General features: G+C 47.0%; 40 protein-coding genes and 1 pseudogene. 17 read left to right on the forward strand and 24 right to left on the reverse strand.

All coding sequences use genetic code 11. The features are described from left to right. The 10 genes from AXFE_RS10875 to AXFE_RS10920 form a co-directional block, all read right to left on the reverse strand. Positions 1–273: maleylpyruvate isomerase N-terminal domain-containing protein (locus AXFE_RS10875; protein WP_200891262.1), on the reverse strand; the 273-nt coding region annotated here is incomplete at its 3' end. Positions 274–681: 408 nt separating this feature from the next. After that, positions 682–1,026 (reverse strand): hypothetical protein, encoded by a 345-nt coding sequence (locus AXFE_RS10880; protein WP_152626040.1) that lies wholly within the window; start codon positions 1,024–1,026, stop codon positions 682–684. A 97-nt stretch (positions 1,027–1,123) separates the two neighbouring features. Then, on the reverse strand, positions 1,124–1,384 hold the full coding sequence (locus tag AXFE_RS10885) for a Smr/MutS family protein (protein WP_052605886.1): 261 nt from the start codon (positions 1,382–1,384) through the stop codon (positions 1,124–1,126). 19 nt (positions 1,385–1,403) lie between these two features. Then, positions 1,404–3,377, reverse strand: a complete 1,974-nt coding sequence (locus AXFE_RS10890) for a M13 family metallopeptidase (RefSeq protein ID WP_052605887.1) — start codon at positions 3,375–3,377, stop codon at positions 1,404–1,406. Between the two features lie 747 nt (positions 3,378–4,124). Then, positions 4,125–4,907: an urease accessory protein UreD gene (locus AXFE_RS10895; protein WP_160291831.1), complete on the reverse strand. Its 783-nt coding sequence runs from the start codon at positions 4,905–4,907 to the stop codon at positions 4,125–4,127. Between the two features lie 128 nt (positions 4,908–5,035). Continuing rightward, positions 5,036–5,668 carry an urease accessory protein UreG gene (gene ureG / locus AXFE_RS10900; RefSeq protein ID WP_052605889.1) on the reverse strand — a complete coding sequence of 211 codons (633 nt, stop codon included), beginning with the start codon at positions 5,666–5,668 and terminating at the stop codon, positions 5,036–5,038. Positions 5,669–5,692: 24 nt separating this feature from the next. Then, the gene (locus AXFE_RS10905; RefSeq protein WP_052605890.1) at positions 5,693–6,397 is read right to left on the reverse strand and encodes an urease accessory UreF family protein; all 705 of its coding nucleotides are present in this window, start codon (positions 6,395–6,397) and stop codon (positions 5,693–5,695) included. 37 nt (positions 6,398–6,434) lie between these two features. Next, complete coding sequence (gene ureC, locus AXFE_RS10910; protein WP_052605891.1) at positions 6,435–8,144, reverse strand: urease subunit alpha; 1,710 nt, start codon at positions 8,142–8,144, stop codon at positions 6,435–6,437. Positions 8,145–8,149: 5 nt separating this feature from the next. Next, positions 8,150–8,455: an urease subunit beta gene (gene ureB, locus AXFE_RS10915; RefSeq protein ID WP_052605892.1), complete on the reverse strand. Its 306-nt coding sequence runs from the start codon at positions 8,453–8,455 to the stop codon at positions 8,150–8,152. A gap of 76 nt (positions 8,456–8,531) precedes the next feature. Then, positions 8,532–8,834 (reverse strand): urease subunit gamma, encoded by a 303-nt coding sequence (locus tag AXFE_RS10920; protein WP_052605893.1) that lies wholly within the window; start codon positions 8,832–8,834, stop codon positions 8,532–8,534. Between the two features lie 644 nt (positions 8,835–9,478). Between AXFE_RS10920 and AXFE_RS10930 the strand changes: the two genes are divergently transcribed. Beyond that, positions 9,479–10,078 carry a phosphatase PAP2 family protein gene (locus AXFE_RS10930; RefSeq protein ID WP_052605895.1) on the forward strand — a complete coding sequence of 200 codons (600 nt, stop codon included), beginning with the start codon at positions 9,479–9,481 and terminating at the stop codon, positions 10,076–10,078. 810 nt (positions 10,079–10,888) lie between these two features. Here AXFE_RS10930 and AXFE_RS10935 read toward each other — a convergent pair. The 5 genes from AXFE_RS10935 to AXFE_RS10955 all read right to left on the reverse strand — a co-directional run bounded on the left by AXFE_RS10935 (position 10,889) and on the right by AXFE_RS10955 (position 15,513). After that, a complete protein-coding gene (locus AXFE_RS10935; protein ID WP_052605896.1) occupies positions 10,889–11,584 on the reverse strand; it encodes an ABC transporter ATP-binding protein in 696 nt (231 codons plus the stop codon). Then, positions 11,577–12,296, reverse strand: coding sequence for an ABC transporter ATP-binding protein (locus AXFE_RS10940; RefSeq protein ID WP_052605897.1), 720 nt, complete (start codon positions 12,294–12,296; stop codon positions 11,577–11,579). The genes AXFE_RS10935 and AXFE_RS10940 overlap by 8 nt, the downstream gene beginning before the upstream one ends. Then, a complete protein-coding gene (locus AXFE_RS10945; RefSeq protein WP_200891263.1) occupies positions 12,289–13,275 on the reverse strand; it encodes a branched-chain amino acid ABC transporter permease in 987 nt (328 codons plus the stop codon). The genes AXFE_RS10940 and AXFE_RS10945 overlap by 8 nt, the downstream gene beginning before the upstream one ends. Then, the gene (locus AXFE_RS10950; protein WP_052605898.1) at positions 13,268–14,146 is read right to left on the reverse strand and encodes a branched-chain amino acid ABC transporter permease; all 879 of its coding nucleotides are present in this window, start codon (positions 14,144–14,146) and stop codon (positions 13,268–13,270) included. Before AXFE_RS10950 ends, AXFE_RS10945 begins: the two co-directional genes overlap by 8 nt. An 83-nt stretch (positions 14,147–14,229) precedes the next feature. Beyond that, complete coding sequence (locus AXFE_RS10955; protein ID WP_082058683.1) at positions 14,230–15,513, reverse strand: ABC transporter substrate-binding protein; 1,284 nt, start codon at positions 15,511–15,513, stop codon at positions 14,230–14,232. 738 nt (positions 15,514–16,251) lie between these two features. Here AXFE_RS10955 and AXFE_RS10960 point away from each other — a divergent pair. After that, positions 16,252–16,623 (forward strand): DUF3054 domain-containing protein, encoded by a 372-nt coding sequence (locus AXFE_RS10960; protein WP_200891264.1) that lies wholly within the window; start codon positions 16,252–16,254, stop codon positions 16,621–16,623. Between the two features lie 698 nt (positions 16,624–17,321). On the opposite strand, the gene AXFE_RS10965 is transcribed toward AXFE_RS10960, so the two are convergent. The 3 genes from AXFE_RS10965 to AXFE_RS10975 all read right to left on the reverse strand — a co-directional run bounded on the left by AXFE_RS10965 (position 17,322) and on the right by AXFE_RS10975 (position 20,755). Continuing rightward, positions 17,322–17,618 (reverse strand): MoaD/ThiS family protein, encoded by a 297-nt coding sequence (locus AXFE_RS10965; RefSeq protein WP_052605900.1) that lies wholly within the window; start codon positions 17,616–17,618, stop codon positions 17,322–17,324. Between the two features lie 83 nt (positions 17,619–17,701). Beyond that, the gene (locus tag AXFE_RS10970; RefSeq protein WP_200891265.1) at positions 17,702–18,730 is read right to left on the reverse strand and encodes a beta propeller repeat protein; all 1,029 of its coding nucleotides are present in this window, start codon (positions 18,728–18,730) and stop codon (positions 17,702–17,704) included. A gap of 465 nt (positions 18,731–19,195) precedes the next feature. Next, a complete protein-coding gene (locus AXFE_RS10975; RefSeq protein ID WP_052605901.1) occupies positions 19,196–20,755 on the reverse strand; it encodes an HRDC domain-containing protein in 1,560 nt (519 codons plus the stop codon). A gap of 363 nt (positions 20,756–21,118) precedes the next feature. Between AXFE_RS10975 and AXFE_RS21510 the strand changes: the two genes are divergently transcribed. The 3 genes from AXFE_RS21510 (at position 21,119) to AXFE_RS20030 (ending at position 22,000) form a co-directional block, all read left to right on the forward strand. Continuing rightward, the gene (locus AXFE_RS21510; RefSeq protein ID WP_082058684.1) at positions 21,119–21,253 is read left to right on the forward strand and encodes an IS3 family transposase; all 135 of its coding nucleotides are present in this window, start codon (positions 21,119–21,121) and stop codon (positions 21,251–21,253) included. A gap of 177 nt (positions 21,254–21,430) precedes the next feature. Beyond that, the gene (locus AXFE_RS19375; RefSeq protein ID WP_152626041.1) at positions 21,431–21,643 is read left to right on the forward strand and encodes a hypothetical protein; all 213 of its coding nucleotides are present in this window, start codon (positions 21,431–21,433) and stop codon (positions 21,641–21,643) included. A 189-nt stretch (positions 21,644–21,832) separates the two neighbouring features. Further along, complete coding sequence (locus AXFE_RS20030; protein ID WP_160291832.1) at positions 21,833–22,000, forward strand: hypothetical protein; 168 nt, start codon at positions 21,833–21,835, stop codon at positions 21,998–22,000. A gap of 43 nt (positions 22,001–22,043) precedes the next feature. On the opposite strand, the pseudogene AXFE_RS21515 reads toward AXFE_RS20030, so the two are convergent. From AXFE_RS21515 to AXFE_RS10985, 3 genes and pseudogenes are all read right to left on the reverse strand, one after another. Further along, positions 22,044–22,160: pseudogene (locus AXFE_RS21515) on the reverse strand (hypothetical protein); the annotation flags it as partial. A gap of 851 nt (positions 22,161–23,011) precedes the next feature. Then, positions 23,012–23,803, reverse strand: a complete 792-nt coding sequence (locus AXFE_RS10980; protein WP_235347773.1) for a response regulator transcription factor — start codon at positions 23,801–23,803, stop codon at positions 23,012–23,014. Between the two features lie 66 nt (positions 23,804–23,869). Next, positions 23,870–25,573 (reverse strand): sensor histidine kinase, encoded by a 1,704-nt coding sequence (locus tag AXFE_RS10985; RefSeq protein ID WP_160291833.1) that lies wholly within the window; start codon positions 25,571–25,573, stop codon positions 23,870–23,872. Between the two features lie 332 nt (positions 25,574–25,905). On the opposite strand from AXFE_RS10985, the gene AXFE_RS10990 reads away from it, so the two are divergent. The 5 genes from AXFE_RS10990 (at position 25,906) to AXFE_RS11010 (ending at position 30,936) form a co-directional block, all read left to right on the forward strand. Next, on the forward strand, positions 25,906–26,781 hold the full coding sequence (locus AXFE_RS10990; protein ID WP_052605903.1) for a branched-chain amino acid ABC transporter permease: 876 nt from the start codon (positions 25,906–25,908) through the stop codon (positions 26,779–26,781). A gap of 146 nt (positions 26,782–26,927) precedes the next feature. Further along, positions 26,928–27,953 (forward strand): branched-chain amino acid ABC transporter permease, encoded by a 1,026-nt coding sequence (locus tag AXFE_RS10995; RefSeq protein ID WP_052605904.1) that lies wholly within the window; start codon positions 26,928–26,930, stop codon positions 27,951–27,953. Then, entirely contained in the window at positions 27,954–28,739 is a 786-nt protein-coding gene (locus AXFE_RS11000) for an ABC transporter ATP-binding protein (RefSeq protein ID WP_052605905.1), read from the forward strand. Then, positions 28,720–29,460, forward strand: coding sequence for an ABC transporter ATP-binding protein (locus tag AXFE_RS11005; protein ID WP_052605906.1), 741 nt, complete (start codon positions 28,720–28,722; stop codon positions 29,458–29,460). The genes AXFE_RS11000 and AXFE_RS11005 overlap by 20 nt, the downstream gene beginning before the upstream one ends. Positions 29,461–29,652: 192 nt before the next feature. After that, positions 29,653–30,936: an ABC transporter substrate-binding protein gene (locus AXFE_RS11010; protein ID WP_052605907.1), complete on the forward strand. Its 1,284-nt coding sequence runs from the start codon at positions 29,653–29,655 to the stop codon at positions 30,934–30,936. A 752-nt stretch (positions 30,937–31,688) separates the two neighbouring features. On the opposite strand, the gene AXFE_RS11015 is transcribed toward AXFE_RS11010, so the two are convergent. Then, positions 31,689–33,488, reverse strand: a complete 1,800-nt coding sequence (locus tag AXFE_RS11015; RefSeq protein WP_052605908.1) for a glycoside hydrolase family 15 protein — start codon at positions 33,486–33,488, stop codon at positions 31,689–31,691. Positions 33,489–33,944: 456 nt separating this feature from the next. Here AXFE_RS11015 and tgt point away from each other — a divergent pair, with 456 nt between their 5' ends. The 7 genes from tgt (at position 33,945) to AXFE_RS11050 (ending at position 45,121) form a co-directional block, all read left to right on the forward strand. Continuing rightward, complete coding sequence (gene tgt, locus AXFE_RS11020) at positions 33,945–35,060, forward strand: tRNA guanosine(34) transglycosylase Tgt (protein ID WP_152626042.1); 1,116 nt, start codon at positions 33,945–33,947, stop codon at positions 35,058–35,060. A gap of 89 nt (positions 35,061–35,149) precedes the next feature. Beyond that, positions 35,150–35,614 (forward strand): preprotein translocase subunit YajC, encoded by a 465-nt coding sequence (gene yajC / locus AXFE_RS11025; RefSeq protein ID WP_052605909.1) that lies wholly within the window; start codon positions 35,150–35,152, stop codon positions 35,612–35,614. 180 nt (positions 35,615–35,794) lie between these two features. Continuing rightward, entirely contained in the window at positions 35,795–37,222 is a 1,428-nt protein-coding gene (gene secD / locus AXFE_RS11030) for a protein translocase subunit SecD (protein ID WP_052605910.1), read from the forward strand. 32 nt (positions 37,223–37,254) lie between these two features. Next, on the forward strand, positions 37,255–38,790 hold the full coding sequence (gene secF, locus AXFE_RS11035; RefSeq protein ID WP_052605911.1) for a protein translocase subunit SecF: 1,536 nt from the start codon (positions 37,255–37,257) through the stop codon (positions 38,788–38,790). Between the two features lie 99 nt (positions 38,791–38,889). Next, positions 38,890–41,127 (forward strand): RelA/SpoT family protein, encoded by a 2,238-nt coding sequence (locus tag AXFE_RS11040; RefSeq protein ID WP_235347771.1) that lies wholly within the window; start codon positions 38,890–38,892, stop codon positions 41,125–41,127. A gap of 270 nt (positions 41,128–41,397) precedes the next feature. Next, the gene (locus tag AXFE_RS11045) at positions 41,398–43,725 is read left to right on the forward strand and encodes a glycosyltransferase family 2 protein (RefSeq protein ID WP_052605913.1); all 2,328 of its coding nucleotides are present in this window, start codon (positions 41,398–41,400) and stop codon (positions 43,723–43,725) included. Positions 43,726–43,984: 259 nt separating this feature from the next. Beyond that, on the forward strand, positions 43,985–45,121 hold the full coding sequence (locus tag AXFE_RS11050) for a glycosyltransferase family 4 protein (protein ID WP_052605914.1): 1,137 nt from the start codon (positions 43,985–43,987) through the stop codon (positions 45,119–45,121). Positions 45,122–45,165: 44 nt separating this feature from the next. Here the strand turns inward: AXFE_RS11050 and AXFE_RS11055 are convergent, their stop codons facing one another. Together AXFE_RS11055 and AXFE_RS11060 are read right to left on the reverse strand one after the other, a co-directional pair. Continuing rightward, positions 45,166–45,432, reverse strand: coding sequence for a hypothetical protein (locus AXFE_RS11055; protein WP_052605915.1), 267 nt, complete (start codon positions 45,430–45,432; stop codon positions 45,166–45,168). A 3-nt stretch (positions 45,433–45,435) separates the two neighbouring features. Then, entirely contained in the window at positions 45,436–45,801 is a 366-nt protein-coding gene (locus tag AXFE_RS11060) for a hypothetical protein (RefSeq protein ID WP_052605916.1), read from the reverse strand. Positions 45,802–48,172 lie beyond the last annotated feature (2,371 nt).

Genomic DNA, 48,172 nt, shown 5'->3' on the forward strand with positions numbered 1-48,172 from the left:
GACACGAAGCAAATGGTCATTCATTTCCCTAAAAGGAGCTTCACGTTCCTCAAAACTTCGCGTTGGAGGAACCGGTCTTCCTTCCCCATAAGCTTCCAAATTCAGTGCCACCTCGAGACCGGCGGCAGCCAAATGGGCAACAATCTCATGTGCAGTCCATCCAGAACAGGCGGTGATGGCATCTGGTGATGTACGTTCAAGAGCAGCAAAAAAGGCATTGGCTTCACGTTGGAAGCTGATGGATGGGCTGCTGTTAACTGATTCATAGCTCATGGAGCCATCCTACAAGTGAATTATTTTGGCTTTACCTGAACTCTTCCTGCAGCGATTCAGACGATCTTTCAATCTCAGAAAATGCAAGGTCGCTGAGGCTCAGAATGCTAGAGAGTGCCTTTGGCGATTATAGAAAACTCAATCTAAGGAAATATTTCTGACTCCACATGATCAAGATTCCATCAGGATCTGCCTTCAGCAAGCTTGTTCTTGAGCGGCAGCGACCGCAGCCGCGCCAATCCGAACAAAAATGATTCCATCCCTAATCCATCCCTACTATTAGGCGACGATCCGATAGAACGTTGATCCTGCATGGAGCGTATATTCCGAAGAAATACCCTAGTGAAAGGCAGAATCAGGGCGACGATGGAGGACAGTGTCGGACCCCTTGGACGGCTCAAATAGAACTCATAACCCGAAGGTCGCAGGTTCAAATCCTGTCCCCGCCACTAATGATAATGCAGGGCCGGTCCGCAAGGATCGGTCCTGTTGTTTTTCGAATTCTAATCCATGGGCAATCCCATGAACGTCACAGCTCGTCGCTACTATCGATACGTACCGGATAAAGAGTTCTACCGCGTATGAAATCGAGTTCCCCGCCCCGGTAGAAACGGAAGAGCCACTTATCCCCTTAGTCCAAGCCAGCACGGTTGAGATGGATAAAGACTTTACATGGTCAAGCTTTAGGTTGTTCTCTGGTTGCACTTGGTTGAGGGCCAGGAATTTCATTACATGGGCGAGATCTGAAATCACGTCTTTGCTGGACTTGCCAACTTGTCACTAACGAAATAGGACTAAATGTTGAGACATGGCTTGACTTTCTGCCATTTTCCTAGCGTGTTTTAGCGTTCTACTTCCATTTGAAGTGAACAAAGATACGTCCAAAGTTGTCAGAATCTTTCTCGAGCCTGTGGTATCTTCCTTTGATCTCTTTGCTTTCTAAAAACCTGATTACATGCTTTTTGAGCTGCCCGCTTCCTTTGCCGGGAATGATCTCTATGGAAGAGGCCCTTATACGTTCAGCCTCGGCGAAGGCATCGTTTAGGGCAGCGTCTATAGCACGAGAGTTATTGAAGATTGGATGGAGATCTACTTTTATCTTTGATGACATTTAAGCCGCCGAATCCCATCTACCAGATTTGGATTCGTTGTGAAGGATCAAGCCACATTTGACAATCTTCATTCGTCTCAAATGCATCATGGAAGGCATCTAAGTTTTTTACGATTTGGTTGCATCGAAATTCGCTTGGCGAGTGTGGGTCGATTGCGATGAGACGCTCCATCTCGGCATTACGTCGCTTTTCCCGCCACGCTTGTGCCCACGACAGGAAGAACCTTTGAGCGCCATTGTAGCCATCGATTATTGGGGATTCGGCGCCATCCAATGAAATAAGGTAAGCCTTCCAAGCGATTCCCAGTCCTCCAAGGTCACCGATGTTTTCCCCAACCGTCAACTCTCCATTTACCTTAATGTGTGGTGTTTGAGCGGGCGATAGTTCGCTATATTGCGAAATGAGGGCCTTTGCCCGCTCGTCGAATAATTCTCTGTCGCTATCGGTCCACCAATTTTCCATCTTGCCGGAACCGTCAAATTTGGAGCCTTGATCGTCGAAGCCATGGCCAATTTCGTGGCCAATGACAGCACCGATTGCACCATAATTTGCTGCGTCGTCGCTATTTGGATCAAAGAAAGGAAATTGCAATATTGCTGCTGGGAAGACGATTTCGTTGAACCCGGGATTGTAATATGCATTGACGGTTTGGGGGTTCATAAACCACTCATCGCGATCGATTGCGCTTCCAAGTTTTCTAATTTCTCGATTGTGGTTGAAGGTTGCAATTGCTCGAATGTTGGCGATCAGCGACTCGGAGGTTATGGAGAGCGCATCGTAATTACGCCATTTCTTTGGATATCCAACTTTTGGAGTGAATTGATCCAATTTGGCGATTGCCCGTATTTTGGTTTCAGAACTCATCCAGTTGAGCTTCGTAATACTTTGTTGATACGCTTCAACTAAGTTTGCAACTAAGCGATCCATCGCTACCTTTGACTCCTCGTTGAAGTGCTTTTGGACGTAGATTCTTCCAACAGCTTCGCCCATTGCGCCATTTAGTAACGAGACGGCGCGTTTCCACCGCTCTGGAATGGCCGGAGTCCCAGTGAGCGTCTTGGAGTAGAAGTCGTAGTGTTCTTCTACAAAGGCCGAAGAGAGATATGCCGATGAGCTTCTAAGAATGTTCCACTTTAGAAAGATCTTCCATCTCTCTATTCCGATCTCGGAAAGTAATTTTGCGACCTCGCTATGAAATGAAGGTTGCCTAACAACAATTTCAGGGGACCTTTCTACGGCCTCTGAAATATGAAGGAGGTAGCTATCGAAGGCTTTCCCTACGGCTGGGTCGATGTCGAGGATTGATTTCTTAAAGTCGCTCCAGGTAGTGAGGTTGTAAACCTTGGTCTGATCTCGGCATGTGACGTTATCCCAGTGGCACTTGGCAATCTTTGTCTCTAAATCAACTACGAGATCTGCATATGTGGGTGCATTTTCAGGATCAATGAGTGCGAAGGTGCGTTCGATATGGACTTTGTAGGCTTCCAATATCGACGCGAAATGTTCATCACGATAGAACTGCTCGTCCGGAAGACCAATGCCACCTTGCTCAATAAAGAGGAGATATCGATTTGGATCCCCGGGATCGTTGTCAACGAATCCACCGAAGATTCCCGGGATTGAAATCGACTCGAAGCGGCCAAAGATGTCAAAAAGGGAATTGACGTCTTGAATCGAATCTGCCTCATCCAGCAGGTCTGCGATTGGGAGTGAGCCGGCTGATTCAATCGCAGCCTCATTCATGTACGACTGATACAGCGCACCAATTTTCTCAGCTTGAGGGTCGGTTTTATTGGAAATTGCAGCTTCTGCGATCCCTTTGACCGCTAACTCTGCCTCTTCGGCAAGGATTGCGAACCATCCGTAGCGAGCCTTATCTGAAGGTATTTCGCTGTTTTGTAGCCATTTCCCATTCACGTGCCTAAATAGGTCGTCTTTGGGCGAGATATCTTCGTCCATTCCATCTTTGCGGATCCCAGAAGCCTTTGTCATATGGTCATATTAGTTGACATCCTATGGACTTTGATAGATTCAGTTTGACTCAATCTAGTCACAGCAAACTTCGGTCATCTTTATTTCACACCTTGAGAGAGGTGTGGGTTTGTCGTTAGTACTGCTAAGGCGGGATAAGGATTGTTCGGCGACAATCAATGCTGTGAGGTCTTGTGTTCTTCAAGAGTGAGACGAGCTTGGTGATTTAGGTGAAGTCGATGGGGTGGTTGCTCGGTGGGCGCCCCGGAAATACCCAGCTCAGTTAATTGATTGGTAGCGGTGACTTTTAACGCTAGGTCTCTTGACATAGAGCGTATTTAAAGTATGTTTGGCGGTCCAAGCGCATTAAAAGATTAGATTGTTCTATTCTTCAGATGGAATGAATGAAGCCACAAAACCATAAAGTGCCTTGGGTGTGGCAGATTTCCTTCGAGTTCGTAGTCTGGGCAATTCCAAAGCGGTTCGTTGTGTTTAGGTGATCGCTTGGTTACATTTTTGACCTGGTAAGTATTTTGCCTATTTCTTGAGGCCACCGGGAGAAGTGGTTTTTCTAGGTTTGTGAGACAAATTCTGGTTAGTTTAGGATCCTAGGCGTCCTTTGTCAGAGTGTCCCAAAACAATGTGCGCACGGGAAGCAAGAGAGTCATCCATCTTTTTGCAAAGCGGATAAGTCACTGTGATATTGACGAGTTTTGGAATGTCCTCGATGTTTAACATTGGTTGGCGGCAGATAATAAGGGAATGTGGTTAATTTAGGAAGTTTTCAGTCAACCAAGAGAAGTACGACGCAAGATAAAAAGGATCTCTGGCACGTCCCCTAATTAGCGTAATTTGTTCCATTGGCGATGTCGCAAGAGAGCTCTGCACCTTGGTCATAGCAGAAGTACCAATTTTGGTGAGTTCGTGTAATTTTAGATCTCCTTGCGGACCAAATCCACAGAAGTAGATCGTGCCTATTACATCAAAGCCGCCCGTTATACGTTGACGAGCTCCCAAGGGGTCGAAGAGTGGATTTTCGTGCGTTGCGATTCGATCGATTAGTACAGTTTCGCCACCGTAGATCACCTCCATAGCCATATCGATGGTTGTTGTGCCATGGGAGTTTTTGGTTGGAGCGACCTTTGCTATTATCTCCGAGGTGATGGCTTCGCCACCTAGCGCTAGGTCGAGCTGAATCGATGAAACAAAGTTTGAACCTTCGTAGGAGATCGTAGGAGCCAGTAGCGCAATGAGGCTACAGTCACTGGCTATTTTGAAGTTCTGTTTCATCTTAGCGTATCTGTCATCTTCACAAAGATGGACCTTTGTCGCTGATTGGCTTTCGATTACGACATTGCTTTTATCACTAAGACTTAGTGAGATTTGGTGGCGTTCTCCAGGGAAAAGGCCAGGTCCTATCTCGGTGATAAAAAACCGCTTGCGTCCAAAGATCTCGGTAGTTCGATTTGATAGCCTGAATTGTCCAAATTGCTCTTGACATCTTGGTACCCCGTTCTTAAAGTCGACGACGAGTGATGATGTGGGTTCCATGCCGAAACTACATCTAGCAGAATCTATAGCTGCTGGGAGATTTTTGCTAGTTAGGGTAGATGTATTTACCGTCATAGTTAGTAGCGACCTTTGGTGGAGATTGAGCGAGTTTTGCTGTCTTTTTTTGCCTAGCCAATTTGGTCTGAAATCCACCTTGTAATTTGATCGATGCCTCGTCCGTCGCCCAAGTCCGAGAAGATAGTGGCTCGTTCGCCTCTTAGGGTTTGGGCGTCGTGTTCCATTGTCTCTAGGTTCGCTCCGACAAAAGGAGCAAGGGAGATCTTGTTTATGATAAGGAGGTCTGAGAAGGTGAGACCCGGTCCTCCTTTTCTGGGGATTTTGTCTCCTTGTGCTACGTCGATCACGTAGATAGTTTTGTCAGCTAGATCTGGAGAGAACATCGCAGTCAGGTTGTCGCCGCCAGATTCAACTAATATCAGGTCCAGCTGATCGCACCTTTGTGTCAATTCGTCGATGGCAGCTAGGTTCATTGAAACGTCGTCGCGAATTGCCGAATGAGGACAGCCTCCTGTTTCGACACCCAAGATATGATTCTGGGGTAAAATCCCCAAATTTGTTAGAAAATCGGCATCTTCCTTCGTGTAGATATCGTTGGTCACAACACCAATTTGAACCGAGGATTGTAACGATTCGATAATTCTCCTCACCAGCATTGTCTTGCCGGATCCAACTGGCCCGCCCACTCCGATTCGGAGTGCCCGTCGAGTTGCGCTTTTGGTATTGTCGAGTGCTATTGTCATCTGATAACTTCCTTTTCTTGGTTTTTACGACTGAAATAGCCTTGGTGAGAGTTCTTGGTGGTTTATTTGGTCCATCTCTATCTGCCAAGCTGAAATCGCCGATCTATCTGGAAGCGATTTAGGCCGAACCATGGCTAGCTTGGCAGAAGATTCCAGAATCGTGCCCATCATCTCTAGTTGTGCGAATTGGCCAATTCGTCCACAGCGAACCAGTACCGATGTGGCGGCCAATGCCTGGGTTTGTAGATAAAAGAGCCTGGTGAGATCGATCGGCCATTTAAGGCGACCAGAGATAATTCCAACGATGCTTGATGGTTCCCGAAGATCTTCCTGCAGTTTTGTACCGTAAGACGGATTGCTCGCGAACAATTTATTGCCTGCTATTTCAATAGCGCGAGCGAGGGATATTGCAGACTTTCGTCCTTCGTAAGTTGATCGACTTGCATGCAAGATCGTGTCCTCTTTGGTGATTTGTTGGGTGGTGGCTTGTGGAGTTTGCAAAATCTCTGAGATCTTTGATATGTTTTCGAGATCGCCATACCAAAGGGAATGGACCATATAGTTTTCAATCCAATTGAGGCCCTTCTCTGGGTCTGCGCCATCTTTTGAGGCGGCGAAGGTCTCAAATCCAAAGCTATGACCGTATGCTCCCGCGGGAAACGCTGAATCAAAGAAGTAGTGCATTTGCGATATCTGGCGTGCGTCGGATCTTTTATTGGAGCTCTCCATAGTTAAAGCTGGCCCTTTACCTTGGTGAAATAGTCTTTCAAAAGAGAAAATAGCGTTGAGCTAGAGGGAGTGACCTTGCCGGCTGTGAAGTTAGAAGCTCACCATCGAGTCGCACTTCGTACGTTTGGGGGTTTACCTCAATATCTCCAACTCTGTCATTTAGCACCATTGCAGCTTTTGTAAGAGTCCTTGTTCCTTTGACGGGAAGTCTCTTGCGATTCGAATTTTTGAAGCTACTACCGCTGCTAAGGCTGATTTCAGAGACGAACGTGAAGCCAACCGACGATGCGGCGAGTCCCATGGATGCAAATTGTGACTTATATAGGCGTGGCTCGGGAGTAGGTATGGACGCATTGGGATCACCACTGACAGCGCACGAAATCATTCCTGCTTTGATGATCAGTTCGGGTTTGACTCCAAAGAATGCCGGTTTCCAAAGCACCAAGTCGGCAATCTTCCCAACTTCGACGGAGCCTACATAGCTCGAGACTCCATTGGCAATGGCTGGGTTTATCGTGTATTTGGCGACGTATCGCTTTACTCGATTGTTGTCGGATCTATCGCTATCACCTTCGAGTGGACCTCTCTCTTGCTTCATTTTGTGGGCGGCTTGCCATGTCCTAATGATTACCTCACCGACCCTACCCATCGCTTGACTATCGGAGGAGATCATAGAGATTGCGCCGAGATCATGTAGAACATCCTCGGCGGCTATCGTTTCAGCTCGAATTCGAGAGTCAGCAAAGGCTATATCTTCAGCTACAGACTTGTCCAAGTGGTGACAGACCATCAGCATGTCTAGGTGCTCTTCTATGGTGTTGAGGGTATAGGGTCGTGTTGGATTTGTACTAGAGGGAAGAAAATTTGAAAGGCCGGCAACCTTTATGATGTCGGGCGCGTGGCCACCACCGGCACCCTCGGTGTGGAAGGCATGGATGGTTCGACCTGATACGGCATTTATCGTCTCTTCGACAAAGCCACTTTCATTCAGGGTATCCGTATGAATTGCAACCTGAACGTCCATCTCGTCGGCGACATCTAGACAGGTGGAGATGGCCCTAGGTGTAGACCCCCAGTCCTCGTGCAACTTGAGACCCATAGCCCCGGCGATAACTTGTTCTCGCAGCGCCTCGTGTGACGATGAATTTCCTTTGCCCATGAAGCCCACGTTGATCGGTTGATCTTCGAATGCCTCGATCATGCGGGCCATATACCAGGCTCCGGGTGTCACCGTTGTTGCGTTTGTCCCAGTAGCCGGACCGGTTCCGCCTCCTATCATGGTTGTAATGCCAGATGAGACTGCGGCTTGGATCTGATCTGCAGATATGAAATGTATGTGAGAGTCGATTCCGCCTGCGGTGAGAATCATTTTTTCTCCGGCGATTATCTCTGTGCTCGCACCGATTTCAATCGTGACACCTTTGGAGACGAGAGAGTTTCCCGCGCTTCCGATCGCTAAAATCAAGCCATCTCGGATAGCGATGTCAGCTTTATAAATTCCACTGTGGTCCAGAATTAGCACATTGGTGATGACAAGATCTGGCGCACCCATTGAGCGTGTAATGATTGGGTTCTGACCCATTGAATCACGGATGGTCTTACCGCCGCCGAATTTGGCCTCTTCGCCCTTGGTCGTTAGATCTTTTTCCACCTCTACGATGAGGTCGGTATCGCCCAAGCGCACTCGGTCGCCTGTTGTGGGTCCGTAATGACTGACATAGATTGATCTAGGGATTGAACTTGCCATTAGATTTATCGTTTCATCTCAGGGGCCGACGTCGATTCTGGTGTGGTTAGCGAACCGCTAAAGTGAACCAAATTCACGTTTCGATGTTGACCTGGCTCAAAGCGCATAGCAGTTCCACTGGCGAGATCGAGTCGAGTGTGAAATGCCAAGCTTCGGTCGAATAAGAGCGCGTGGTTGCTCTCGTAGAAGTGAAAGTGCGATCCAACCTGGATGGGCCGATCTCCGCTATTGAAGACTTCGATTTCTACGATTTGAGAGTCAGAATTGATAAGAATATCTTCCTCTGTGAGGAAAAATTCGCCTGGAATCATGTCTGTCCTTTTGTAATAAAGTTGGTGACTCTAGGAAGTTGCCAACTTTGAGCTTGGAGTTGACGTCTTTGTTGAACTATGAGATTGGGTTGTGGACCGTGACCAATTTGGTGCCATCTGGGAATGTGGCTTCTATCTGGATCTCCTCTATCATCTCTGGAATACCTTCTAGAACTTGATCCGCTGTTAATATTTGAGTGCCGTAAACCATAAGCTCAGAGACGCTTTTACCATCTCGGGCGCTTTCGAGCAGTTCCGAGGAGATCAATGAAATTGCCTCCGGATAGTTGAGACGTAGACCCCTCTGAAGGCGCCGTCGAGCAAGATCTCCGGCTACCACTAGAAGGAGTTTTTCTTTATCCCTGTCGGTAAGTAACATTGATTGACTCGCTTTTGCCTGTTAGTTTTTCCGTAAAACGAAGGTTAGCGCATGGAAACTATAGAAGGATCCCCTATGCACTTCTTGATGCACTATTTAACAAAGATGAAACATTTCCTTCAATCTTAAGAGTTCAATTAGCTAATTTAGTATTTGTAATTTTGTTGATATTTAATCTATTTTCTGCTTCTAGATAGATTATTTTTTGACACTACTATCTCGCCAGGATATCTTTTAGGTATTCCTTATCTCCTTTCGGAGAGGATTTTATTACCACTTGAGCGGCGAGTATTGATAGCAAGGCTATCAAATGCGATTTAGACTGGCTGATCTATTTTCCGTCAGCAATTATTTTGACTCCTGGCTGACCTCTAATATGGCGCTTGTTTTCCTAGGTAAGTCGAAAGTGCGCTTCTTGCCAGGTGCAGTTGTTGAAATGGTTCCTGGGGTTTTTTGTGTGACGCCATAGTGATTCTCTATCGAATTGATATCTAGTGGATCTCAATTCCTTGCTTTGTCTTGAATTTAAACCGCGCTAATTCAAATGAAAGTCCTGGTAGGCCTCTTGTTACCACCTAAAATATGAATTACAGGTAAAGTTTAGGTAAATATAAAAGGATTTATTTCTTTAGAAATGAGTGTCGATGAACAGTCTTGACCGTAGTCTCTATGAGTCCGTAAATCGTTTTGCTAGGAACACCTCATTCGCTCACGGGTTCATGAGCGCCTATGCGGTCTATGGCGGCCTGGTAGTCCTTGGGTTGCTCGGTTTCTGGGCTTTTTTTAGGGCGAGAAATGTTGGTGCACTTCAATCAGCTCGAGTCGTCTGGGTTGGTGCAGCTACGTTGATAGCCTTGGGTCTGAATCAGCCTATAATTCACTTTTTTGGACGGCCGCGACCCTATAACTCGATACCGGGAATGGAGGTCTTGATAGCTAGGGCTAATGACTTTAGCTTTCCCTCTGATCACGGGACGGTGGCTGGAGCCATGATCGTAGGGCTCCTGTTGGTTGATCGAAAGGTAGGAATTTTCGCTGCGGTATTTGGGCTATTTCTTGGCTTTGCTCGAGTCTACGTAGGAGCTCATTATCCGGGTGATATTGTAGCTGGCTTGATTTGGGCTGGCCTTTTTGTCGCTGTCACGCTTCCTCTTGCGACAAAGCTTTTGAGCCGCCCGGCTGAGTATCTACTCCATACCGGGTTTGCGCCGGTTATTTCAAGTGGAGGACGCCGAGCTATATAGGCGGATTTTGATCACCTGTATCCCGTTCGAGATCTGTTCGCTTCTCTAGCTAGTTTGATCTAATAGGATCGGTATGTCGATGGTTTTAGACTATAAATCTGGCGAGATTCTTTGTCATAAATGGGCAATTATGTTGTATGTGATGAATGTTATTTCTTTTAAGCTTATTTTTGTTCGATACGTTCGCTCTTATTGATTGCGTGATTACCTCGCCCCTACTCAGCAAACATACTTGTTGAATTTTCGCGAATCTACGAAGTCCATAGGCAAGTAATTTATTGAAGTGATGCGTTTATCCGTAATGACACTATGTCGCATTTACTATCACAAATATGCACTGGACGGTGTCTTCTGTTAGATTTGAGTTAGGATCGATTTATCAGGTGGCTTTGACGGATGCGATGGCTGTAGAAGTAGTTTTAGCCATCTAAAGTTTTACTCTCAAGCTTCTTCGGGGTGAGATATATGATTCCGTTTGGATGGTTTGTTTAATTTGGCTAGCTCAAGGTTGCCCCTGCAGGGCATCGTATGTGGAACCTTGATACTAGCTAGGAAAAGTAGAGGCAGGCGTGGTAGAGGTGTGCCTCTACCACGCCTGCCTAAAAGATGTTTGTTTTCGTACTGTTTGCTTTTGATAAGTCAGCCAAACGATACGAAAACAAACATCTTTTTTGGGTTCGAACCAGCTGGTTTGGATATCTTTAGACTCGCGAAAGCTCTAAATTTGAGGGGTTGATGGGGGTAATTGGAAGGTGGTATTTCATGTCCCAACACGGGGGAGTCGGGACATGAAATCATTACACCGAGGTTTCATTCAATGCCAAAGAATGCTTCTTTTAGCGTGTCGTTATTGTTGAAGTCACTTACTGATCCAGTAAATCTCGTTTTTCCACCTTCAATAACACTTACCGTATCGGCGATACTTAGGAAAGATATGTTTTGTTCTGCTATGACGAGAGTTATCCCGCCTCTGAGTTCTGCAAGACGTTCGATTACTTCGTTTACGTACCTCGGAGAAAGGCCTGACGAAGGTTCATCCATCAGCAGAATCTTAGGTTCGGATATTAACGCGCGCCCGATTCCGACTAGCTTTCGCTGTCCACCTGATAGTCCTCCAGCGAGTGACTTTCTGCGTTCTTTGAGTTCAGGGAATCGTTCGTAGATGTTGTCGATTTGATCACCGACTGATTTCGTCTTGGTGCGCAAGGAACCCAAGCGGAGATTTTCTTCGACGCTCAAATCAGGGAAGATTCCCTGTTCGCTCATGTAGCCAAGACCGTGTTTTACACGTTCGGCAACAGCTAGAGGGGCAATGTTAGTGCCATTCATCTTCAAGTCACCGGACCACAGAGGCAGTAAGCCGATCGCTACTTTTAGAAAGGTGGATTTACCCGCACCGTTCGCTCCTAGGACGACTTGGATCTCATTTTCTTTAACGCTCAGGCTTATATCCCATAGCACTTGCATCGAACCGTAACCGGACGTTAACTGTGACACCTCAAGCATCGTGTGCACCTCCCAGAAAGACCCGCTTTACCTCTTCGTCTGAGAGCGCGTCGCGAAGGGATCCAGAAAAGATGCCTTTGCCTGCGCTTAGAACAAAGACCGAATCGACAACTTGCTCTAAAAATCCCATTAAGTGTTCCACGACGATAAGCGCTATACCATTTTGTCGAAAGTTGGCTAACATCTCGGCAACTTCGGTTAGCTCTGTCGGAGTTAATCCGGCTGCTAGTTCATCAACAAAGATTACTTTGGGATCTAGTGCTAGTGCCCGAGCTAGATCCAGCCTTTTTTGCTGAGAGGCTGTTAGCTTTTCAATCGGATAATTTGCGCAATCGGCCAAGTTGACTTTTCTTAAGATTTCTGGGATCGATGTCCGGTTTTTGGAGTGGATCGAGGAGACCGCCACGTTCTCATAGACTGAAAGGTCTCGGAAAGGTTTTGGTATCTGAAAGGTTCGATTTATCCCGGCTCTCGCAATGTCATGAGGGCGTTTCCCTGTGATATTTAGGCCTTCTAAGGTTATGTGACCGTGCGCAGGCTTATAGAGTCCACAAACCGTGTTTACCAGTGTTGTTTTCCCTGAGCCGTTGGGTCCAACCAGGCCTAAGGCTTGACCTTGGAAGAGTTCTAGAGATACATCGTTAAGTGCCTTAAATCCGCTAAATATGGTCGTAAGATTTTCGATCTTTAGAAGACTTTTCGATTCAGTCATTTTTTGCCCTGACCGTGGTGATTTTTGTAGTGATGTAGTTCCAAAAGCCAGCTAGCCCTCGGGGTGCAAAAAGGACCAAAAGTACGATTACCATTCCGTAGATTAGCTGGAAGTATTGTGGATTTGAAACCCCAATTGCGTTATAGATCGCATATAGAACGACCGTGCCAATCGTCGGACCCCAAATGGTTCCAACACCACCGAATAGGGCGAAAACGATAGCTAGCACTGAGAGGGCCGGGTCGAACACTGCTTGGGGATAGAAGACGCTTGTCGACCAGCCAAAGACACTGCCTGCCATACCTGCTATGGCAGCTGCGATTAACCATGCATAGAATCTTTGGCGCGGTACGTTCACTCCAGCCATTGATGCCGAATATGAGTCGTCACGGATCGCCTTGAGCGTCAACCCGAATTTCGAAGAGCGCACAAAGCTTGTAGCAAGTATCGATAAGGCTGCTAAGGCTATAGCGGTTCCATATGCCGTTCCAGAGGAGTAAAAACCTGCTAGGTTGAGGCCGTATGGCCCATTCGTAATCGACTGGAGGGAGGGGTTGGAGATTATCGTGTAGATCGCTTCGCTGGCTGCTAGAGTTCCAATCGCGAAATAGGCCCCACGTAATCTAAATAATGGTAACAAGATTGCACCTACAAGTGCTCCCGCTACGCCGCCAATGATAACGGCTAGTACCGGGGGAACGTTATAATCCAGCATTACAAGGCCAGAGGCATAAGCTCCGACTCCGAAAAAGCCGAAATAGCCAAATGGCAGGTATCCAGTGAATCCATAGATGATATTGATTCCTTGGGCGAGCGCAATGTAAATTGCCATGTAAGTTAGGAGCAGTTCGTTCGAATAGAGGTGGACACCTACGGCAAATGCAACGATTGGCACCAATGCTGCAATCGCTGGAGAGATCAGTTTCTTTCCCTTTGATCCTGTCTCTAATGTCAGATCTAGATCATCTAATTTAGGCAATTCTCTGCCTTCTTCCGAATAAGCCTTGAGGCCTAATGAGCATTGTGGCGATGACTAATGCATAGGGTACAAGGTTTGACCAGCTAGGAATGTAGACCTGAGCCAATTGGTAAAAGATTCCGAAGATGATTCCTGCTGCGATCGTTCCCAATGTGTTTCCTAAAGATCCAAAGACGATGATTGCAAAGGCAGTAATTGTAATTGCAGCACCTTCGGTAGGACTGACTCCGCCAAATATAAATACTCCCCAGACTCCAGCACAAGCTGCAAGTGCAAAGCCGATTCCAAAGTAGATACCGGAGACTCTTTTAGAATTTATTCCAGCTACTGCGGCCTCAACGGAGTCGGAGATGACGGCCCTTACCTGAAGGCCGATAGATGTGCGATAGAGAAAGATCACAAATATTGCCAGTAGTGGAATGATGACTAAAGCGCTCACCCACCAGGTGGCTGGGTAGCCTTGACCAAAGAGCACTAGGCGAGATGTTGGTATCGACGAGACTGGCAAAGATCTTTCAGCACTTCCAAAGACGAGCGAGGCCAGTGCCTGGATGACCTCTGAAAGGCCGAAGAACAGAATCAACGAAAGCATTTCGGGATCTGAAGCTTTTACGAGGCGTGGTGCGATCAATCGATTCAATAGATAGCCAAAGAGTACGGTTATTGGAATTACTATTATGGTCGAAAGTATCGGTGAGATGTGGTAGGTATTGTAGAGTTCCCAGGCACCATATCCGCCGAGCATTATGATGTCGCCATGTGCGAGATTGATTATCTTCTGCGCACCGTAAACGACATTTAATCCCACAGCCAATAACGCATAAAAAATGCCTAGGAGAATACCGCCTATAACGGCGTATTCGAAGAGCACAGATTTTTCCTTTACTTATACGAAAATAGCCACCGCACTAGCTGTCAAAGTGACAAGCATGGAGCGGTGGCTATTTAGGGGAATTAACCTACAGGAGCAGGGTAGACGGCAGAGCCGGTGGCTTGGCTGGCAGGATAGACGGCTTTGAGTGTGATTCCGCTGCTTGATGGGAAGAGCTGTGCTACTGGAAGAAGTTCGCCAGTTTGAGCTCCCTCTGAATTTATGACGAAGTTCCCATTAAGTGTGTTCAAATGGCCAGATGCCGCAGCCGCTCCGGCGCGTATATCGGTTTGTGAGAGTGACTTAGCATTTTTTAGCGAAGCTTGAATTACAAGTCCTGTATTGTATCCATCTAACGACAGCGAGTTTAGCTGACCAGGGAATGCAGCAGCGAATTGCGTCTTGAATTGGGAGCTATTTAGTCCCTCGGATACCGTTGGATAATTGACATAGAAGTTGGTTCCATAGGTGTAGGTGTATGCCAAACCTGCGGTTCCTACCTGTTGCTGGAAGAGACTCAGTAGCTGCCCTGGAAAGACGGTAAATACCATCTTGAAGTGCATCCCGGAGCTCTGAACGTTTTGAAGGAACGGAGTGTCATTGGCTGCGTAACCGAACTCTAGAACCGCATCTGGCTTGGATGCCGAGATCGTTTGCAGGAGTGTACCGTAGCTTGTGGTAGATGATGGTACACCTTGGTAGTATGCGACATTGATTCCGTTTTGCGAGAGGATGCTCTTTAGGGTGGTCGCCTGCGAAGCATCGAAATCGTTGGTTCCATAGAGTACTGCAAGGTTCTTGATCTGCTTGGAGATGAGGAATTTTGCTAACACGTTGGGCCAAATGGAAGATTCGGGTAGATCAGTCAGAACTATGTATTTATTTTGTGGTGTGAAAAATGGAATGCCGGTACCAGTTTGGTCGAAGAGTACGACCTTATGAGCTTGAGCCAAGGAGACAGCTGGAGCAGTCAACACTGATCCAAAGTCTGAGACAAAGATATTAACTTTATCTTGAGTTAAAAGCTGATTGTAGAGAGTTGCAGCAGTGGTAGCTGAACTTAAGTCGTTGTATGCGATGAGCTTTAGCGGAATTCTTTTCTTATATCCACCAACGTAAACACCACCTTTTGCGTTCTCGGTTTTGATCCAAAACTTAAGGCCGGCTAATTCCGGCAGTGATGAAGTGGCGAACGATCCAGAACCCGAATAGGTAGTACCGACGGTGATCTGGGCTGGTGCAGCCGGCAGGTTAGACGCGCTAGTGCCCGAACTGCCCGAGCTAGAAGACGATGTGGAAGATGATCCGCATGCTGCTAATGCTATACCGAATGATGCGGCAATCACTGGAAATGTTTTTTTACGCAACTATTTATCCCCTTTAAATTTGCTTTTGTTCCACCTTTAGTGATGAAGATCCCCCGTCTCCATAAGGTGCTTACCTAGAATAGCATGAAAACTAAAAAAGTAAAGTCAGCGCGTTGGGAAATTTGATATCAGAGAGTTTCCGTTCTATTTTTGATTGATTTGACGATTTTATCAATCATTTTTTAGCTCCGTGATCTTACCAATACTTTGTATTATTTGTTTCCAAACTATCTTCGTTCTAGACCTGGCTCTTGAACGATCTTGCTTCGATGATTTATTTGCTAGGGCTAATCGGGAAGCGGTGTCATGATATCTGGCATGCTCTTAGTGGGGTTTAGCCGTATTTTTTTGGAAAGGACCTAGCTGAACCGGCTTTTAGAGGGTTGGGCACCCGTTGAGTGGATTTGGCCCTAGGTGATAGATGAGCGATTTGCCTCTGTTTCTCAATTGCAATTGCTCATAGTCGGTGCGTAAAATTAATAAACGAGGTAGAGGAACAGGTGCCGCTTCCGCTATGGCAAGTGGTGCAAGTGAATTTTGCGCCTTGGAATCTATTTGGGCTTTGTTGGTTTTTGAGATGGCGAGTAAGTTCTTGTCGCGATTGGCTTAGTCGAGCTAATACCATATAAGGGTTACTTGATTATTCTTGTTGTCACCCAAATTTGAATATCAAGTGTTCGCTATGTGGCTTTTGGCCAGGTAAAGCTAAGGTCGTAGGTGGATTAGAAAATGAGGATTTTGGCAAATGTACGTTCCGGCATATTTGACTGTCTAGTTGTTGTAGTTTTTGTAATTATCGGTCGTTCCGCCCATGGACACGGAGAGACCATCGCCGGAATAGTAGCTACCGCATGGCCATTTCTCGCAGGAACGACTCTCGGATGGTTGATTATTAGACCATGGATGACTTCGACGCAGATCTATCCAGTGGGTGTTGTAGTTTGGCTCTCAACGGTTATCTTTGGTCAGTTGTTTCGTGTGATCTCGGGCCAGGGAACTGCCCTAGCTTTCATTGGAGTTTCACTAGGCTTTTTGGGATTAGGTTTGGTGGGTTGGAGGGCTGTTGCGTCGTTCTTTTCTAGATCCAAAGGGACCTTCTTGCTCAAATAGGCTTTGTCTTTCCCGTTTACACGCCGAGGAATAACCTCTATGTAAATCGATTCGCCTAGTCATAATTTGTGTCGACCATGGTTGGTTTGAATTTGGGTTTGACTGGTGCCTAGCGTTAGCTGGTTGCTAGCGAGGGTTTTATGGACGGATGAAGTTTTTCTAGCAATGATTACAGTAATTGGATCAACTAAGTCCAGTCAAACCCCTTAATGTTCAATCGATGGGTTAGTTCTCCGAGGCCGGAATCCATGGGCCAAGGTTGACCTTATCTAATCGAGTGCCAAAGCTATCGCATCGTATTTAGGTCATTGGTCAACTTCCCTCAGCGGGCTTGCAGGGTTTGCACCTTGGCTCAAAGAAGCACTGACTTTCTATCCCCGGCGCTATATCCCCGGCTCGTTACCCCCGGAAGCCGGTCTTTAGCTCCCGCAGCGTCGATGGGGTTTTTTCATTTGCGATTTTGCCGAGTCTGGGCCTTTTTGTTGGCTTGTATCGATGATGGATCCGAATCGAAGTGTTGATTTCATTGCTTTATTAGAGCCATGGTTTTGAGTGTGTTGAAGTTGCAGGGCCATTTTTAGGTTGGGCCTTGACATGGATTCTGTTGGTAATTTGAGTGATTGTTTGTCCCAACCTCTAAGAGGCGATTGGGCGAGAGACGTTCCTTCTGTGGCCTATTAGGGTTCGCTCGACTTTATTTATCCTCCAGCAATCGCTCCTAAGATGTCGATTCTAGGGGTTGCATGTCGAATATATTCTTTCAATGATTCGTTTATGGGCATATTGGAAATGTCTTGCCCATCGGCGAAGAATCTAATGAAGGCTCGACGCGATTGCGTCGTTGGATTTAGGATTGTGCCTCGAAGCATAGGGAATTCTACTTCTATCGTGTTCACAATCGCGGCTAATGTCAGCTCGCCTGATATTTCAAGAGTTAATTCTCCGGAGATATTTGCTAGATCCCTGAGGTGTTGGGGAAGGCGGATTTGTATCATTCAAGTGTATGTGCTTCTACGGATAAAACAGAGGGAAGGTGGGAGGCTAGTTCCATGAAGGAATCGCCTGAATCGCGAGAGGCTTAGATTTCCCCAGTTGTCGAGCCGAAATAGATACCACAGGGATCGCATTGATCACTGGAGAGAGCTCCTCTTAGGACATTCCCGTAGAAGTGGCTTTGGGGCAGCCCTTTTGATATGGGTTGCCAGTCGTAACCCCCGCTTTGGCTTCTGTAGACTCTTAGCTGGTGGTCCGGGGGAAAGTGCTCCGAGTCACTTTTTATGGGGATCACGTAAACAGTTTCTGGATTGTTGTAGTCGACTGCGATTGCGAAACCAAAGTCACTTGGTAAATTGCCTGATATCTCGTACCAATTTTCTCCCGCGTCGTCACTGCGCATTACATCCCAATGCTTTTGCATGAATAGCACCTCAGGCTTCGATCGGTGTAGCGCTAGGCGATGCACGCAGTGTCCCACTTCTACGTCGTCATCGGGAAGATAGTCTGCTCGGAGTCCCTTGTTGATCGGCTTCCAATTTAGTCCTGCGTCATCACTTTTAAATGCGCCAGCTGCTGAAATTCCTACGTAGATCCGATTTGAGTTGGTCGGATCTTGAATAACGGTATGAAGGCATAGCCCACCGGCGCCAGGTTGCCACGAACCAGCCGTTGAATGTTCTCTCAGTCCATGCAGTTCGCCCCATGATTCTCCGGCGTCGTGCGAGACGAATATAGCCGCATCTTCAATACCTGCGAAGACTGTTTTTTCGTCAAATAGGGAAGGGGAGAGATTCCACACCTTCGCGAATTCCCATAGATGGAAAGATCCGTCATACCACAGGTGTGGTTTTGGTTCACCGGAGTAGTTGAAGCTGTTCGAAACCGCTTCCCAGGTCTTGCCGGCATCGAACGACCGCTGCAGGACTTGTCCAAACCATCCGTTGAATTGCGACGCGTAGATGAGATTTTTATTTAGTGGTGATGCATTGATGTGGTAGATCTCCCAACCCCCAAAGAGAGGCCCTTGTATCTGCCATTGTGATCGGCCATTGGCGCTATCTATTATAAAGGCTCCCTTTTTGGTGCCAATTAGCAACCTGACCTCAGTCACAGCAGCTCCTTTTTTTTCTATTCCAGACCAAAGAAAAAGGACTACACCGGATCTTTTGTCTTTAAGATTTCCGACATTATTGATTTATGATGTTATCACGTCAAATTCAAGAGATTATGAATTAAGTTGTAAATTGCAACTAACAGTTTCTGCTTTGAGGGTTCGCGTAGGAGGTGGATTTTTACAAAAGACAATCTAGCCACTGGTTTTCGCACTTAATCCGGATCTTTGAGTGTGCGCCAGATGTTACATATCTTCTATCAAATGGGCTCTCAGCGAAAGAATTCGCTCAAAATAATTGCCAGATATCCAGTCCGATTGGCTCTTAGATCGTGGTCTATTTCCCTATCTTTGAACTAGCTAGTGGGCGCAATTGCTATGATAATAATCATTTAAAAGAGATGTGGGATGGCTAAAAGGCTTGTTCACTATTTGCTAAAACTTTTTAAGTGCAACTTTTGTAAATTACCAAAGCTCTCCTTGACTCCAGGTCGGTTCCGCGAATTTTTTTACTATTTCGAGAATGTCGCTTCCGTATTTGGTAGCTTTTGTTGGACCAATTCCTTTGACTCCGAGGAGTTCTTGATCGGTCTTGGGAAGCATTCGGGAAATTTCTTCAAGGGTAACGTCGTGAGCGATTATGTATTGAGGCACTCCTTCACTTCTTGAGCGTTCGCGCCTCCAAATTTTAAGGTGGTCGAGAATATTGGTGTTTATATCCTTTATCTCTAACGTGTGAGTTTGGGGAGTTTGTATCGATTCGTCAAAATCAACGGTATTTGCAGCGAGTGCTTCTGAACGCGCTCGCAGAACCCTGTCTAGCTCAAAGATCCTTTCGTTGAGTCGCAGTGCCATTGAATTTAATCCAGCAATGAAGAGTCCATCTAGACGGCGAACCCTAGACAGTGCGACATATCCCATGCCGGGTGTGAATGATCGTTTTAGGTCCACCTCAGCGGCGTCGAGGCTCATCCCTTGACTTTTGTGAATCGTGATTGCCCACGCTAATCGTAATGGTACCTGGCTGATCTCAGCGGTGACTTTTTGATCTTCCTCGCGCTGCCACGTATGGGCCTCTACCTCTATGACTCGGCCGTTTCTTGCTAGTGCTACACGTGGCCACTCCAAATCGAGGTCGATGACTTTGCCAAGGGTTCCATTTGCATACTGTCGATTAGGGTCATTTGCCACAAACATCACCTCTGCTCCAACCTTTAGGTCAAGGTCGCTAGGGGCAAGCATGCCTTTGCGGAGAGTTTCAATCGATGTTGATTCACCGCGGGAAACGATAGTGAATCTTTTAGTTGGCATTGGTATTTCATCTAGATGGCGCTGGTTGATGGTGTCGACATCGATATTGTGCGAGTAGAGTCTCGTTATCTCATTTCGATTTTCCGGCGCTATCGCGGTTCTAGATTCTAGTATCTCAAGATGTTTTGGGCCCAGCGACCCTAATCTCATTGCTTCAAGCACCTCTTGGAGGCCATCGCCTTCCTGGCGGTGCTGTTCGGTTAGATAACAGGGGTCGGGATCTAGATCTCGCCAACTGCGCGAGTTGAAAGCAAAATCGAAGTCGCTTAAACCCTTTGAAATCGGTGGCAGCTGAAACATATCCCCGACAAGGATCATCTGTATTCCCCCAAAGGGCGCGTCTATGCCTCTTATCTTTCTGGCTAGGTCATCAAGAGAGTCCAAAAATCGCCCTGGAAGCATTGATATCTCATCGATTATTAGAGTCTGCACCTCTAAGAACCGACGAGATATCCTGTCGCGCGCGGCTATCTTGGCTAACTCTTGGTCGTTCAATGAATCGCTGATTCCGATACCTGACCATGAATGTATTGTGACTCCAGCAATTTGAGTCGCTGCAATTCCCGTTGATGCGGTAACTGCGACTTGGATGTTCCATGCTCGACTATAACGAACAAAATTTGACAATACATATGACTTGCCTGCGCCCGGTGCTCCCGTAAGGAAGACGGAGGCTGAGTTCATCATGATTTGAAGTGCTTGGCTTTGTCTCACCCATTAGACCTTAGCTTTTTCTGGAGCGACCTTTAGACCTTATAATGCTTTTACCACAGTGGGCAAACCGTACTCCTTGAAAATTACGAACACCTTGGGGTTGCTATTTGCCAACGTTAGTAGAGGGTAGTCGATGAAATAGCTTTCTATTTTGTCATTTCCCTGGTGTTAACCGGCTAATCGTGAGGCTTCCTCCCCGAGAATCATTGCGCCTGGATTAGCAGGTTAACAGGGTATTGTCCGGGTACTAATCGGAGATTTGGACGCACTAGTATGCCCAATAACCGGATAATCCTACGATAATTGAAATGACTGAATCACTTTTGTGCTTCATTGAAAAAAGAGCTCGTCAAAGGATAAGTTTTGTACACCAGAGAGGAGGCGAGAACGGAGATATTTGATTGGATCCAATGGTATAACCGGAAAAGAAGACATTTACGTATTGGTGATATTTCACCAACTGAGTTCGAAAGGTCAGCTATGTTGAAAGCTGCGTAGTTGAGCGGAGTTTCGTGTCGCGTTCGGTGAGCAATTCCAGAGACTTCCGATCCAGTATCAGAGGTATCAATTATTCCTACGGATAAGTCAGTTGGAGATGAATCAAAAGGCGAGCGAAGGGAGGTCGCTTAGATTGTGCGAAAGTGACAATTTTATTGGCAGGCTCCGGAGCTGACTTTGAGGCACAACAACGACAAGAGAAGATGGTCAACCATCAAAGAGCAACTTAATAGTCACCACCGAGCCACCATAGTTCTTACGTCAGATAAAGGTGTCGTCTATCACATCTGCACTAGTGGTGTTTCTGAGCCGGTTCACAAAGAGATCTACCGTCTCTTAGGAGTTAGTGATCCCCTTAAACGGATAAAGACCATTGCGACGCATTTGTAGTGTCCCAACAAAAGACTACATACCCAACTAGCTGGGAGAATAGGTTGAGTGACGGTAAGTTGGGTTAACATACGAGTAAATGCTTGGAAATACCTATCTCAAATAGCCGAACGTGAACCCAATCTTTGGGCTCAATGGTCATTTGGGGTAATACCAAAAGTCGGTTCGCTAGGAGCCGTGTGAATTGAGATGTTCACGCACGGTTCTGTGAGTTATGCGGCTAATCCGAGTCCGGACTTAGCTATCTCCCACACACGCCTAGTCTTTATTACCTTGTTTTTTCTCCGGATTGGCGGGCAACTGAGCCTAGGAGCTCTTCGTGACGACGAAGGACGGCGGCCATCGCTTCAAGGCTAACACGGAGTTGCTCGACTTGAGCGGCTAACCCCGAACCGCAACGTTACGATGCAAATTCAAGTATCGAAGCAATCGCTTGAGTTGTTACCTCTTGTAACGAAAGCCCCTCTTCAATCAGCCACCGACAGAAGGACAAAAGATCAAAGGCATAAGCCTCTACCGTTCTTGGCGACTAAGCCCGATCCATGAGATAGCTAAGGTAAGCACTCTCCGCCTCGAAACCATCGCTAGGCGAACCCGATAGGCTCCAGCCCTTTTCGTGGCGATCCAGACGTAGCGTCTTTGTTTGTCTAGAACATTAGTATCTCACCGGTCTTATCTCATTGCAAGCTATTTTTTAGAAAACTTTCGAAGAAGCAAATCAGATGGAACTTGGATGGATGATCGGCCAATTCCACCCCATCCCTTCGCTCCATCTGTATCTTCAGTCGCATTCCGCGAGGGGATGGGGTGGAATTTGTTAGTCTGAGTACCACAAACCCAAAAGAGCACTCACATCCCCAGTATCCTGCACAAACTCTCGGAGTTTCCTCACCCCAACAACCGTTGATACTAATTATTAGCCACATAAAAGGAGAGCGGGGAGGGGAAGTTCCTCCCCGTCAATCGACAAAGGGATATCAAACCGGCACAAGCTGCGTTGGTAAAGAGCGCAGGTAATGAGCGTTGTGTTCAAAAGGCGGAGATGCCTCCCTTGGGTAAGTACTACGAAGATGCGCGAAAACAAACCATCCGATGACGCACAAAGGAAATTATCAATAATGACACTAGGAGACAATTGATTAGGTCGCTATACCCAAAATTAGATTTCAGAATCTAAAAAAGTGACCAAGAAGGCTCAATCGCAAAGGGAATAGGTCTTATTTGACTCTCTGAAACCAGATTTGGGCCATAGATGCTTTGTCAAACCTAATTCAGTTCCAAATAACCGACGCAGAGTTACGCCGAAGGGCTCGAGCTGGTCTACTTCTGTTGATTAAGACTTGATTGGAGACCAGCCGCCTTGGTTGGTTATTTGGCCCACTCATAAAGGTGCTCAGGTCGCCCACTTGCCCCATATTTGAGAGTGAGATTTACCTTGCCTAATCTGGCTAGGTACGCTAAGTAGCGCTGAGTGGTACTTCTTGAGAGGCCGGATCTACGTGCTATTTCGTCTGCAGTGAGTCTTTCATCAACCGCCCTCAGCGTCGACATTACAACTTCTAGGGTGTGGGGAGAATGGCCCTTTGGCAGATTGACTTCGTCTGGTGCTGTCCGAAGCACCGACCAAAGGCGATCGATTTGTGCTTGGTCGAGATCGCTTGATGCGTCAAATTCCGCTCTCATGAGGCGGTACGCCTGGAGTCTTTCACTTAATCCACGTGAGTCAAAAGGCTTAGTAATGTAGTGTATCGCACCACATTTCATCGCTTCTCGGACGCTAGCACTGTCGCGGGCAGCGCTAATGACTATGACGTCTGGACGGGGAGGATCCATCGCTCTTAGCTGCCTTAAGACCGTTAATCCATCAGTATCTGGCAGATAGAGATCAAGCAGAACTAAATCTGGAGATAGATCCTTTGCGGCCGAGACTGCTAGAGCTCCTGTGTTTGCAAATCCACAGGTTTCGAAATCCTCCAATCGGTCGACATATGCGCCATGAAGCTGGGCGACGCGGAAGTCGTCGTCTACTACGAGAATTCGGATCTTTGTCCCTTGTAAACTTTCCTCGGTCATGGAAGCTCCTACCTTGGCGATCTCTTCGTGAATTAAAACTTTGACCACTACTGTAATATTTGGCCAAAGTGCTTTTGGGGCGATCATCTTTGGCACTATTGCCTTGAAGTGGAAGTCTTACTGTAAATCTTTAGTTATTTTGATTTTTATGGTTCAATCCATTGGACCGATCCTTTCGGCAGCGCTGTCAATGGCGCTATGAAGAGTAACGCTAAAAGATGCGCCTGGAACGTTCTTTACTTGAACTTCGCCATTATATTTAGCGGCGATTTGAGCCACGAGAGCTAATCCTAGGCCTCGTCGGTAACCTCTGCCTGCCACTTTGGTGGAAAATCCATCCGTGAAGATTGAGCTTAGGAGTGCCATGGGAATTCCTAAGCCACTGTCAGTTACGGTTATGTAGATTTTCTCTTCGACGGCTTCTATGTGAAGTTCGATCCATTTGGGATCGTTTTCCATTTGGTATGGATTTGTGTGCTCGGTGCTCGACAAGACGGCGTCTAGGGCGTTGTCGATTAAATTTCCAACGATTGTCAATATATCCAACGAATTTCGAAGAGTTCCATGAACCTTAGTTGCATTGGTTACCACCAAGGTGACACCTCGTTCTGAGGTAACTGCGCCCTTGGCCAGGATCAGAGCTCGCAAAAGAGGGTCGTCGATGGCGTCAATCCGATCGTTTGTAAGGTTACTCCTCGACGAGATGTTGAGGGCAAAGTCGATTGCTTCTTCGGATTCCCCAAGTTCTATAAGTCCAACAATGGTATGCATTTTGTTCGAGAATTCGTGGGCTTGCGCCCGAAGGGCTTCTGTCATTCCAACCATGCCGTCGAGTTCACGAAGTAGCCCCTCCCATTCGGTCCGATCCTGAATGGTTATAACGTGACCAAGGTTTTGGCCGTCGCGTTCAACCGCTAGGCGGGAGATCGAAAGGATGGATCGGCCAACTACCACTGGAAGGTCTCGACCGGGAATTTCTCCGGTTACAATTTGGCGAAGACGCCGCCCTCGGACGAGGTGTCGTAGAGGTCTTCCAATTGATCTCTCGGGGATCCCTATCAACCGTCGTGCTTCTTGGTTGAAAAATCTTATTAGTCCATTGGCGTCGCAGGCTATTACGCCTTCAGAGATGCCTTTTAGGAGCGCTTCTTGTTCTTGAAGCAGAGACGATAGTTCAATACTAGTGAGTCCGAAGGTCTCGGCTAGGTTGCGGCGATAGAGATACCACAGACTGAGGGTTGTGAGTGCTGCGACGAATAGGAATGCAAAGACGATCTTTGAAAATACAAACTTCAAATAAGAGTAAAGGCGTTGGCGTGTGGCGACTATTTCAACTATCGCCACCTGTCTGGTATGCCTATTAGATAGCGCGAAATATGAAAAATTTATAAGGGTAGTCGGATTGAGGTTTTTGGCACAGAATGATAGTCCGAGATTCGGACTTTGGTAAGGGAGGTTGCTGAGGTTTTGCGCGTGGTTAGAGGGGAAGATGGGTACAGCTGTTGCTGAAAGTGGGCTCGACGTAGGGGCGGATCCTGTTGCTGTCGCCTTTGTCGTGAGATAGGACGGAAAAAAAACAAAGGTTAAGTTTTCTATTTTACAAAGGCTCTTTAGCTCATCTCTGGTCTGGCGCGTAATTTCGACCTTGGTGTTATTTGTTGAGGTTCCATCTCCAATCGAACCGAGAGACTCAAGTATCGCTTTGGATCGATCGATCGATATGGTTGTTAGTCGTAGCTCGGTCGACGATTCGGTCAAGACTAAAAGAGCACCGATCGCCACGGTGATGGTCATCGTCAGTACGAATGCATAGATCGCGATTTGACGGATGGAACTTGTATTGGATCTGGTGCTCAAGGACAAAAGACCCCCTGACATTGTCTTTTTGAACCTTCAGATATATACAAACTAGCCCTTTGAACCAAGAAGAACAGCGCCGATCCCTCATGGGATTTATGGGATAAATAGCTTTATTTGGGATTATCTGGTTAATTCGAAATTAATATCGGCTGGGAATTGCCTGGATGTAGATTCTTACCTACTGCCGCGAGGTGTACCGGGGGATGGTCATCTCGAATAAAAAACGGCAGAGGAAATGTCTGCAATTGGGGGGTTGTTTTGCTTTTGTGCAATCATGTCTCGGTTTCGGGCTACAAATTAGATGCTTTTGCATATCTAAGGAGTAGTCGGTGAAACTATTCTTACTCACATTAGGTTTCGGCTTTGTTTCGGCTTCAATCTATGCCCTTTTGAGTGTTGGCTTGTCGCTCCAATTTGGTGTTACAAACTTCGTCAATTTCGCCTATGGGGCGTATCTGGGCGTCGGAATGCTTTTGACCTATACATTTTCAGCCACGCTTGGGTTGCCATTTTGGCTCTCTATCGTTCTGGCGACAATTGGTACTGGAATAGTTTCCATGCTGATATCGGAGTTCATCCTAAGTCCGTTTGTCAAGCGGCGAAAATCTCTCTTTTACATGTTGATCGTGACCTTTGGCCTCTCTCTCATTCTCGACAACGTCTTACAGATCATCTACGGAGTCGGCTTCAACGAATATCCCATAGGTCAGTCCTCGCCTGTTACCATTGGCCCCTTTAGCTTCACAGGCAACCAATTGATCATAATTGCGATTGCTGGAATTGTCATGATCGGAGTTCATCTCCTGCTCTCTCGTTCACGATTGGGCAAGGCTATGCGAGCGATGAGTGATAACGCTGATCTAGCTAGAGCATCTGGAATCGATACCAACATGGTAACTCGTTGGACTTGGTTTATCAGTGGGGCTCTTGCGGGTCTGGGTGGTATTGTCCTGGCGTTGAATATCGTCTCATTTCAAACGACTAGCGGGGATGCACTGCTCTTTGTCATCTTTGCAGCCGTTATTCTTGGCGGAATTGGTCAAACCTACGGGGCTATGCTTGGTGCGTTGATAATTGGCGTAGTGACAGAGGTGTCCACGGTCTTTATATCTTCTGCGTACAAGCAGGACATTGCATTTTTGGTTCTCGTGATCATGCTTTTGGTACGTCCTCAAGGGTTGATTCCTGCAAAAGGAAAAGCCTAACCTAGCGACTCCTTTGGATGACGATTGATTCGAAATCCATGGGCCATGATGGAACCCAAACCCTTCATATCACAACGTTGGTTTCTCTTTTTATCTTATTTCTACTTCGACCACGGTGAGAAATTCTTACACATAGGAGTTGGTTTATGTCAATTTTTCTCGGGTATGTGGCAACCATATTGGTTACCTTGTTTACCTACAATATCTTTACCCTGGGCCTCAATATCCAATTCGGTTATGCCGGGATCTTGAACTTTACGGTTATTACCTTTATGGCAATGGGTGCCTACTTCTACGCAGTCTTCGTAATGCCCCCAGCAAATGCTTCAAATCAGGTCTTTTATATCCTTGGTTTACACTGGCCCTGGCCCCTTGCTTCGATTGCGGGAATAGTTGCCTCGGGAATCCTTGGCTATCTAATTGGTCTGATAGCGCTAAAGCGACTTCGATCTGACTACCTGGCAATTGTTACCCTGGCAACGGGAACTCTTCTCTATGGGCTATCTGGCGATCAGAATAAACTCTTTGATGGTTGGGCTGGGCTATTTTCGGTAAATCAACCTTTTCAAAGTGTGGCTAACAACCACCCGAACACCTTCTCTTGGATCTTTGTGGTTATCTCTGGAGTGGTGATGCTAATCGTTTGGTGGTTTGCCAATCAGCTCTACTCATCACCGTTGGGACGTTCGATGCGTGCAATCCGTGAGGACCAAGACGTGGTGGACGCCTTTGGAAAAAATACCTTCAAGGTTCGAATGATGGCGATGGTAATAGGTTCTACCATCGTAGGAATCGGAGGAGTGCTTACGATTCAGTACATTGGAGCACTTTCACCTGCTGGATGGACCACTGGGGAGACCTTTGTAGTCTGGGCTGCGCTGTTGGTCGGCGGTCGTGGGAACAATATTGGCGCGATGCTCGGTTCTTTGTTGGTTGCTGTGATCTTCAACGAGGGAACTAGATATATTCCCCAAGTGGCATCTAGCCCTAACCTGGTTCCTGATCTTCGTAACATAATTATTGGCTCGTTGGTTATTTTGAGCATCTGGTTTAGACCTCAAGGTGTACTTCCGGAACGTAAGGCCAAGTTTTTCGAACTTCCCCTGAAGGATAAGTATGCCCAAACCTTTGGTGGAGTAAGCGCGAATCAAGAGTTAGCGACGGAGGTCTAGATGAGTAATATTTTAGCGATCTCGGATGTCCATGTGGCATTTGGTGGGCTGAAGGCGATCGATGGATGCACCTTTGAGGTAGAAAAGGGTACAATTACTGCCCTGATTGGTCCGAATGGTGCAGGAAAGTCAACCATGGTTGGCTCAATTGCCGGAGCCGTTTCTCTTACTTCTGGTTCGATTACCTTCGACGGGCAAGAGATATCACACCTGCCCACATATAGGCGAGCTCAAGGCGGATTGATAAGGACCTATCAGATTTCACGGGAGTTCGGAGGGATGACCGTTCTTGAGAATTTGCTTGTTGTCCGGCTCGGACAGAGCGGAGAAAGCCTAATTAATGCGGTCTTTCGGCCGAAGAAATCTAAGACTGAAACCAATGCACTTGTAGGCGAAGCCAACGAAATCCTAAATACTTTTGGTCTTTACCGACTGCGCAATGAGTATGCATCGAATCTTTCGGGTGGCCAAAAGCGACTTCTGGAGCTTTCTCGAGCAGTGATGGCCAAACCAAAGATGCTTCTTTTGGATGAGCCAATGGCAGGCGTAACGCCCGCTCTTATTGAAATCCTTGGACAACACTTACTGGACCTAAATAAGGGTTCAGGCATGTCAATGTTGCTTGTTGAACACAACCTAGAGGTTGTAGACAAAATCTGTTCGAGGGTCGTGGTTATGGCGACCGGAAAACGTCTTGCTGAGGGAACTTTGGCTGAGCTGCGTTCGAATCGTGACGTTGTCGAGGCTTATTTGGGAGGTGAAGTTCATGAGCGTATTGGAAGTTAAAGGACTTAGCGGAGGGTACGGGAAGACCCCAATTATTTGGGAAGTATCCATGGAGGCCAAGGTCGGCCAGGTGGTTAGTATTGTTGGGCCAAATGGCGCTGGTAAGTCAACCTTCATGAAGTCCCTGTTCGGGATTACAGACGTGACCGGCGGCGAAGTGGTACTCGATGGCCAGAACGTCAAGGGACTGCCTTCATTTCGGTTGGCTCGCGCGGGTATGGCTTATGTGCCCCAAGTTGACAATATCTTTACGACCATGACGATCAAAGAGAACCTGGAGATGGGTGGATACTCCAACCGACGGGGACTGGCTCAGCGAGTAGAGGTTGTGCTTGAGATCTTTCCAGACCTCAAGGCTGCTCAGAACAGAAAAGGCGGAGAGCTTTCGGGCGGACAGCGAAATATGTTGGGTATGGCCCGAGCGCTCATGGCCGATCCCAAGGTGCTGCTACTCGATGAGCCCACGGCGGGACTTTCGCCTATCTACGTCGACGTAGTCTGGGATCAGGTCGGCCGCATCGCTAAGACTGGCACCGCAATTGTGGTGATTGAACAAAATGTTGATCGGGCCATCTCGAACTCGGAATGGGTATACGTCCTTGTGGCTGGGCGAAATCGACTCGACGGCCCTGCAAGTCAGGTGGCAGCACTTGACCTGGGCGAAATTTTCTTGGGTGCGACAGCAGCAGCCATGGAGTCAGAGAGCGAGGTGATCGCCTAGCAATAGATGGGGCAGTTTTGGGGGATTCCGTTGCTTATGGTTTGAGCGATGGACAAAGTTTTAAGGCTACTTGGGGATCGTGTGATTTCATCTCTAATGGAGAGTTTCGATTTCGGTAGCTTCATTTCAGTAGTTTCAATGATCTCATCAAATTAACTGATGATCAGTATTTGGATAAAAAAGGGGGTACCCGTGAAGGGTATTAAAAAGTGGGTAAAAGCGACGGCAGCACTGGCATCGCTATCTATGGTGGCAGCGGCTTGTGGGAGCGGCTCTCCATCATCATCATCATCATCGGCTACGACAGCGGCATCAACGGGCCCGCTTACAGTCGGGGAGCTCCTGCCTATGTCTGGGGCAGAGGCGTTCGTCGGTCAGTGGTTTGATCATGGGATCAAAGCTGGTGTCTATGAGATAAATCACCATGGCGGAGTACTTGGCCATCAACTTACTACGGCACTTCAAGATACTGCGGGCGACCCAGTAGATGCAGTAACAGCGTGGAAGTCGCTTCAGTTACAACATCCAAATTTTGTAACCGGGCCGAGCTCTCTATCGATCATGGGCGTTATCAATCAGTTCCAACAACAAAAAGTGGTGGACCTCATGGAAGGTGGTACAACTCAGTTGGACCACATGACGCAGTCATATATCTATAGAGTTTTCCCATCTGACTCAGTGCTATTGGCAGCAGAGGCCTATTATGCCCTCAAAGGTTTGAATTGCACAAAGGCATCGCTAATTTACACCTCCGATGCAAACGCCCAGGCCGAAGTTCCTCCTTTGACTGCAGCCTTCACCGGTAATGGTGGGAAGATCTTGGACAACGAGCAGATTCAGGCCGGCCAGAGCTCGTATCTCTCTGAGGTATCTCGCGCATTTGCGAATAACCCACAGTGTGTATTTTTCCATGCCGATCCACAGACTGCCGCAACTCTGTTCGCGAACGTAAAGCAGCTCGGTCACCTGAATGTTCACTTTATTACTGGTGATACCGGTACCTCTATTCAGCTAGCACAAGCTGTCGGCCTAGCCGATGCCAGCAAGTGGATGACAGGTATGGCTGCGCCAGCAGCGTACGCACCGGCATATAATGAGTTTTTAGCAGCCTATAAGGGGCAATGGAATAGCTCTAAGCCACTGCCAGCATCACCAGCTATGTATGATGCGGTTGTTATGGCGGCGTTGGCAATGACAGCTGCACATTCCACTAATCCACATGTTTGGGTGAAGTATATTACCAAGATTAGCAACCCGCCAGGCACGCCTGTTTATACATATGCACAGGGTGTGGCACTGCTAAAGCAAGGTAAGAAGATCAACTACCAGGGTGCGAGTGGTCCTGAGAATTTCAATCAGTATCACAACGTCTTTTCTGGCTTTGACGTTCAGCAATTCAATACGGCCGGTGTGTTGCATACAGTCCAAAGTATTACCTCTAGCCAAGTGGCAGCTATGTACAACTCCAAGGGTTAACCAATGAGTTGTCTTGATTTCCTATAATGCACTTAGCTTTTAGGAATTAGTGTTCTCCCCCGAGAAGCAGCGTCGGCCAAATCCACTTGGATTTGGCCGACGTTTTTTAACAGGATTTTCAGCCAGTAACTCTTATTCCTGACACCACCTGAGCGACAATCCAAAGGAATGTATAGAAGGGCCCCATTACCCGTATTTGTCTGAAGTGATAGTTCGCTAGAGAGTCTGAGAGAATCAAAGTAGGAGGTTGAGTTCGAGAGGCATTGATGTTTTTCTCACCAGCAAGCCAGCAAGCGGTTTAGGATTTCTCGTGAATGCGCTAGAAGGCCACGGCGCCGCGGGGAATTCTGTGGTCGTAGTTATTTCGAATTTGAACTGGCTGAAGTCATGTGAGCCAATCGAGCTATTTGATATTTGGTGATCGAAGGATCGCTCGGTGATCGACGGGAGGACACCATGGTCAGCTGATATTTTGCCAGAGTAGCTTGCCAGCGTAGCTTTCCAGGGCGGTCTTGGTTCGAGGGGACCATTTTATAAGTAGTCGCATGGTTGCAATGGTTAAGGTCGCCTCTTTAGTGGTTGTAACATGGTGAATTGCGCCTTAGACATTTACTGCGTTCCACTGCGAAGAGGTCGCCTTTAGGTGAGATGATTAAGCGGGATGATCTAATCTTTGCTAGGTTCATCTCGCTTCAGTTTGCATATTTTGTTCATTGAGCAAATATTCGAGAATCGACACTCAAGTGATTGGGCTAGCTGGAGGTCCTATGCTTTGCTGGTGAGAGCTCTTGAGTAACGTTGCGGGCCGTATTGATCAATGCGACATGAGTGAGTGCTTGTGGAAAATTGCCCAGCATGGAGAGGTTATTTGGGTCGTACTCCTCTGAAAATAGACCAAGTTCATTTCCTAGTTGGAGGAGTTTGTCAAAGCGAATCTTTGCCTCTTTAGTCTTGCCCGCTAAAACCATATTGTCGACTAGCCAGAAACTGCAAGCTAAAAATACTCCTTCATCTCCGGGTAGGCCATCTTCGCCACTTTCTCCAGTTTCATACCTTTTAACTACGTTGTTTATCGATAGCCGTTCATCTATTGCTTGGGCGGTGCGAACCATCTTTGGATCTGCTGCATCTATGAATCCCACCAATGGCAAGAGCAGGAGCGATGCGTCTAGATTAGTGGATTCGTAGTCTTGTACGAAGTAGCCGAGTTCTTCATTGTAGCCATTAGCCATGATTGATTTGTGTATGTCATCACGAATTGCTCTCCACTCTTGGTCTTTGCCAGCCATTCCGTATCGTTCGACAAGTTTTATTGCGCGATCAAATACCACCCATGCCATTACCTTTGAATAGGTGAAATGGCGCCTTGGCCCTCGTATTTCCCAGATTCCTTCGTCAGGTTTGTCCCAATTTTTAGCGACAAAATCTACGATTACCAACTGAAGATGCCAGGACTCTTCGGAGTATTTAATTCCAGATCGACGAAATTGATAGAATGCATCCATCAATTCTCCATAGACATCTAGCTGGAATTGGTTAGATGCTGCGTTTCCTATTCGAACTGGTGCTGAGTCTCGATAGCCCGATAGCCACGGTATCGTGAATTCCGGTATAAGTCGTTCGCCTCCAATTCCATACATAATCTGAAGCTGCGTAGGATCTCCAGCTGCAGCCCGGAGGAGCCATTCTCGCCACTTTAGAGCCTCGCGTTCGAATCCGTCAATCATTAAGGCATATAGGGTAAAGGTGGCGTCTCTCAGCCAACAGTATCTGTAATCCCAATTTCGAATACCGCCAATTTGCTCAGGAAGCGAGGTCGTTGGCGAAGCTACAATTGCCCCCGTAGGCTGGTAGGTCAAGGCCTTTAGGGTGATGATCGACCTCTCTACAACTTCTTGATATTCTCCAAAGATTGGCTTGCATCCCTTCATATAGTTTTGCCAGAAGGAAAAGGCATGTTCGAATGATTCGCGAGCTTCGTGGGGGGCTGGAGGTTTGGTGATTGAATCATGATAGATCGCGCTGAACGTTTGAGTTTCGCCAGGGATAGCTTGGAAATTGGCTATAGTCTTAAAGTCTTCACTCTCTAGTGCTACGTTGGACGATATGGCCAGACCTCCAGATCCAGAGACCATAGATAGTCCACCTTCCATGTGTCGCACCCAAGGAACCGTGGTTCCGTAGTCAAACCGAACTATAAGTTCCATGGTCATGTCTACAACTCCATCTATCCCCTCTACAAGACGGTAGATGCTTGGATGAGAGTTTCTAGGTGGCATAAAGTCAATGACTTTTACCTTTCCTGATGCCGTTGTGAAGGTTGTTTCTAGAATTAGCGTTCTGGGAAGATAGCGTCGTTCGTATTTGATGACTGGCTCCTTAGGGGTAATTCTCCAGAAGCCATTTTCGTCGCTACCTATCAGCCGGGCCAGGCACGCATTTGAGTCAAAGCGAGGCAGGCATAGCCAATCGATTGAACCTCTCTTTGAGATTAGGGCGACTGTATGTAAATCGCCAATGATGCCATAGTCTTCGATAAGTTCTCTTTCCATAGAATGACATTACTTCAGATTTTGCTTTGTGGGAAGCTACCTCGAGGATTTTTGCCTGTTCTAAATCTTAATCATGACTAATTGCCAAGGTCAAGTAATTGAATTATTTCAGATTTGGTTCGCTTTAATTTGATCACCAGTTGCCAGCTTTGTTCGGTGAAAGGCGGAGATTGGTGACTTATGTGACCTCATGTTGTTGCCTTAATAGCATGTAGGGCGGGGGATCAAAGCAGATATTTTATGAGGTTTAGCTGAATAAATTGTTCTAGCAATACGATGTGAACTTACGGATAACTTTGATTTAATTAATGATTTTAAGCACGTGTTCAGTCTGTTTATTTTGAGATTTGGTCAGTGGTTATGATTTCTGGGGGATTTATGTCAAAGGATAAACGCGGAGGTGCGCTAGCCGTTTATCCTATCTGGGTTGGTGGTATTTAAAAGGAGGGTCTAGTCGTGGTTGATGATTTGAAAGGTGCCCTCTCGTTTTCGGTGGGCGACACTCATAACGGGAGTCGACGTGGCACGGTTAAATTGAATCGCGGATCTTTTTCGACACCTATATTTATGCCAGTTGGGACCAGGGGCACCATTAAGGCGGCAATCGCCAATGACATAGCCGCAATCGGCTTTGAGGTTATTCTCGGAAATACCTACCATCTGATGTTGCGACCTGGAGTTGAAGTTATCGATGCTTTGGGGGGACTTGGTAGATTTAGCGGGTGGAAGCGCAGTATGCTCACGGATTCAGGTGGATTTCAAGTGATGTCTCTTGGTGCAACCTTTAGCGATGGCGGTGCGACCTTTCGCTCTATCTACGATGGATCCATTCATGATGTAACCCCCGAGAAGGCCGTCTGGCTTCAAGAGATGATCGGCGCAGACATAGCAATGGTTCTTGACGTTTGTACCAATCTTCCAGCTAGCCGTGATGAAATTAAACGTGCTATGGATTTGACTCATTCCTGGGCCCTTCGCGCGCGTTTTGCAAAGCACCGACAAGATCAGGCGCAATTTGGGATCGTTCAGGGGGGCTCCGAGGTAGACCTAAGATCAGAGAGCGCCAAATTTATCTCTGATGTTGGTTTTGAAGGAATTGCCCTAGGAGGATTGGCGGTAGGAGAGTCCCGTGACGACATGCTTCGGGCCATCGACGCGGTAGTTCCTCATCTTCCACCAGATAAGCCGCGTTATCTGATGGGCGTGGGCGATCCAATTGGGGTCGTTGAAGCGATAGCACGCGGAATAGACATGTTTGACTGTGTGGCTCCGTCTCGAGTCGCACGTCATGGGGTTGCCATGACTTTTTCAGGGAAGATGCATATGAGGAATCAAAAGTACGTGCGTGATGAATCCCCAATTGAGCCCGGGTGTCCATGTGTAGCTTGTGCGAATTTTCCAAGGGCTTTAATTCGACACCTTGTGTCGGTAGGTGAACCTACCGGTGGCAGCCTTCTGACCTTGCATAATCTTACTTTTATGTACCGACTAATAGAGGGTTCGCGAAATGCTATTTCTACAAAAACTCTAGGTGAATACATTAAGTCGATCTATGCTGCTTGGGGCAACTAGCATAGATCTGGTTGTTTATGCCAAAGTGGATTTATAGCGTTTATGGCTATTGAAAGTTACGGCATATTTTTTACAAATGGAGTATTTGAATGTTTCTAGGGGCCGCTGCTGCACAAACGGGCGGAAGTTCGTTGACGCTACTTCTACCAATCGTCCTTTTCGCTGGAATATACCTTCTTGTGCTGCGGCCACGTGCAGCAAAAGCGAAAGCTGCCCAAGCCAACGCCAGGGTTGTTGAAGTTGGAGATCGAGTCATGATGACCTCTGGAATTTTGGGTCGAGTTGTTCGGACTACCGAAGAGACCGTGGTCGTTGAAGTTGCTCCTGATATCGAGCTGAGCTTTGTACGTCGTGCGGTTTCACGAAAGCTTGAAGAGGCAGATCCTCTATATTCGATGGATGAATTCGATTATTACGATGAAGACGAAGATGGCGATGTCGAAGGTGACGATGCTCAAGATGAATCGACTGGGTCGGCCGACGACTCCACCCACGACGGTCAAATTGGATCTGAGGCTCCTAAAAATGCACTCGACGAAGATGGCGATAAGTAGTAGTAGCAGTAGCAGTAGCAGAGTTCTCTGATTGACAAATTGCTGGAAGATGAAGACTAGGTCTTTTGCTTCCAGCTTGGTCATTTTGGTGGAAATGTTGATTCTCGGTCAGACCTTGTTGTAGATGGTCGATCGTTTGATTTTGAACAGATATTTCGTTCAATTTGAGGTGGGTATTTAATGAAACGCTCTGGATGGTTTATGGTCATTGCGACCTTCGTCATCTCTATTGGTGCGTTCGTTGCGGTTCTGGCATTGAACTATGCGCCGGTACTAGGCCTGGACCTTCAGGGTGGGCTCTCAGTTGTCTATGCTCCCGCGCATACAGTAAGTCAGGCGACGCTAAACGAGACGATATCAATCATTAGAAATCGAGTCGATGGTTTGGGTGTGGCTGAGCCCAATATTACCTCCCAAGGACATGACATTGTGGTTCAGTTGCCTGGTGTAAAAGATCCAGCAGCGGCGCTAAAGATAATTGGGCAGACGGCATTGTTGAGGTTTCGACCTGTTCTTTGCTCTGCCGCTCCGTATACAAAGCCTCCGGCTTCACTACATCTAACGGCTAGTGAACTCACACCAACTTGTCCGACTTCAGCCACTAATTCCAACATATTGGCATATGTTCCGACCACGTCAACGGCTGCAGACCTTCCTACTTCTAACGTTATATTGCCCCAGATAGTAAATGGAGCAGTTGTAGGTCGCTATGTAATGGGACCAAGCGTATTGACTGGATCAGCGTTAAAGAGCGCATATGCAGGGCTTGACTCTACGGGAAACTGGCTAGTGAATTTTACGCTAACCAAAACCGGCTCTCCTGCCTTTGATGCCTTGGCTAAGAAGTATTATGGCCAGTACGTCGCCATAGTCTTAGACGGAAATGTCATAAGTGCACCGAAGATCAATTCGACCTCCTTTGGGGGACAGGGTCAGATCTCAGGTCAGTTCACTCAATCGCAAGCTGATAATTTGGCGCTTGTTCTCAGATATGGCGCATTACCGGTTCAGTTGGTTCAACAGACAGTGCAAACTGTATCACCTACCCTTGGTCAATCCTCCCTAAAGGCCGGAGTCTTTGCTGGCATAGTCGGTCTAATCGTCGTAATGGCTTATACGATCTTTTACTATCGGGCCTTGGGAATAGTGGTCGTCTTGGGTCTTGGTACCACCGCGGCGCTTTTATGGGGAATTATCTCTTATATGGGCCATACCAGCGGTTTGACTCTTGACCTGTCAGGAGTAACGGGATTAATTGTATCAATCGGCGTCACTGTTGACTCTTACATTGTCTTTTTTGAACGTCTAAAAGACGAGGTGCGTTCGGGAAAGACCGTGCGTAGCTCTGTTGATCGTGGCTTTAAAAAGGCTTTTAGAACAATCGTCGCTGCCGACCTGGTCTCTTTCATTGGCGCCCTACTTTTGTATCTCCTTTCAATAGGACCGGTTAGAGGTTTTGCATTCTTCCTTGGACTTTCGACAGTCCTTGACGTTGTTACCTCGTGGACATTTACTCGACCTCTGGTGATGATACTTGGGCGGAGCGAAGTTGTAACTAAAGCTAAATGGCTCGGAATGGCACGTGGCCTCGCGGTCAAGGGCGCATAGTTGAGATTTTGGAATGGTGTTGAAGGATTAAAGTGAGCAAAGCAAAGGAAATGGTCTCAAACCAATCGCAAGAGGATGACTCTATCTCAAACGAGTCGGTGTGGTCCAAGCTTTATAACGGTCATACCAAGTTGAGTTTTGTGCGCAATCGTAGGCGTTGGTATATAATCTCAAGCCTAGTGATCTTGATCGGAATTGGTTCGCTAGCTGTGCGTGGTTTGAACTTTGGTATTGAGTTCAAAGGTGGCACCTCTTGGGAGATCACCAATACGACTTTGACGGTATCAAAAGCTAAGGCAGTCCTTTCGTCCTTGGCGCTAAAGCAACCGGTTATTGTATCGTTAGGATCGGGTTCGAATACGAGCATCCAAGTCCAAGCAGATCTCTCGATCTATAGCTTGGCTAAGAAGAACCAATTGGAAAACCAAGTAACGTCAGTGCTGGCCAAGGCCGCTAATGTCCCAACCTCGAAAGTTTCCTTGACGGACGTTGGTCCCACGTGGGGTGGATCGATAACCTCCAAAGCATTAAGAGCGCTTATTGGATTTTTTATCGCGATCACCCTCTATATAGCTATCCGATTTGAATTTAAAATGGCCATCGCTGCGCTGATCGCCGTTGTGCATGACCTTTTAGTGACGGTTGGAATCTATTCGATTGTGGGTTTTGAGGTAACCCCAGCTACGGTGATTGCTGTTTTGACGATTCTTGGATATTCACTATATGACACCATAGTCGTTTTTGACCGCGTCCAGGAGAATGTGAAAGAGCTTGTAAATCCAGGGCGAATGACATATTCAGATGCCGTCGACCTTTCGATGAATCAGGTTCTTATGCGATCCATGAATACCTCGATCGTAGCGATCATACCGATTCTATCGGTACTGCTGATTGGGGCAGAGTTGCTGGGCGCGACCACTTTACAGCAATTTGGCTTGGCTTTGTTTATAGGCTTGACCACTGGGGCTTACTCTTCACTCTTTATCGCGTCGCCTATTTTGGCTTCCCTGAAGGAGAGAGAGCCCAGATATATGAATCTTGCCCAGCGTCTTGAATCCAAAGAGGCACGAGCACAAAGAAATGAAGTTACAAAGGCGGTGCCGGCTGTTAAAGGCTCCACCTCTGGACCTAAGGTGACAAAGACTACCGGCTCAAAGGGGAATGCACCTTCGAGAAAGGCGATCAAAGGGGCGAAAAGTACTTCAGATATTTCAGAATTTGCCGCTACTCCTGTGAATTCAGGGTCATCCAAATCAGGAGAAACGAAAAAGTCAAATGTCGCTCCTAAGACTGGATCGAACAAGGGTGACGAGGAGTTGTCGGCTTTGGTAGGCGACTCTAGTTCGGTTACCTATAGCGTGGTGGATTACTCAGATTTTGATGAACTAGAGACTGATGTCCCCGAAAGTGACTCTGATGAAGTGCTTGATATGGACGAAGTCCAGATCGACGACGGAGCAGACTTGACACAAAGTTCGCAGACGAACTCAGGCAGACCTACAGGTCGACCCAAGTTGGTGGAGCCCGGAACTCGAGAGTTGAAGAGCCGTAGAAACAAAAAACGTTGAGTAGTTGGGCTACATGACACTGATTGTGGTAAATTCGGATTAGTTTGGCGCAATTGTAACTAAGTTGACTCATCTTGGGTAATAATAATCGACTATCACGTGTATTTTGTATATATGGTACCTGGAATTTCAGCTGAGTTTGAAACAGTTCTTTTGGATAAGCTGCTCAGGTCCTTTCGTGCTCGTCGACCTGAAGCACCTAGCGGATTTATTGAAAGTGCTTTTGCTAGCGCCATACGGGCGCACGAAGGGCAGTTTCGTAGATCCGGCGAACCCTACGTAACCCACCCTATTGCTGTAAGTCAAATCGTAACAGATTTAGGCGTTGATGAGGTAACGATTGTAGCGGCCCTTCTACACGATACGGTAGAGGACACTTCAATCGAGCTAGATCAGATCTCGACACGATTTTCTCCTGAAGTAGCAGCCATAGTCGATGGTGTTACAAAGTTGGATCGCCTTAGTTTTGACTCTAAAGAAGCACAACAGGCTGCCACTGTTCGCAAGATGATAATTGCAATGGCTAAAGATCCAAGAGTTCTAATAATCAAGCTTGCCGATCGCTTGCACAATATGCGCACTTTGGCAGTGTTGCCTGAATGGAAGCAGCGTCGGATCGCTCAAGAGACCATCGATATCTATGCACCCTTGGCGCACCGCCTCGGAATCCAAGAGATTCGTTGGCAACTTGAAGACCTTGCATTTGCGGTTCTTCAACCTCGACGTTACGCCGAAATTGAACAGATGGTTCAATTGAGGACTCCAGAGCGAGAGCAATCCATTGGTCTCTTGCTCAAGAACCTCAAAGATCGACTTTTGGATGCAGGTGTCGTAGCTGATGTGAAGGGGAGACCTAAACACTTTTGGTCGATCTATGAAAAGATGGTCGTAAAGACCAAGGAATTCAACGAAATCTACGATATCATCGGCATTAGAATCATCTGTGAGACCGAGAAGGATTGCTGGGCTTCCTTGGGTGTGGTGCATTCCTTATGGAATCCAATTCCGGGCCGATTCAAGGACTATATAAATACTCCTAAATTCAATCTCTATCAATCGCTTCACACGACGGTTGTAGCTCCGGGTGGAAATCCGCTCGAGGTTCAGGTGCGTACCTTTGAGATGCATCAACGTGCAGAATTTGGAATCGCCGCCCACTGGGGATATAAGGAGGGTTCGTCGAATTCAGAGATGGCATGGCTGGGGCGGATATTAGATTGGCAAAAAGATACTCCTGATCCTATTGAATTTTTGGAGAATCTGAAGCTTGATCTGGAGCTTGATGAGGTCTATGTCTTTACCCCCAAGGGTAAAGTCGTCTCCTTGCCAGCCAAAGCGACGCCGATCGACTTTGCCTATACGATTCATACCGAGGTAGGTCATAGGTGCATTGGAGCCAAGGTCAATGGTCGCCTAGTTCCCTTGGACTCAGTGTTGAAGTCGGGAGATACGGTAGAGATATTCACCTCGAAGGTGGAGAGTGCTGGGCCATCTAGGGATTGGCAATCTATCGTCGTCACCCCTAGGGCTCGAAGCAAGATTCGCCATTGGTTTTCTCGTGAACGTCGCGAGGATGCACTTGAGAGCGGACGAGATGAATTAATTAAGGCCTTGCGCAAGGAAGGGTTGCCAGTACAGAAGATGGCGGCATCGGATACCCTTGGGAAGCTGGCAGTCTCCTTAGGTTTTAGCGATGTGGAAGCCCTCTACGTCTCGGTAGGGGAAGGTCATGCTTCGGCTAAGGGTTTAGCTCAACGCGTTGTCCGGGAGATGGCGCCCGAAGAATCTGAGATTCAACTTCCAACTACGGTTAATCCCTCTAGACGACAGAGCAAGCGTCGTCGAACTCCAGGCGTCTACGTCGAGGGGTTGGATGACGTTGTTATTCGCTTTTCGCGATGTTGTAGCCCTGTTCCTGGTGATGACATAATCGGCTTTGTAACCAGAGGTCGTGGTGTATCTGTTCATAGGACTAATTGTTCAAATGCTGCCGCTTTGGCGGCATCCTCGCGAGAGCGTCTTATTGAAGTTGAATGGGATAGTGACATATCTAATTCCGTATTTAGCGCCCAGATTGAAATCAGGGCACTTGATCGTTCGCGACTTCTTGCAGACGTTGCGAGGGTTCTGTCGGAGCATCATTTGAATATTCTCTCATCCTCAACTCAGGCCGGTGTGGATCGAATATCAAGGATGCGTTTCGAATTTGAATTAGCAGATCCTAGTCATTTGGACTCTGTGTTGTCAGCGTTAAGAAAGCTAGATAGTGTGTATGACGCTTATCGAGTGGTTGAAGGCGGTCATGGTGAAGGCGATTTAGGGGGCAATCTGAACTAGACGATTCGGGCGATCCCTCGCAGAGCATCGGGTCCATATCTGATTGTTTCATTTAACGCGGTCCTGTATGAGATTGAGACAATCGTAAGGTCTCAGCTGTACAGACAGCTAATTTTTCTTTCTAATTTTCGCTCCATCTTTGGGACTAGCCAAGCGATGTGAGGTTTGATCTTGGAACATTCGGGATAGGCTCGATAACTTTGGCTAGGCTTTTCTCAGCTCGAAAAGGTAAGAAGCGAGGACTTTTCACTTGATGGTCGTAGGTTTTTGATGTCTATATTTACTAAGGTTCCCCAGGTCGCATACCAAGGTCTTGATCCTAAGAACAAAGTGGCGCTTACTAACACACTTTTTGTCGTGTTGGGTATGCAGTCTTTACCGGGATGGTTTCGGGTTGAAGTAGAGGTTTTGGGTCAATACCTAGGTTCAGCTCGGCCATTTGTGGTCATTGGCAAACCGGATTCGTTCGTTTCCTCCAAGGTGCTCGAAATGACGAAGGTTCAAGAGACAACCTTTAGGACCACGGCTTATGTAGAAGCTGGATTCGAGATTTCAATCAATTTTACAGATTCCTTTTTGCTATGCTATCCTCCCAAGGTATTGTTCACAGCTATCTCCAAGCGCCAAAGTTTTGTCAACCGAGCTGTAATCATTGCTCAAGATAAAGACTATTGGCGCGGCTTTTCGAATGGATTGAGATCGCCCTCTGAAAAAGGGTTGAGAGGCGCTTTAGAAGTAGCTTGCAGAAGTGTTTTTAGGCGGATTCGTAAGGGCGAACCAAGTGGAGGCTTGGAGAGGATTAAGGCGGTGGCCAGCGACTTTGATAGATACCAAAGATGGCTGTTGGTGCACCAAGGTGATTTGATAGCGGTCGAACAGGGTTCGAATATGGCAGGGTTGAGCGAGACTGTGTCGAGTTGCGATGATGGCTCTGGAGCCACTCCAGTTGGCCTTTTGCTCGATGGTCGAGCTTGTACATCCGATGAAGTGCTACTGACGCTTTCCTCGATCTTTAGTCAGCGTGTTAGCAACCTTGCGATTGTGGTGGTCTTCAAAGAAGGAGACTATAACACATGGAAGCGGCAGATCGCCATAATGAGTTCCCTCTATGGCTTTGGCGGTACCGTCGTATTGGTGGACTTTCGGGTGATGGCCAATAAGGATCTAAGTACGCTGATCGATGAGACCCCCATGCCAGATGCGGGCCACCACTCGGAGCGTTTCTGGTGTTTTTTAGAAGGGGGAACTTTACTTGGTTTGGACTTACTAACTGTTCTTGACGCCGAGATCAAAAAGGGCTTCTCTCCAAAGGTCGTTTATTTCGATCACGACCTTGTCTCACGAAACGGGATCCATCATTCACCTCACTTAAAGGCGTTTTTCGACCCTGATCTTTGGTATGCCAGTAACTATATTGGTCGAGGCACATTCGTCTCTGGTGTGCTACTCGGCACATTGGAGATGTCGCTAGCGGAGTCGTTATCACAAGGTGCAATAGATCGCGCATGTCTTTTCTTGATTCGAAGTGATAATTGCTCGTCAATTGTGCATGTACCAGTAGTTGGTTTTCACTACCTCGACTACCTGAATTTCGACGCAAGCTTCGAGAGCAATCCCAAAATTCCAGCCCGGTTCGAATTGGTTGAAAGACATCTTCAAGAGATCTTTCCCAATGTCGTGCTCAAAGAAAAGAAGATCGAGAATGCCACTGGCCCTTTAGAGGCCAAGGGGGAAATCTCGATTTTCGAGATCACATATGAGCCGCCTCTGAATGCGCCAAAGGTTTCAATAATAATTCCAACTCGCGATGGAATTGATGTTTTGCCCAACTGCATCGATAGTCTTAGGTCTAAGACGATTTATGAAAATTTTGAGATCCTGATAGTCGATAATGGTTCCTTGGATCCAAGGATGATTGACTATTTGGACTCTGTCTCCACGGAGGATTCCGTTAGAGTCGTGAGCTTTGATGGCCCCTTCAACTTTGCTAAGATTCAAAACTTTGCTCTGTCGCAGTGTGATGGCGAGTTGGTTTGTCTGCTCAATGATGATACCGAGGTATTAGAAGGGGAGTGGTTGACAAAGATGGTGGGGTTGGCTCTACGTGAGGATGTAGGGGTGGTTGGAGCAAGACTGCTATATCCAGATCGTACCCTTCAGCACTGCGGAATCTATTTAGGCATTGGCGAAGCTCTAAGTGCTCAAGGTGAGGGCGTTAGGGATTTTGTGTCCACCTCTCAGTGTGTGGCTACACACGAGGTAAGCGCGGTCACCGGCGCTGCTCTTTTGATTTCGAGGTCACTTTGGATGCAAGTTGGAGGGATGGATGAGATTCATTTGGGGGTATCTTATAACGATGTTGACTTGTGCATGAAGGTTCGGGACGTTGGATTGCGGGTAATGGTCGAAGTGGGAGCTGTCTTGATACATCACGAGTCAAAGACTCGAGGTCTAGACGGATTGGACCCCAAGAAAATTCGCCGAAATGCAAGCGAAAGGGCCTATATGCTTGCCAGGTGGGATTGTCTTATGGAAGATGACCGCTTCTACAGTCCCCTTTACTCCAAGTCGGTACTCTTTGACCTAGACATAGAATGATTTTACTTTGAATTTGTCAAAGAGAAGCTCGAGTTTTATTATCCTTTGGTTTGGATCGGCTTGCAGGATCGCTTGAGATTACCAATAAAGGCTCAAGCCCTGCGCCTTTGATCGATTCGAAGCTAAGGTGCTAGTCGTTTTGAATGCGGTCGATAGTCATTTGCGGTCGATCGATATTATCTTGTTTATCTTGGCGGTATTTGATATCAAAGCACTCCGATAGGCTGGTAGGCAAGGAATTAAAGGCACGAAAGTTCAAATGTTTTTTAATCTACGATCACAAATCGAAGTCCCGATATTTATGCCGTCTTTAGCGCCTAATGATGCGATGGCGACCCATGTGATTTCATTGCGCGATGCAATAAATGCTCACGGATTGCGCTCGACAATCTATGCCGACGATATTAAGGCCGAAATGAAGAGCGAAGCTAAGCCGTTTCGCCAATTTAAATATCTGCCCCATTCTCAAAGTCGATACCTGTTATATCAGGCTGCCACTGGGTCTAACCTTGTCCGTCACTTAGTTGCTCGTTCTGAGCCTTTGATGATTCAATTTCATAATATAACTCCTCGTTCTCAATTCGTAGCCTGGGAGCCTGGAATATCTTCTGCTATGGCTTGGGGGCGCAGGCAGTTGGAGACGCTCAGCCGCCACGTTGAACTAGCGCTTGCCATCTCGCCGTTCAATGCAAGAGACCTCATCAACGCGGACTATTCAAAGATAGTGCTTTCGCCTCCACTGATTAGGGAGCTTCCAAGGAACCCTGGGAGTAGGTTCAAATCTGAGTCAGGGACTCTTGCCAAGTTGCTTTGTGTGGGTCGAATAGTCCCGAACAAAGCGCAGGAAGATCTTCTTCGGGCGTTGGCGATCTACAACGCCACTTTCGAGCCAAAAGCTAAATTGACCTTCGTTGGTTCGACCGTTATAGAAGATTACAGAAAGTATCTTCAATCTTTAGTTGTTGAATTGAGTATCTCGGAATATGTCGAGTTTCGTTCTTCGTTGAACGAAACCGAACTGGCGGGACTATTCGAGACTTCGCAACTTCTTGTATCTGCTTCTCGTCATGAGGGCTTTGGCTTTCCTTTCATAGAGTCAATGCGTTTTGGTTTACCAAGTGTCGCAATAGGTACGACTGCTATCCCAGAATCGGTTGGAGATGGAACTGTTTTGGTGAGCGACAATGATCCGATCGCGATGGCAACTGCTTGGAATATGGTCTTGTCCGACCTTTCCTTGCGCCAACGCTTGGTTGAAAATGGATATAAGCAGTCTAAGCGAGTGGACCTTGAAGCAAATAAAGTACAGAATATAGCCGCACTTGCTAATCTGGTTCCCATCGAAGGGGTCACACCAGCCAAGTTATTTTATGAGGCGAAAAAGGATCCCAAGTAAGTATTTGGCTTCAAGAATGAGATATCTTTGGCTATGGAATTTAGCTAACGTTTCATCCGGGGTCCTTCGAGAGGAGTTGTTAGCCCAAATTCACTCCTAAGACGACTTGACTCCTTTTTCATCTCTCTGGATCCAGTCTTTACAGCTTCGTTTAATGTGGCAAGTGTCGAGCGAGATGACTTGAGTGTGGCGATAGTTATCTGCAGTGGCGTCGAACCGGCAATTCGTTTTTCGATTTTGTACTTCGTCCATAGGGATCCGCAAGCACCGATGGTTGCGCCAACCCCAAACCAGAGTGTTCTTTTTGGCACGGGCTATTTTCTTTCTTTTTTTGTTCGAAGTACTGAAGCCGCAGCGCGTGACCCGGCTTGGAGGGATCGAACTTTGACGATAGGTGAGGTCAAGGCCGAGAAGGCAGCTCGGGAGGTCTTGTGCATCATTTCGGTAGCGATAGCGGTGGAATCAATTAGTGATTCGAGCTTTTCAAGTTCGTCTTCGGATCTTGAGATGTTACTGGCAGCATCTCTAATCAATGGCAGAGTCTCATCTCGGAGCGATTTGATTGAAAGCTCTAGATAGCGCTCCAAGCGGCGAGTTCGTCGAATTGCTAGGTATGAAAAGATAGCAGCCACCGCTGCAGCTATCGATGCGATCATGGTAGTTGCGGCAATTAACGTCAAAAGATCTCTCCTGTTTCTACATAATACCGCCTTGGGCGATAACTCCGATTTGAACCAATGGGAGCGCAATCGGTTTCGGTAAGGGAGTGGGAATGATCGTAGCTATTGTTGCATGGATACTCGAATACTTTTTGCTGTGAGCGTCCATTTGTCGGCACTTTTACCCAGGGGCAGAGGCCAACACGGGCTGAATTGAGCGATTTGAGTTCAATCCGGCGATATCACTTTTAGTTATCTGTTCCAATAGGTACCTTTGTGAAGTGGGGTTTTAGCTATTTGGATGTGGGCTTCGAGAGATCTGTCTCTTTGGGTTTTGGGTGGTTAAATCTAGTATGACCACCCCTGATTGATCGAGAAGATTAATTCGAGTTAGCCCCAGGAATTTGAGCTCAGCCATTGATCGATAGCGATGAATGAGCCCTTTATCTGTGGTCGAGTTGATTATATAGTAGCGCCCGCTTGGGTGGACGAAGACTTTTGGTATCTTTGCTAGCAGGACCGCCCTAGCTCTAGTTTCGGGCACCGCCCCGTGAAAGCCCAGGTTATGACCATATTGGTGTCAAGATTTGGGCACTACAGTTGAGCAATCACCGTCTTGGTTCGACCTGAGGTGTCTACTATCCCAAGAATTGAGTAGATATCTTTTTGGGTAGCGGTGAGTGTCAGAATAGTTGGCACATTTGCTCAGTTCCAGATTAATGGTTTTCTGGCACCTTGGTGCCGCCAAAATTTAGTTAATTTAGGTTTCCCGTGGATCGACTTACCCGTGGTGGTCATTTGATTTAGTTGCCGACGATAAGTCGGCAACTAAATCAAATGACCACACTTAACTCTGCCAATTCAGACAACTAATTGACGATCTCTCGTTGCTTTTGGCTTAGGAGATCGAAGATGTATAACAGAATCGTCGCGCTATCGTCACGTAGCGGGCCAGTGGAGTTCGCAAATAGCTGCCTCCTGTTTGGTTGGATAGACTTCTAGCTCTTTAGCGCCGCCATTGGGGCTATTGAGTTGTGGAGCATTGCTAGTGGTGATGAGCAATGTTCCGTTCGTGCTGATTAGGTTTGTGGACGATCTTTATCTTCCCACACGAAACACACGTTGTAGCCAGCTGTCGACGCCGATAATTACCACACACCCCGCCTTCCTGCGACGAGGTCACCTTGTGATTTGTTCGTCCACATCCCACACATGTGGGTTCGCCAATTGCTATACCTGCCTCTCTCAAAGCCATAACCAGACGTCCCACCAATGGAGGCGCACCGATCGATACTGCGTCAGGATGGGTTGAACGCTCGGTAGAGTGAAGCGAACATGGCAGGTTTAACAGTCATCTGATTGAGCACTTGGGCAATTGCCAAACGATCGGCTTCACCAACTGTGGCCGCAATGCTCTCAAGTATCATTTCTACCAATTAAAGAGGAATAATAAAGAGATCTTTTTCCAATTCCCTCACATCGAAATGTCAACCCTAGCTAAAAATCAAACTGCCATCGACAACTTTCATCTGATCGACTCTACATAGCTCTCCGAGGCCTGTAAGGTGCGAATTCGGCTAGAGCGCCCAACGACTTGCATAGTTTCTCCTCTCCAAGAAATGCCCATTGCAGAACCGTATGAAATATCTACTCGTAATGGCCAAAAAGGAGGGCTTTAGCTTAACGCGAGCTGTGGTAAAACATTCAAAAGCGACGGCCCCCTGTATGCATTGTTCGCGGCAATTAACTTGCATTTCTCAGCGGCCATTGACACCGCAAGCGTCAAGGAAGTTAGCATCGCTTTGTACGGAATATCAACCCTGTAGAACGAAAACCTTGAACGGACGATGAGGGGCTTCATTCTAAAGATCAAGAAAAGGCTATTGGTGAAGGGCTCAGTAGCTGTCGTTGGAGCTAAGTGGGGTCTAGCGTTTCCAAGTTGCTGACTTGTGATCACCAACTAAAAGAAATTTTCAACCAGGTAAGTCGATCCACGAGAAATCGAAATTAATTAGATTTAGGCGACACTGGTGCTAGAAACCACCAATGGAAGAACAGAGCAACGATTTAGCCATTCTCACGCTTACCGTCACCAAAGGTACTATTTATCTCTTCTTGCTAACTAATTTCCCAGTTGATTGAGATTGCCTGCTTTAAAGTCACTCTTTGTGTTTGATTATGCGGTATAGTTACACATAGAATGTTAGTTTAAATGTTGCATAATTGAATCAAACAAGTAAGCACAGGTAAACGCAAGGATAATGAGATGGGTCACAACTTTTATGTCAAAACTTCCTAAATTGCACAGAAAGCCATTTAGCGGTTATTCAAATTCAAAGAAGGTATCTTTTGCAAGATCTACTTTCGGTGTCATCTCATTCGTAAGTAGATC

The sequence above is a fragment of the Acidithrix ferrooxidans genome, assembly GCF_000949295.1.
Classification (GTDB): Bacteria; Actinomycetota; Acidimicrobiia; order Acidimicrobiales; family Acidimicrobiaceae; genus Acidithrix; species Acidithrix ferrooxidans.

Excerpts from the sequence above, each read along its gene's own strand:
- AXFE_RS10885 (WP_052605886.1), bottom strand. The coding sequence starts at position 1,384 with ATGTCATCAAAGATAAAAGTAGATCTCCATCCAATCTTCAATAACTCT.
- AXFE_RS10890 (WP_052605887.1), bottom strand. The coding sequence starts at position 3,377 with ATGACAAAGGCTTCTGGGATCCGCAAAGATGGAATGGACGAAGATATC.
- AXFE_RS10895 (WP_160291831.1), bottom strand. The coding sequence starts at position 4,907 with ATGGAACCCACATCATCACTCGTCGTCGACTTTAAGAACGGGGTACCA.
- ureG (WP_052605889.1), bottom strand. The coding sequence starts at position 5,668 with ATGACAATAGCACTCGACAATACCAAAAGCGCAACTCGACGGGCACTC.
- AXFE_RS10905 (WP_052605890.1), bottom strand. The coding sequence starts at position 6,397 with ATGGAGAGCTCCAATAAAAGATCCGACGCACGCCAGATATCGCAAATG.
- ureC (WP_052605891.1), bottom strand. The coding sequence starts at position 8,144 with ATGGCAAGTTCAATCCCTAGATCAATCTATGTCAGTCATTACGGACCC.
- ureB (WP_052605892.1), bottom strand. The coding sequence starts at position 8,455 with ATGATTCCAGGCGAATTTTTCCTCACAGAGGAAGATATTCTTATCAAT.
- AXFE_RS10920 (WP_052605893.1), bottom strand. The coding sequence starts at position 8,834 with ATGTTACTTACCGACAGGGATAAAGAAAAACTCCTTCTAGTGGTAGCC.
- AXFE_RS10930 (WP_052605895.1), top strand. The coding sequence starts at position 9,479 with ATGAACAGTCTTGACCGTAGTCTCTATGAGTCCGTAAATCGTTTTGCT.
- AXFE_RS10935 (WP_052605896.1), bottom strand. The coding sequence starts at position 11,584 with ATGCTTGAGGTGTCACAGTTAACGTCCGGTTACGGTTCGATGCAAGTG.
- AXFE_RS10940 (WP_052605897.1), bottom strand. The coding sequence starts at position 12,296 with ATGACTGAATCGAAAAGTCTTCTAAAGATCGAAAATCTTACGACCATA.
- AXFE_RS10965 (WP_052605900.1), bottom strand. The coding sequence starts at position 17,618 with ATGATACAAATCCGCCTTCCCCAACACCTCAGGGATCTAGCAAATATC.
- AXFE_RS20030 (WP_160291832.1), top strand. The coding sequence starts at position 21,833 with ATGTTCACGCACGGTTCTGTGAGTTATGCGGCTAATCCGAGTCCGGAC.
- AXFE_RS10980 (WP_235347773.1), bottom strand. The coding sequence starts at position 23,803 with ATGATCGCCCCAAAAGCACTTTGGCCAAATATTACAGTAGTGGTCAAA.
- AXFE_RS10995 (WP_052605904.1), top strand. The coding sequence starts at position 26,928 with ATGTCAATTTTTCTCGGGTATGTGGCAACCATATTGGTTACCTTGTTT.
- AXFE_RS11000 (WP_052605905.1), top strand. The coding sequence starts at position 27,954 with ATGAGTAATATTTTAGCGATCTCGGATGTCCATGTGGCATTTGGTGGG.
- AXFE_RS11005 (WP_052605906.1), top strand. The coding sequence starts at position 28,720 with ATGAGCGTATTGGAAGTTAAAGGACTTAGCGGAGGGTACGGGAAGACC.
- AXFE_RS11015 (WP_052605908.1), bottom strand. The coding sequence starts at position 33,488 with ATGGAAAGAGAACTTATCGAAGACTATGGCATCATTGGCGATTTACAT.
- yajC (WP_052605909.1), top strand. The coding sequence starts at position 35,150 with ATGTTTCTAGGGGCCGCTGCTGCACAAACGGGCGGAAGTTCGTTGACG.
- secD (WP_052605910.1), top strand. The coding sequence starts at position 35,795 with ATGAAACGCTCTGGATGGTTTATGGTCATTGCGACCTTCGTCATCTCT.
- AXFE_RS11045 (WP_052605913.1), top strand. The coding sequence starts at position 41,398 with ATGTCTATATTTACTAAGGTTCCCCAGGTCGCATACCAAGGTCTTGAT.
- AXFE_RS11050 (WP_052605914.1), top strand. The coding sequence starts at position 43,985 with ATGTTTTTTAATCTACGATCACAAATCGAAGTCCCGATATTTATGCCG.